Here is a 57,671-nt window from a genome sequence, read left to right on the forward strand (position 1 = left end):
TGTGCGTTGCGAGATAAAAAAAATCCGCTCGTTGGAGCGGACTTTACTATATAGCAAAACTACAATTACGCAGCCTTTTGAAGATTTGGATACAGTTTCCGGAACATCAGATAAGTTGTTGTTACCATTGCGAACGCAACAATAGCATCAATAGTAGCAGCAAATCCGAGTATCGCAATCTTAGAGAAAAATGCGAAAGTGATGTCAAAGAAAACACCGGCAAATACCCATTCTTTCAAGCGTAATAGTTTATTAGGAATGAGTAACACGGCTACGCCGGAAAGTTTGAATACGCCAAGCAGATAAATGAAATGTGCAGGATAACCGAGTTTTACCGTGATGTCCCATACTACAGGATTGCCTGTGAGTTCAAAAAGACCACTTGCGCCAAACCAAAGAGCGGTGAGGATGGTGCCTGTCCAGTAGATGATGTTTGTTGTTTTCTGTGTCATAACTTTTATTTTTTGTGATTGATTGTGATTGATGACACAAAGCTGCATCAGAAACAGATGGTACACCAGCGCTTTTCTCCCGAAGCGGACAAATCAAACTGTGAAACGGACACGCCCATCCCCTGAATGGGCGTCTTTGTGTGCTTCGTATGGGCTTGTCTCACAATTGCACGGCGTCCAGCGCGAGTATAGGGGTTGCTCGCGGCGGCACTACGAACGCGACCTTCTGCTTTGGGCTTTTAGCGTTCGGAGTTTGCGCCGTTGTGCCGTCGTGAGAGAAATACACCTCGCGGAGGAATTCCCCTTCAGGGGCTAGGGGTGTTTGGTTTTTACATTAGCGTAATCTGCAGCCTTGTTTCAAAGAAATTGACATTTCCTTTCATGCCGTAGCGATCGAGGATGCCGTAGCCATAGATGAATTCTGTGCGGAGGAATTTGGTCATATACCAGTTGATCATCGGTGTGAGACGGGTCATTTGACCACCTTGAATATTGCCGTTGTTGAGATTGAACGTAGAGAGATGCAATACACCTTCAATTTCACCAATGCCATGATGAAAGATCGATTTCTTCACCGGTACAAAGCCGTAGATACTTCCGGTTGTGTTGTAAGGACGATTCGTTTTAGTGAAAAAGAAGCTGACCATAATATCGCCGCCGGCAAAGCTGTGATTGCCCGAATCTTTAGAATAGAAATTATGCACCATTGCTTCGGAACCAATGGTGAAGCGATTTTTCGTAAAGAATGCTTCGTAGCCTAAATGACTGGAATGGTCGGCAGCAAAGGTGCCTGTATTAATCAGCTGTGGGGTGGGGTTGGATTCTGGTCTTGATTTAATGGCGAACTGACCATCTTTCGGTTTGCCGTAACGTAGATTGACTGCAAGATGTATGATCGTTTTATCTTCCGGTCTGTTGATCGGCATCCAGCCAATTCGGGCCACATATTGCCATTGAAACGTAGCGAAGCTTTGATTTTTAGCAGTGACATTATTGAAGTAGCCAAGGTTCCAAAAGATGCGGGTTTTGGGCATATAACCCATCCATTTGATACCATCAGCCAGGATCGGGATTGGATCTAATGCCATCTGGCGTTCGTTTGAGATACCGGAGTGGCCATTCATAACCTTGACCATCGAGAAGCCTTCTTTGGTACGACCGATAAAAATATTACCGAACAGTTCGGGTACGCCAATGGTGATACCTGTTTCGCGTACCAGCCATATGTTTTTATCACCGTCGTACATGTAGGCAAATTTCCAGGCGAGGTATCTTTTGCTTTTTAGAAAGCGACCGCTGGCCAGTACGCGGAAATCTCTCGTTTGGTAATGAGGTGTCAGATTTACGTTTGCAGAATCCATCTGACGTTTAAACGTGCTGCTTTCGGAATAGGCTGTATAGTCGCCGATATAACCAATGCCGATGCGGAAAGTAGAGTAGGTGCCAACAAATTCATTAGGCTCCAGTTCTTTCTTTTTATTTTCCAGAATGGTGTCAATTGGCTTTGCGTAGAAGAAAAGTCCTTCGGTACCGTTTGGTAGTTTTTTTACAGAATCAGTCTGTGCGTGCAGTGACGAAGGCATCAATGCCATAGCTGCAGCCATCGTTAAGATCGCAGCAAAACCCTTCAGACTTTTTTTGTCCGGCTTCATACAAAAAGCAGTTAGGATTCATCAGATTAAGTGATCGTTCATCTGGAAGAAGCGCCGGGCAAACGCACATGAACCCAGCGCATTCAACCAGATGTTCATCGGTAATGATGAAGACCTTAGTATTGGAAGAAGTATTTCTGTAGTTGGGCTTTGTCGCTCGTGTTTGCCATCGCCAGCATCAGTAATACACGGGCTTTTTGGGGATTCAGATCATCACTTACAATAGTGCCGAGCGCATGATCATCTACCTCATCTTCGAGCACCACACGGCCACTTACGCAACGTGTAGCACGGCATACAACTACGCCCTTTTTTATTGCAGCAGTAATTGCATCCATGTAGGCTTTATTGAAATTACCGTTGCCCACACCCGCAATCACAATAGCTTTTGCGCCACTGTTTACAGATGCGTTGATCAGATCGGGCGTAGCATCAGCATACATATAAACGATATCCACGCGTGGCATTTGTGTGCTGTTTGTTACTTTAAACGGTGTATTCACATTCACTTCGCGGATAGAAGTGAAATAGTATTGCACTTTACCGTCGTAGATCTGACCGATAGGGCCACCGTTTGGAGCCGTGAATGCATCCAGTTGTGTGGTATTTGTTTTTACGACATCGCGTGCATCAAAAATATTTTCGTTGAATGATACGAGTACGCCGCGACCTTTACTATTTGGATCTGCAGCTACAACTACCGCGTCGTAGAGATTCTTTGGGCCATCGGCACTGATAGCAGTTGCAGGACGCATAGAACCTGTGATCACTACTGCATTTTTATGAGCGGTAGTCAGGTCAAGAAAGTAAGCAGTTTCTTCTTGTGTATCGGTACCGTGTGTAATGACTACGGCATCGGCTTCATTTTTTGCAAATATTTCGTTGATGCGTACAGCCAGTTTTTTCCAGATATCGATCGTCATATCCTGACTGCCGACAGAGGAAATTTGTTCGCCGGTAACATTGGCGATTTTATGTATTTCAGGCACTGCATTAAGAAGTTCATCGATAGGAAGTGCGCCCGCTTTGTATCCTGCGCGGTCTGCAGAATTGCCTACACCCGCAATTGTACCACCTGTAGCAAGAATTTTTACCCTTGGCAGTTTATTATTTTGAGCAAAAGCGCTTACGGTCATTACCGAAAACAGCAGTGCATAAACGATACTTTTCATAAAGATTTTTTTTTGGATGAAATGGAATGTGGTGAATTAGACGCTAAATTATTTTACTGTTGTCAATTCTTTAGGGTCGAGGAGTTTTTTGATCTGGTCTTCGGTTAATAATTTCTTTTCGCGGATCAATTCCAGAATGCCTTTGTTGGTTTGCAGCGCTTCTTTGGCAAGCTCAGTGGTCTTTTCATAACCCAATACAGGATTCAGTGCAGTAACGATACCTACACTCCGGTTGATATAATTGTCTACCACTTTTTGATTGACAGTAATGCCTTCAATGCAGTTTGCGCGGAACAATGGTATTGTTTTAAAGAACAGACCTTGTGATTCCATAATCGCAACAGCAACAACTGGTTCATACGCGTTCAGTTGTAACAGGCCATCCTGAGAAGCCATAGTAACCGTTACATCATTGCCGATTACCTTATAGCATACACAGTTCATCAATTCAGGCATAACAGGATTTACTTTGCCTGGCATGATAGAAGAACCGGGTTGTAAAGCAGGCAGATTGATTTCAAAAATACCAGCGCGCGGACCTGAAGCAAGGAAGATCAGATCACTGCTGATTTTGGATAATGTAACAGCCAGATTTTTCAGTGAAGCGGAGTACATCACAAAAGCTTGCATGCTGCTGGTTGCTGCAATCAGATCATGTGAAAGCACCATCGGTTTGCCGGTGATTTTTGCCAGCTGTACCGCGCATTTTTCGGCGTATCCGGGCGAAGCTGTAATACCAGTACCAATGGCAGTGGCGCCCATGTTTTCTTCGTACAGATAGGCTTCTGATTTTCTCAGCGCTTCAATGGCAGCATCGAGCTGATTGCCAAATCCGTGAAATTCCTGGCCTACAGTCATTGGCACAGCGTCCTGTCCTTCTGTACGACCCATTTTCAGAATGTTTGCAAACTCGTCACCTTTTTTATGGAAAGCAGCAGACAATGCCTGCACTTCTTTGATCACTTTATCATTGTGCAGCAATAAAGCAACGTGTATTGCTGTTGGGTATACATCGTTTGTAGACTGCCCCATATTGAGATCATCGTGTGGCTCTATGTATTGGTATTCTCCTTTTTTATGACCGCTCATTTCAAGCGCTATATTAGCGAGTACTTCATTCGCATTCATATTGGCCGACGTACCCGCACCACCTTGATACATATCCACCAGAAACTGATCGTGATACTTGCCATCTATTACCGCCTGGCAGGCTTTTTCGATAGCTGCCAGTCTCTCTGGTTTGAGTCGCCCCACTTCTGCATTGGCACGTGCAGCAGCCAGTTTTACCATCGCAAAGGCTCTTACATAATCTGGATAGAATTTGGTGGGAACACCACTTACCTGAAAATTTTCTAAGGCACGTGCGGTCTGTACACCATAATATGCGTTGGAAGGAATTTTCTTTTCTCCCAGCAGATCTTTTTCTGTGCGCGTAGATGTGGCTTGCGCAAATAAGGAATTGGTGTGTGTGATAACCGCCAATGTCAAGAGCAAACACGTAATTTTTTTCATTTTATAGAAGTTTAATCTTTGAAAAATTGTTTGCCGACACGGAAACGTCAGTTGTTACAAAAGTAAATATTTATATTTTAAATAATTGTAATAGAAGTTGATTGGTTTAATGATTTTACGGTTAAATGCCGGGGGTAGAGACGTAGCATGCTACGTCTCCAGATAATGCAGGTAGAAAAGCCGTCAGCTGTTCACTTGCATTTGTCACTTCGACGATAGGAGAAGTCCCGCGGAATATGGTCTTTGTTTTCGCGGGACCCTTCCTTCGTCAGGGTGACCAGCGCGAGTGGGCAATGGTTCGGAGACCGCATCCGCTGGAAGGAAGTCAGAAAGGTCGCTCAACAAACAGAAAAGACTGCTCCACGAGCAGTCTTTGAAATATAATAAGCCATAGTATTGTCGATGTCTCGCATTGGGGATTCTTCCTTGAAGGGCCAGGGAGATTTACGGATTTCTCCGTTCCCAATCGCGCACCTTGGTCCGCGCGTTATCAAACAAGCGTTTGTAATTGCCCGTGAGCAATTTTTGTTTTGCCTCTGGCGTCAGTTGTTTGAACAGGTCTTTGTAGATGTAATAGATGTTGTAATACTGATCAGGATTGGCCGGTGCAACTTCATCTGTACCGAATAAAAAGCGATCGGGATATTTATTGATCAGTGCTGCTACATTTTTAATGGTTTCAGGAGATGAAGTCACATACTTCGCTACTTCAGTCCACGAAATATCGATGTACAGATGGCTAAGCGCCGGGTCCGCGAGGGCTGTTTCTATCACCCGCACCTGATCTTTTACTGGCTGTACAATGCGCCCCAGACCACAGTGTGCCCAGATGATCGTGGCGTTTGGATGTCTTTTAAACAGCTCATATATCTGGCGCATCAGGTATGGTTGCTGTCCATTTTTTGGAAACGGCATGTCGATGTCATTGTGCAGAATCACTACTAAACCGGCTTCTGCTGCGAAGTCGAGAATGCGGTCGAGTGCAGGATTGGTGAGTGACGCTGTTTCTCCGGCAATCTTTGAGGATACAAATTCTTTATGAATGGAAAATTCGCCAATGCCAGAAAAAACACCCGGAAAGAGTTTCAGCACTCGTTTGATATGATCAGCGGCATACATATCCGTAGGATTGAAGCCGGTGATCATAGGATCGAAACGGTTCTGCTGCTCCTTTGTAAGGGAACGATACATCATTGCGATGTAAGCATCGGTAAATGAATAATAGTAAAGTGGTGCATCACTGGCGAGATAATAAGTCGGTGCAAAATCACCGGAGTTACCATAGGACCATTGTTGCTGCAGCGGAATGCCAAACAAAGTAGACCGGCCTACACGATTGCCCATAATGGTGAGGAATTGCTGCGGTGTAATGCCTTCCTGAATATAATTCGTCAGATGAAAATGTGAATCATAAAACCAGGACGTATCTTTCTGCGCCAGCGCCAGTGCGGGACTGAACGCCATCAGCAGCAGTGATTTCTTTAAGGTCTTTTTTGTCTGAAGACAAACTTTATTTGCAAATTTTGTGAAGACCATAGCGTTTGATTAAAATAGGAATGATTGAATAGATCGGTTATGACTTAGAGCAAAACATCTGTGCCGACAGTAATGGTAGTGCCTGTTTGTCCTGCGTTATACAATCCAAAAGTGCCCCCTGCAGAAGATTTGTACACATAATGTACCTGCGCATTAAGGCGCCAGCTTCTGCTTTTCATAGGGTAGATATCTGCACCACCACCAATTTCCCAAGGGTGTCTTTTAAACTGGTCAAAGAAATAAGAATGAATCGCATACAGTGCCAGTACTTTTGGAACAACCATTTGTGAGACCTGTAAGCTGTAGCCAATATCATGTATAGAAGAAAGCGGCAATGGTCCGTCAGCATCAATTTTTGTGAGATAACGATTATACATTTCTGCCTGTACATTGAGCCCTTTGTATTTGAAACCTGCATCTACAGTTACCATATCGTAGTTCGCTTCCTGAACAGTAACACCATCTGCCAGTGCACCTGTTTCAAAGAACAGCACGCCGTCGGTTAAGCGTATTTGCGTGTTATCGGGAGAAGGTTGTCCTACGTTGTTGAAACGGTTATCACGACAGTGTGTGTAGTTGGCACCAAAACGTGTGGATACTTTATCGTGAACTTCAAAATCTACCAGACCGCCGCGAGGGCCGTATTCACCAGTTGTCGGCATCCACATCAGACCCACACCACTTGAAAGGAAACGGGTCAGTCTGGAGGCTTGCACGCCAAGGATACTCAGGTTATCACCGACAAACAAGGTGTAGTAAAAGTTTTTCAGTGGTTCGCCTGTTGCCCGGACACCATTGGTGAAGCCTGCGCGAAGGCTTTCTTCACCCATCGTGCGGTCTGTAGAGAGATAGAATGGGAATGGTCCCTGCATAGATCTTACAGACATATTGGGCAGTACACCCGCGCCGATGGTCAGGTATTTATTGAAACGATATTGGAGATTACCGTACACCAATGTTTGCTGTGTAGGAAAGATGGTCCATACCGTAGCAGTGTATCGGAGTTTTGGTGTAAGCAGGAAACCGGAAAACCAAATCATGGATCTGTGCCAGTAGATATCGTTTCTGCCGGTTAAGTCGTGATCGCGGCCAAGGTGATCTTGCCAGGTTTGTTGGCCGGGCAACTGATTCAGATACCGGACCATTGTATAAAGGCTAATGTTGAGACTGCCTGCTTTGGTTCGTACCAGGTCAAAACCTTTGCCAGGAGTGAATTCGCCAGAAGCTTCATTGGGATAAGAGTGGTCAACACCGGCAACTGTACTATCCGTTTTCAGTACCTGAGGTACCAAAGCTTGTGCCTTTGAATTTTGTCGGCCAAGCAGCAGACCCGACAGCAGCGCTAATTTGAGTAATCGTTTAGTTTGGGTCATGACGTTGTGAATTTAAAAAGGCAGACCTATGGCTGTATCGCTTTTCACACAGCCCATAGGTCTGCCTATGGTTTATTTGGGTTGGATCATATACGGGTTGGCGCGCAGTGCGTTCACCACATCAGCGATCGCTTTTTGAGCTTTCACACTATTGCCTGCATCATCCAGCGGAGGTGCAATTGCTGCAATACCAAATTTGCCGGGGCAAACAGCAATCAGGCCACCGCCTACGCCGCTTTTACCTGGGCAACCAACAATATAAAGCCATTGTCCTGAATCATCGTACAGACCTGCAGTGGCCATAACAGCAAGCGTAGAGGCTGTGGTAGATGGCGATACAACTACTTTTTTGGTAACAGGGTTTTTGCCACCGTTTGCCAGCGTTGCAGCCATCACTGCCAGGTCCTTTGCGTTTACATTGAGCGCACATTGTTTGGTGTAAACATCTGTTGACTGTACCGGATCAAAATACATTCTGCCATAAGCCAGCAGTAAGTGTGCAATTGCCTGATTGCGGAGATTGTCGCCCGCTTCGCTGATATACACCGGCATGTTTACTTCCAGTCTTTCACCTGCAAACTCATCATGTATTTCCCGGATGTGGCGCCATTTAGTAGCAGAGTCAGTACCACTGATAAGGCTTACCGCGGCAATAGCGCCTGGATTTACCAGTGGGTTGATCTCTTTTCCTTTATGTTCTTCTACGGCAACGATCGAATTAAAACGGAGCCCTGTTGCGTCTACACCGATTTTGTCCATAATAGCTTTCGGGCCGAGTTCTTCGATGATGCGCGCTAATGTAAATACTTTGGAAATTGACTGGATCGAAACCCGGGAGCTGATATCCCCTTTAGTATAAACTTGTCCGTCTGTAGTGACTAAAGCAATACCGAAGATGTTTGGATCTACGGCCGCCAGCTCTTTGATATAATCGGCATTTTTACCTTCCTTCACATCTTTGTTGTTGGTGTAAGCCTTATCCATTGCGGATTCTATGCTTGCCTTCGACATAGACATGTCTGATGAGGTTGCCGCGCCTTTGTCATTCTTGGCAAATACATTTTTGTTGACTTCGAAGGTCAGTATAATCCCCGCACATAAAACGGTGATGAGAAATGGTATGCGTTTCATTGTGTTGATTTTTGTTGTGAGGTTAAATTTTGATGGCGATTGCGGTTCTTTTAATTATGACGATAGAGCGCTGCCGAGAAGTTGTACTTGAATGAGAATTGCAGTTTTACATCGTCACCTTTATAACCATTGAAGCTGGTACGTTCGCCCCATTGCAGTTCTGCCGCGATCATTGCATTGCTAAACGGAGTAGCTACCAGATTTACGCTGGCATACTGTCCCATTTTGTAGGCGCTTGGCGAAGCAAAATCTGTGTTTTGTACATAAGAGCTGGAATATCCGATTGCGGTAGCAAAATGTTTGTTCCAGGTGTGATCGAGATAGGCGAGTGTACCTGTGATTGGCAATGGTTTACCAGTAATTGGTTTGTTCGGATTACCGGGATTATCTTCTACGCCGAGATCAGTGGGCGCATCATTCATATAGTTTTCGATGCCTTCACCATATACCAGTGAGCCTCTGAATACATCGTGTTTTCCGAGGTTGATTACGGTACTCAGGTGTACGCCCCAGCCAATTTTACTGTCGCTGATATCGTATCCGCCGCCTGTGTGTATGTCTTGCCATTTGATCTGGCGCAACATACCGGCGAGTTGCACATGACCCCATTTGCCGCTGCGTTGATAGTGTGCAGACAAGTCTGGCAATTGAAAGTGTCCTTTAACGCTATCCAGTTCCGTACGTGTATCCAGCGTTCCCTGATCAGCACTTGCACCCGGACGTTCCAATGCAACAAACACCTGGTTGTTTGCATCTTTTACCGGCGCATAACGGATCTGAATATTGCGGAAGAACACCATGCCGGTTGGGCCCCAGTATTCCACTGTATTTGGCCATACATCACCATCCATAAACGGACTGTTCGTCTGACCAACGAGGAATCGCCCATATTCTGCATAGGCATGGCGCAAACGCATCGTAGTTTGTCCTTCATCAACGCCCACACCAAACATATCAAATTCAAAAACGGTTTTTACATCACCTTTAGGCGTCGGTATCCAGCCTTTTACGCCAAAGCGTGTTTGACGTACACTAAAGAATACTTTGCCATCCGGGCCATATTGACCATCGTATGTAGGGAGTTTGGTTACCCGCATCGCATCGTACCAGTTTGGGTTAATAGATTTAAAATCGTAGCCGATGTCTGTCATTACAAAACCATAAACTTCCAGAGCTTTCGCTCTTTCTTCGTCCTGTGCCGTTACGGCAGTGATCCCGGTAGTAAGTGCGGAAAGAAACAGTAGTATTTTTTTCATAAAAGGTTTTTGACAATTACCTAAAAATGTGCGTGAACAGTTAGTTGAATGTGTGTTGTGTTTTTAATGGAGCAGAATAGAATCCGAAAGCTTTTATCGTCGTCTGTATCTGTGGTTCTTCGTAACAGTCGCGTTTACAAATTGATGTAATAAATGTATTTTATTATTTAATATGTTTATGCTTAATCGCCGTGTTTAACCGTTAAATGGGATGTGTACACAAAATGTCTACATAGATTTATATAATCTTTTATATATTAATGTGTAAAATCAATTTTAGGCTGGCAGAAGAAAACAGGGTATGAAAAAGCTGCTTATTTTTTTCCTGGTTATCCTTCTTTTTTCAAAGGTTTCGGCACAGACTTTGATACGGGATACCCTGTTTTTTAAAAACGGGACGATGGTGATCGGGAAAATGAAAACAGTGAAGCTTGGACTGGTAAAGTTTGACATTGATAACATAATACTTGCGAGCATTCAGCTCCGAAATATCAGAACGATGACTGCTGTAACGAAGATTTTCAGGGTAGAAACGATCCGGCACGATGTCTACTATGGCAATATTTATCCTTCTCGCAAGGAGGGCGAAGTTATAGTAGTGTCCGGAGGTGATTCAATAGCAGTTGCAGTGGTTGAAATTTCGGTTTTGTATGCCTACCGCGATGCGTTTATGCAGCGATTCTCCGGCAACCTCAGTCTTGGTTTTAACTATACGAAGTCGAGCAGCGTGGGTAATGTGAACTACGACAATAAACTGTTTTATACGGCACGGAAACAGGAACTTGGATTCGCTTTCGCCGGTAACTATTCGATTACGGACACGCTTTTTAATCGCGACCGTGAAGACTGGTCGCTCAAGTTCAATCACTATTTCAGTCCGGTCTGGTTCGGAACGATACTTGGCGCTTATCAGCGTAACCTGGAGTTAAGTATGCTTCGTCGTATACAAGAAGGTCTGGGCGCCGGTGAAAAATTTCTTACCAAGAAGAGCCTCTATGCCTGGTACCGTGGCGGCATGGTGCTCAATCAGGAAACAAATACGGACAATGAAACATCAGGAACGCTCGCTGAAGTCTTTATGCAGTTTGAGTTCAATTTCTTCCGGTTCATCAAGCCGAAGATAAGTCTTACGATAGCGCAGACAGTTTATTACAACCTGTCGGAATTAGGGCGTTTTCGTAACGATGGTACCGTAACACTAAGTTATGAGGCGATTAAAGATTTGAAGTTCACCCTTAATTTTTATAACAACTACGATAGCAAACCGCCCGTAGAAGGCTCGCAGACTTTCGACTATGGTGCTACTTACGGCATCACTTATAAGTTCTGATAGCTTTCCGGATAAACAAACCGATTACTAACGCTAAATCATAAGAGTATGAAAATCGTTTACAGTACACTCGCTTTCCTGCTAGGAACAATTCCGGTAGCTTTTGGTCAGTACGCAACCAATAAAGACATTGGTAAGGATGCACTGATGAAGGATAGTCTGGAGGCGCTTCAATATAACCATGCATTGCCCATATGGGGTAAGAAAGCGATGGCGAAGGGATTTAGCTTGCCGTATTCTGCGGGTCTCAGCGTGCAGTATGTATGGCAGCAGTCAGATATCATCATTGACAATCTGCAGATTGGTTTCAACAACGGTCCTAAAACGAACTTAGATAATGTAATTCGTTTCGATGGTGCCAAAACCCAAACCAGCGGTGCTAACATCAGGCCGGACATCTGGTTGTTTCCGTTTTTAAATGTCTATGCGGTGTTCGCACAATCTGCTGCTTCTACTTCGGTAAACTGTGGCATGTGGGTACCGGACAGTACAGGTAAGTATAAAAAGATCACCGATTTTTCCACCAAAGCAAGCTTTAGCGCAACTACGATTGGGTTTGGTTTGACACCTACGATCGGGATTGGCGGCTTCTTCCTTGCGATGGATATGAATTTCACCTGGACTGATATCAGTGAATTGGATCAACCGGCTTATGTATTTGTTTTTGGTCCGCGTCTGGGCAAGAACATTAAGTTTAAAAAGAAAGATCGTCAGATCGCATTATGGGCTGGTGGCTTCCGTGTGCAGATGGCTAATAATACTTCCGGTTCGCTTAATGTTTCCGACCTTTTTCCAACTGATCAATGGGGGAGCAAAATCGAGTCAAGTATGCAGAAAGTCAGCGGTGCACAGGAATCTGTAGACACCTGGTGGGATGGTCTTTCGGCAGCAGAACAGAAAAAACCGTCGAATATTGCAAAACATGATGCCGCTAATGTAGCGCTGGGCAAAGCTACTGACGTGCTGAACCAGGCTTCTACAACTATTGGCAATGCCGAAAGTTCTACGGTGCAGTACTCTCTTGATAAAAGACCAAAGGATCAGTGGAACTTTATCGTTGGGGCACAATTTCAAATTAATAAAAGTTGGATGATTCGTGGGGAATATGGTTTCTTAGGCTCTCGTCAGCAATTTATTGGCGGGTTGCAATATAGATTCCCTTTCTAACCCCGAACTCCTGAAGGGGGAGTCTTTGCGCGACTGCTCGTGGCGGACCTCATGTTGGGAAAATAGTATGCTACATGATAAAACAAAAATCCCATCCGCTTCATGTGGATGGGATTTTTTATAAAGGAGTTTGTTATTTGCTAAGATATCGGTGCTATCTCAATCATCAATTACTAAGAAGTTCAGTGACCAATAAACGGTCCTACACCTTCAATGATATGACGACAGATGGTGTCTTGCAATTCAAATATATTAGCGTTGGAAATTTTACACTCGTAGATTTCTGCCCAGGACTGATTATAGTTCCCGCATTCGATCAGTTGTACATTCAGTCGCATCATTTCTCCAACTGTCTGTATACCGCCAGAGATCAGATAGCGGCAGTTCATCACGCTGTTAAATTCTTTTATGTCGAGGTGATTGCCGGAGATATGCCGTGTGGCCTGATATGCGATCACTGATAGTGATGTGAAATGTAAGAGTGATGCAGATAACTCAAGGCAAAGATTATCGCCAAACTGCTGTGCATAGAGATTGTCGGGCATGCAGCTGAAGGGACAAACAGCAATTGTCGGTTTGAAAATATTTTTATCGAGCGTCAAAGGCGCCACTTTTTTGGAAGTAACGTAAGATTGATTGGCAGAAATCGGTGCGTCAAACCTGGGAACATATTTCCCTTTCGGAATGGAGATGATTATGTCTCCCCGGCTGCCTGAATCCATGTAGTATTGCTGCAAGGCATCCCGGAGTCTGCGCGCGTGTATGCGCACCACACAGCTTTGCTGCGGATTAAAACTTGCCGGACGATCCAGCACATTCACAGCGATCGTATATTCTTTAAGGTACACAGACCGGCCTTCAAGTGTTTCATGAACGATGAAGGATAAAAATTTTTTGAGAATGGGGCTTTCCTCCAGAACGGGGTGTCTGTAGATTTTTTGCAATTGACTCTCGATGGCTCCGGCAGAAAATAGAATTTCCCGAGGGACGGATTCATTATTCATATTGGTGCGTTTGATGTGTTAGAAATTGCCTGCATGTACTTCTGTCGCAATACGGTCCACCTAATGGTATAGGTTTGAGTTAGTGGCGTCGTTTATAGTTGCAATCTTATTCCGTTACCTAATTTAATTCTTTTTATATTATTAATATAATTTATTTAAAAAAAATAATCTTCAAATAACGCAGTGTAACGCGAGGTTGAGAAGAAACGAAAGCCCATGTGTGCAAGTGTTTTTACGATGTGAAAAGACATCTGCAGCTTAGAAATACGGATTGCGGCGGCACATTTTTTATCAGTTATATGGAAGGCAATTGCCTGAAACCTGATCACCATGAATATAATTCCGAAAACTATTTTCCTGAAGGACGATGGCATTTTTCCTAATAGTGAATTGCCAGTATTACTGTATAAACAGGCGTTTCAGATACCAGCGTTGTTTGGCGGAATTGCTTTGAAAAAGCTATTTCGCAAACACGGCTGGACCAATAACTGGCGTCATGGAATTTATACGTTCAATCATTATCATAGTACAGCTCATGAAGTGCTTGGTGTGATAAAGGGTAGTGCACATGTGCAGTTGGGAGGTCCGGACGGCGTAGATATATTGCTTGAAAAAGGCGATGTGTTGGTAATTCCCGCAGGTGTGGCGCATAGAAATATGGGCGAAGAAAAAGCTGTTATCTGCATTGGCGGTTATCCCAACGGACGCAATTTCGATATCAATAAAGGGATGCCGGGCGAACGGCCAGGGGTGGATCAAAGGATTGCCGCGGTGCCTGTTCCCGATACGGATCCGGTTACTGGTTTGCAAGATGGATTGCCTTCTATCTGGCGGGCTAATAAACGGATGAACAGGGCGGGCAAACTAAAAGATTGAAAATGTATTAAGGAAGGTATTCACCATAAAAAGAAGAATGATGAAAACGAATGAAAAGCCTGAACAAACGGACGGACAGGTGCAACCTGATCTTGATAAGATACTTACTGAATTGGCTACTGTATTGCAACATTTCGGCGTCGAAGAATATTTTATGTCACAGGTTGGCGATGCACAAAGCCATGTAATCGACCGGACTTATAACACCGATCACAAACTACTGACGCTATTCGCAATTCATATTCATGCGTTGTATCAGGAATTAGTAACTGGTGAAGGTTAATTGGTAAAATGGCTGAGGTTGACGTGCATTTCGACCATTCAACCTTTTGAACCATTTACTTCAACTAATCTTCATTGCGGCGTCCGAAATAGTTTGGGTGCAACGCCTGTTTTGTTTTTGAAAAGCTTCGTAAAATGGGATGCGTGTTCAAATCCAAGTTCATACGCAATTTCGCGGATCGATTTATCGGTGCTCCACAAAAGTGATTTTGCTTTATCTATCAGCTTCAGGTGAATGTGCTCCAGTGTTGGTTTACCTGTATATTTAGTAAGCAAATCCGAAAGATAGTTTGCCGAAACATTTAGTCGTGAAGCAAAATAGCTTACATCCGGCAAGCCTGTTTCGATCAATGAATCCTGCGCAAAATAATCACTGAGTAATCGTTCAAACCGTTCGACAATATCATTGCTTACTTTCACACGTGTCAGGAATTGACGGTCGTAAAACCGTGCGCAATAGGAGAGCATCAATTCCAGATTTGTCAGAATAAGATTGTAGGAATGATTGTCGAGATTGGTCGAGATTTCCTGTTGAATATTTTTCAGGCAGTCTTCCAGCGTTTTGTTTTCTGCATCTGAAATATGCAAGGCCTCGTTGGCATCATAACCGAAGAACGAGTATTCGGTAAGCTTGCGCCCACGTGTAGAGGCGTTCAGAAAATCAGGATGGATATAAATTCCCCAGCCGGTAACTTTATTTTCTGCATCCGGTGTCAAAACCTGATCCGGTGCGGTAAACATTAAAGTTCCTTCGGAAAAATCATACGAGGTGCGCCCATATTTCATCTGACCTTCTATTCTTTTGCACGCAATGGAATACATATCCAGCCGGTAAGACGCCCCATTCGTTCGATGCGAACGATCGACTTTTGCGAGATCCACGATTGTGATTAGCGGATGCACGGGTTTTTCGTAGTGAAAGAACTCATGCAATGCTGAAATGGATTTGATATCTGTGTACTGCACTGGTTAATGAGTTGGGTAGTTAAAAGGTCAATTAGGTTAAAAGGTTAATTGAGTTAAAAGGTTAATTGAGTTAAAAGGCTAATTAAGTCAACAAAGTTTGTTAATCACAACTGATTTAACCCTTTACCAATTTAACCTTTTAACAAGGTTTCGACTAAATCATAATTCCGCCACCGATCTCAATGCGTTGTGCATTTACAAAACGGCTATCATCCGAGAGCATTGATGCTATAAATAATCCAATATCTTCTGCATTGCCGAGGCGGCCTAATGCCGTTTGACTAGCGATCTGCTGCCGATGCGCTTCATCACCTTTTCCACCACCAAATTCTGTATCGATAGCTCCGGGAGCAACAGTGTTTACGCGGATTTTTCGATCAGCATATTCTTTGGCGAAATACCGAGTCAATGCTTCGATGCCCGCTTTTAAAGCACCATAAACGGCTGTGCCCGGAAATGCAAAGCGTGCCAGTCCGGAAGAGATGTTGATGATCTGACCACCATCTGCTATCAGCGGCATCAATTGTTGCGTCAGGAAAAATACGCCTTTGAAATTGACGTTAACCAGATGGTCGAATATTTCTTCTGTGGTGTCTTTGATCAACGACCGTTGTGCAATGCCTGCATTATTTACAAGATAATCGAGCTGGTCACGATGCCATTCTTTATGCAGCACGTCTTTAATGATATTGCCGAATTCCATTACCGAAGCCATGTTCGCCGTGTCTAGTTTCAACGCAACTGCTTTGCGACCTATATTTTTAATTTCTGTTACTACAGCTTCGCCATGTTCCTGATTATTGTTGTAAGTAAGAATCACATCCAGTCCGCGTTTCGCTGCATTTAACGCAATGCTTTTTCCGATGCCACGGCTGCCGCCTGTTACTAATACAATCTTTGGTTGATTGGTTGTTGTGTTCATAAATCAATTTTATTACACAAAGGTCTTGCCATTTGCGTGTATGCAGTTATACATTTAACGGAAAGATTTATACAATTTACTGATCGCGGATATCTGATTTTGTGATTTGCAGGTAACGTTCAAGTTGTGGTATCGAGTACTTAGTGCCTCGTTTCTGATCGCTATAGTACTTGCACTAAAATCAGGAATTCGACGATCAGACATCAAGCTTTTTCTGCATCATTATGTCTGTCTGTTGGTCATCGCCCATAACAAATAAATGTTTGCCAAAAGGAGCAAAGCCATTTTTTTCGTAGAAACGAAGTGCTCGCAGATTGTGTTCCCAGACGCCCAGCCAGATAGTTGACTTATGTAATAGTCGTGCTGATTCAAGCGCTTTTTCATACAGCAGTTGTCCTACTTTCTTACCGTGATAAGCTGCCAGTACATAAATCCGTTCTATTTCCAGGAAAGATTCGTCCTGAGGTTCTGTCTGCGCTTTGCCAATATTTAGTTTGAGGTAACCGACTGGTGATTCGTCATCCCATGCAATAAAAAACAGCGAGTCGGGATTGGTTAGTTCCGATTTTAATTTTTCCTCCGTGAAACTTTCCGTCAGGTAAACATTCATATTCGCCTCCGTATTGCTTTCTGCAAATGTTTCGATAAAAGTTTTACGGCCGAGGCTTTGTATTATTTCCCATTCTTTAATGCCTGCTTTTTGTATGATTATTCCGTTCATGCTGGTTGTTTGCGGTAGTTTTGAATACACACAAAATTACGGAATGCCGGAGGTAAATGCAGTATTCGCTTACCGCCCAATTTAAGACTCTTTAACTTTTAATACAGGTAGATAAATATCAAATCTGGCGCCGTTATTTTTTTCGCCATAAGCCCAGATATAACCATTATGATTCTGAACTATTTTTTTGCAGATAGCAAGACCAATGCCTGAACCTGTTGTCTCAGACGAAACTTCCAGCCGTTGGAAGACACCGAAAATTTTATCCGCATATTCCTGCTCAAAGCCTATGCCATTATCACAAAAAGAGATCAACACGTATTTGTCATTGCCTGCGTGCGGCACATTAGGCACACTCTGTTCACTTACAATTTTGCCGGAGATTTTTATTATTGGTTTTCTGGTAGGATCGCTATACTTAAGTGCGTTATTGATAAGATTATCTACCAGTTGTTTGATCTGAAACGGAATGCCATTGATCATAGGTAGTGATCCAGCTACAAACGCAACTTCTTTTTGCAGAAATTCTTCTTTGTAGGAAGCGGCGGCTTCGGTGATGATTTCATTCAGATCTACCGGTACAAAGTTTTCTTCTACAGAAGTCGTTCTTGAATAAGCCAGCAAATCTTCTATCAGATTATTCATACGAACGGCGGCTTTCATCAGACGATCCAGAAAATCGGACGAGCGCTGGTCGAGCTGGTTATGCGGGGAGCTTTTTAGGTGCGAAGCATACAATTGTATTTTACGTACCGGCTCTTTCATATCGTGAGATGCAACGTAAGTAAACTGTTCCAGTTCGGTATTGCGAAACTCAAGTTCGGCACTGTAGCTTTTTAATTTATCGTCAGCTATTTTCCGTTCGGTGAGGTCGCGGGTTACTTTGGTAAAGCCTATTAATGCACCTTTTGAATCATGAAGCGCTGTGATTACAATACTTCCCCAAAAACGGCTTCCATCTTTACGGATACGCCAACCTTCAGTTGTTGCTTTACCTTCGGTTGCTGCTTTGCGGATCAGTGTCTGCGGGACTTTATTTTTTCGGTCTTCTTCGGAATAAAAGATTTCGAAACTCTTTCCGATGATTTCCTGTTCGGTATAACCTTTGATCTTTTCAGCACCTCTATTCCAATTCTGTATCAGGCCGTCTTTGTCCAGAAGAATAATCGCATAGTCTTCCACTTCCTCTACCATGCGATGAAAACGTTCTTCATTTTTTTCCTGTTCTTCTATCCTTCGAAGCAATTCCCTGGTCCGCTCTTCAATTTTCTTTTCCACCGAATTCATCATTGTGTTATAATGCTGATCGTATTCACGGATTTTTTTTTCAGCCTGCCGGATTGCGGTGACATCTTCGAGTAGGTTAACGATGCCTTTTAGCTTTCCATCGTTGTCGAACAACGGCTGCGGATGAGAAATGACATGTCGCCTGGAGCCGTCGGGGCGAACAATAATAACCTCCTGGCCAGTTACCGGTCGCCGTTCTCTAAAACAAACCGCCACTGGTGATGCTGCAATTTCAAGCATAGTACCGTCGGGATTCAAAAGCTCAAACTCATTATTCCACAGATCATTGCCCAATAAGGGCGATCGACCCCAAAGATCGGCTGCAGCTTCGTTGTAGAAGGTTAGTTTCCCTTCGGCATTTAAAGTATAGAATGGGATATCTATAGCGCCGATAAACTGTTCGTAGAAAGCTTCGCTATTCTGCTCGGAATTCCCGGTTTCATTGTACGTCATGGTATTAATGGTAACTTCTTTCATGTTGGGTGCTCGGGTTTTGCTTCCTGTTATACAGTAATAAAACCGTGCCGTAGATTCTCCGGCGTTGTTTTACAACGAATAAAATAGTCAAATAACTTGATAATCGGTTAAGCTGACTTATCAGAAATGTCTGATTGGACTATTTGTCCGACCGATCGGACCTTTTTGTGGAAGGATCTCGGACGAATTTTGCATCAGAAAATTTGTTGATGCGTACAGTTTCAGTTTTTTTTCAGGGTAATGTCAGGATTTGCACCGTTTCTTGTCTATGTGGAATCTCATCAGTTGTGATTAGTCCTTTCCTTTTGTGGTAAATAAGCTTCATTGAATTTCTTCTTTTTTTCAGTTCAACTTCTTCAATAAATGTAGTCGTAATTGTGCATCATGTGGCGCTAAAGCGTGTGCTTTCGTAAGCGTTTGCGTACGGTCGCAACCGTAAGGTTAGCGTTCTTTTGTATTGATATTTCCTCACGGGAGAGGGGAATGTCAACCGACCATAGAAAATGTATCCTCTTTTTTTGAACAGCAGGTTTGGTATTGACGGTGCTTGTATAAAACAGGTATCATCTGGCTATTCCATATTCAATTTCGAAAAATTAAATTAAGTAAAATGAAAATTGCTTTACGCAACGAGGTATTCGCCGATGACGTGTTTACCCGTAAAAGTGGTGAAGAAAGGCGAGCCAGTCGTCGCAATGGTATGCGTCGGTTCGTTTGTGGTACCACATTATTATTGCTGGGTGCTTTTGGTTCGCTAAAATCTCAGGCACAGACATGTAATATCGCTGATACCCTGAATACGGCAAATCATGCCGGTGTTACCGCGAACAGTGGTTTTAGCGGACTGGGTGCAGGTGTTGCAAATCAGAATAACATCATTGGTGCTACTTCTAGTGCTACTACACTTGCTTCTATTGTTTTAGGCAGCGCTTTTGTAGAGGTAAAGAAAGATGCGCCAACAGTAAAATATCCGGCGGGTACCTATGCAGGGTTTAATGTGACGAATACAACCTTGCTGGGATTATTGAACAACCTCACGCTCACCACCTATTCAAACGGCGTAGTGCAGGAGTCTGTTTCTGGTTCGGCAATAGTGGTGTCACTGGGCCTTACAGGTGGTTCTAATAACTACAATGTAGGTTTTAAGACAACCAAAGATTTTGATGACGTCCGTATCACATTGGGCGGCGTATTGTCGTCTGTGGATGTTTACTATGCCTTTGTAGAAAAGTTTTGCGCGGGCCCTGCGTTGAATTGTAACACACTTACAACGGTTACTACGCCTCAGTTTCCGGTAACAACTGATGCTTCGCAGATCGGTATACTAGGTTCCGGTTCTGTAAATAGTCCGTACAATATCATTGATGGAGACCCGTCGAGTTACGCAACGATCAGTACAACGGTTGGCCTTGCAACGGGTGGTTCCATTGCAATTAAAGATGGCGTGACCACTTATCCCACGGGTACATTCGTAGCATTTGACCTTTCTTGCAGTTCACTGCTGGGTGTCAATTTGCTGAATAACATTACCATCACAACATATGCCGCCGGTGTACAGCAAGATGTGCTGACTGGTGCGGCACTGCTTACCGTAAATCCGGCATTGTTGTCGGCCTCTAACGGTCGTTCTGTAGTGGGTTTTCGCGCAGCACACAGTTTTGATGAGGTGAAAATAACAGTATCAAACACATTAAGTCTGGCATATACCGTAAATATTTACGGCATGATGGTAGAAAATTTCTGCGCGGGTAATGCATTAGCGTGTAACACGCTTACAGCTGCAGTCAATCCAGATCTGCCACTGTATGTTGACGGTGTCAATACCGGCATCAACAACATTGCAACCGTTGGCGGAAGCATCAGCAATGCGCAAAATGCAATCGACAATGATCCTAATAATTATGCAACCGTTTCGCTAACTACCGGTGTAGCTTCCGTAGCAAATTTTGCGGTAGCGGATGCAATGAATACCTATCCGGCCAATTCATTTGCTGGTTTTGACGTAGAGACCAATACACAATTGCTTACTGCCGGCGTATTGAGCAACGCAACCATTTATTTGTATAATAACGGCACACTGGTGCAAACAGGCAGTGGTAATGCTTTGGTTATCGGTGCAACAACTACTTTGTTGACAGGTGGTACCACGCGTCAGATTGTAGGCATCGTTGCAAACGTGCCTTATAATGAAGTGAAGATTTCGTTTAATCAAGTAGTGAACGCTGATCTGGGGAACATCAAAATCTATTCAGCGATTCTGGAGAAAACCTGCGCGCCAACAATCATGTGCAGCACTTCTTACTATCTGAATAACCCTGCTTTTCCTACGGTGATTGATGCAACGCATACAGGTGTTTCCGGTGTGCTGACGGCAGATGCAAGTGTAGCGGACGCATGGAATGTAGTTTCTGCAAGTACCACAGATTATGCACGTATTGCAAACAACGCAACAGTATTGGCTAATGCTTCCATTGCTGTTTTGGATCCAATTACCACTTATCCGAAAGGGACATTCGCCGGCTTTGTCATTAAACCAGGTACCACACCTGCTGTATTGGCCAATTTGCTGAATGCGATTACCGTCAGCACTTATAATAATGGAACATTGCAGGAATCTGCAACAGGTGCAAGTTTAATTAATCTCACGGTTCTGGCGACGCTTATCGGTACGCCGTCAACCGGTTCGTACAACGTCGGTTTTTATACTACAAAGCCTTTTGATGAAATTACAATCAGCGTCGGTTCATTGCTGAATGCCGGTTTGCTCAATAATTCTTACGTCGATGTGTATGGTGCATTCATTGATACCCGTAGTTCTGTTGCAGGTACCGGTACGCTTAATTGTATGCTGGTAAATCCAGACGTAAATACAGGTATCATCAATAGAATAATTGCAGGGAATGTAAGTACCAACGATATTATTCCGGGAGCTACCTACGGCACACCTGCTGCACCAACTACAGCTCCGGCCGGCAGCAATGCGACTTTGACGGTAAACGCAGACGGCAGTTATACATTTACCGCAGATAAAATCGGCGTTTATACTTATGATGTGCCTTACTGTATGTCTGGGATGTCTACCGGTTGTGCTACCGAACCACTTACTATTACGGTTGTTGACCCTACGGTAAATACAAATCCGCCAATTGTCAATACAGATCTGGCTACGACAAATACAGGCGTACCGGTTACAATCAGCGAACTCACGAACGATGGTGTTGGGAATGCTGGTGGCACATTGGGGACGCCAACGATTACAGTTCAGCCATCTAACGGTACAGCAGCGGTAAATGCCAGCGGACAAATCGTATACACGCCTAATGCTTCCTTCGCAGGTAACGATACAATTACTTACCAGGTTTGTGAATCGCCATCCGGTTTATGTGGTACCGCCAAGGTTTACATCACCGTTAATGGCACCAACGCAGCAGTGAGTGCAACCGATGATTATGTGTTTACCAGTGGTGTAAATGCAGCGACAGGCAATGTATTGTCAAATGATATCAGCACTGCCGGCAATCCGCTGACAGCTACAACGCAAAATATCACGCTGGCTTCGGGTACTTTTGTACTGAATGCAAACGGTACTTACAGTTTTACGCCTGTTGCCGGTTTCATTGGTACCGTAGATATTCCTTATCAGGCTAACGATGCAGCTACTGGAACATTTGCGAAAGCAACATTGCATGTAGTAGTTAATAATGTACCAGATTTGTCACCTACTATTTCGTTTTTGCCGGCGATCGCTAATGGCATTACCAATCTCAACGTACTGCTGACCGTTTATGAAGAAAACGGTGTAAATACGAATGGTTTGATTACGGTCCGTATTCTGAAAGATCCAAAATACACGCTGGCATTTAATTCTGCTGCAACAACTGCTGCAGGTCGTGCAGTGAGCAACAGCGCCTGGACATTTGACGCAGTAAGTAATTCATTCTTCTACATATTGACGACTTCAAATACGCTGAATGGTTATGGTTCTCTGAGTGCGGGCTTCACCGCTACATTCAATCCTAATGCCAGTGCAGGTTCTACAATTATCTCCACCGTTATCGCAGACGGTAGCGGCGGCGAAACTGACAGCTCAGATAATGAAGACGACGATACACTTGTTTATCACATTCAATAATTCCAACCAAAAAAGAAAAAACAAATGAAAAAGCTTACATATTCACTCAAGGCATTTACTCTTTGCATGCTGCTGTTTGCTGTTAACGCAAAAGCAGGAGATCCGGCAGTAAATGGCGCAACAGTAAATCCGGCTCCGATTTCAGTGGCTGGTAATAATTCAATTTCTTTTCAGTTTGTAAATATTGGCACCGCGATCACCGCCCCGCAAGCGAGCCAGGTGACGGTCACTATTTCACTGAGTGATCTTACGTTGCATCCGGGTTATAATCTGAGTACAAACATTACAGGTAATGGTGCTTCACTTTTCACCTGGTCTTTTGATGCAGGTACCAATGTGATTACCGGCGTATTGAACCAGGCACTTGCCAATGCGCAGGGTGGAACAATCACTGTAGGAAATCTGGACGTAACCGCGCTCACTACTTCAGCTGCTCCGGGAAATGGCGCTAACATTAACGTTGTAGCTTCTGGTGCGGTAAACTCAAGCACTACCAACGATGCCACAAGTTCGTTTACGTACACATTGTCGCCGCTGCCAATCAAGCTGACTTCATTTACCGCAACAGCTGAGGGCTGCAACACAATGTTGAACTGGCATTCTGCAACCGAAAGAGATTTCAGCCATTTCACACTTCAGTATAGTCACGATGGCGCCGATTACCAGAATATAGCGGTCATCAGCGGCAAGGGTGATAACAGCGATTATACTTACGTGCATCAGGCCGGTAATGGTCGCGCGATGTATCGTTTAGTATTGACAGATAACAACGGCGTCGTAAATTATAGCAATACCGCTGTTGCAAATATCAGTTGTGATGCTGCCGCCAATGTACAGATCGTACCAAATCCGGTGCAGAATATCTTTAGCCTTCGTATTGAAAATGTAACTACAAGTAATTACACAGGTGTTGCTACCGTTTACAATGCAATGGGCATGTCAGTGCGTACACAGGACGTGCGCAGCGGAGATAACAAGATTGATATGACTGGCTTGGCTGCAGGCATGTATACTGTGACACTACAGGATGCAAACGGTATCAGCAATTATAAACTGGTCAAAGAATAACGGCAGTTTAAAGACGTGTTTTGATTTTTCAACGTCGTAAAGAATAAGCGTTCATCCAATAGTATCCATAAAAGATAAGTCGGCACTTCTTAAGTGCCGGCTTTATTTTTTGCAACAGGCGCGGACGCTCCGATTCGGCCTGAGTTGCGTCGCACATTGCAACTCCAGGATATCGATTGCACAATCAATAAGATGTTCGTGAAAAACGGCATCAAATTTGCAATAGCATAACCATAAATCAATATTGCAAACGAAATGCCCCCGGAAAGCTTTGAATCCACGACAACCAGAAAACCCAGGATCGATTGGGATAAGCATGATAATAGCGCAGCCTATACCTGCGCCGATATTTTTGTAGGAAGCTATACCATCAAATCTTTTGAATCTTTTCAGCTCTCGCAAAGCATCGCGGCACATCATACATTTGAACTCGTTATCGGCCATGATGCGTTGCTTTCAAAAGATGGCAGCCCGGTAGCAGATGATCAATGGCTGGCGAATGCCAGCAAGCTGATGGGCGAAAAAATCAGCATCGGTTTTTATTATCACATCTGGCCCGATCAGAAACGATGGTTTGAAGGTATTGTGACCAACGTCAGTTATCGCCGCTGTACCTATGGTTTTGGCGAAATCGTTATCGCTGGCGGCAGTCCAACTTTATTGCTCGATGCAGCACCCCATACACAAAGCTTTACCAACAAGACGGTACAATCTATAGCGACCGAAATTTTAACTCAGGCCGGGTTAGATACAAAAAATGTAAAATCTCGCTTCGGAAGACCGTTGCCTTACTCTTGTCAATACAATGAAACCCATTATAACTATCTGGCAAGGCTGGCTGCGAGTTATGGCGACTGGTTTTGGTATGATGGTGAAGATCTTTACTTCGGAAAACCATTCTTCAAACCGGACGTAAAATTGGTGCTGGGCCGCGATGTATATGACATGGAGGCCAGCATGAACGCCCGTCATATAAAGACGGAGCACTACAGTTATAATAGTTCAGATCATGAAGCATTGCGGCACGATACATTCGAAATCAGAGGTATTGATTACTTCGGAGAAAAAGCCCTTACAGCCAGCGAACAAATGTTTAAAACGCCGACACGGCAAGTAGCGCCGGTCCGCGCCATCGATGCCAAAGAAGTGACCGCTTCGCAAAAAAGTCAGGCAACCGCTAAGGCCACAGGACTGTTTAACATAAAAGGTCGCAGTACCAATCCGTATTTGTTCCCCGGGTGCAATGTGATATTAGAAATCCGTGACGTCAGCACTAACAAAAAGACTCATTATGCCACGTTGATCATTGCTGAGCTGCGGCAAACCTTGAGTTACGACGGTAGTTATGATTGTGAATTCGTTGGCATTCCGCAAAAGACGGAAAATCTTCCTTTTCATCAGTTTACTCTGCCAATTGCGGAGCCTCAACTAGCCACAGTGGTCGCTAATGCCGATGATAAGTATGCGAAGGCAAACGGTCGTGTAAAAGTGCAGTTCCCATGGCAGAATGAACCTACTGATTTTATAAGAGTAATGACGCCCGACGCTGGCAGCAGTGATCAGGTAAGCAAGAACCGCGGTTTAGTGTTCATCCCCGAAATAGGCTCGCAGGTAATGGTGGGTTTTGTTCACAGCAATCCAGATAGGCCATTTGTAATGGGCGGTATGTTTCATGGACAAAATGGAATGGGTGGACTCGACAACAATCATATCAAAAGCATTATTACCCGCAGTGGCTGCACCATACAGTTTGACGATACCGACGGGCAGGGCAGCGTTACCGTCAAGGACCCAAGTGGTAATAGTTTCTATCTGGATGGGAAGGGAAATATCAATTTGACTGCGCCGAAGAAAATAATTATGTCGGCAACGGACATTGAGGTTAATGCCTACAATAATGTGGAATTGAATGTGTCGAATAGTCTGGTCATGAATATAATGTCCAAACTGTTTGTCTTTACCCCTTTTCTAAAACAGGTTGTAAGCGGCGCAATGCAGCTGTTCAGCGGTGACGCGCTCATTAATGCCAGTAACACAATCAATATTCAGGGCAACGATGTAACGACTCAGGGTAAAGAAAAGATGGTAGTGCATTCGGACAAACTGACAACGATTAATAGCAAGGATACAACTGAAGTTCATGGGCAAACTAAAAACAGTTTTACAAATAGCCCGATTGATGTCGCTGCAGCGCCACCTGCTACATTGACCAATGTAATTGTTGAGTTCCGAACATTACAAACAGGCTACAATGGCGAATTTGGATTTGACTGGTTGCGGATTGATGATAACGGAGCCACGTTAGAGAAGCCTTATTATGATTGTCTGGACAGTGGCTATGAAAAACCGAATGGTAAGATCATTGGAAAAGGCGCGGATGGAAAACCCGTTTACACCGACAATAATACAGAGTATGATAGTAAAGATGAGGCCTTTGCAGCACTAGAAAATGAATATTTACAACTGCCTATTAACCGAAAAAGCAATCTTAAGCTAAAGAAATATTATGTGCCCTGGTTGAATCTGTATCCCAAAGCAGCACGGGATGCCGTTGCGACCGGTGTGAAACCGCCTTATGAAGCTACTTTACGAATACTGGTGGATGTAGAGAACGAAGAGCCGGATCAGATACGGGTGATGTTTGACAAAAAATATTTCGAAATAAACGGTAAAGACGGAACCGATGCTAATCCAGTGCTTATCGCGGGTAAGACTATTGGTTCCAAGCGAGAGGTGTCCGACCAGCTAAAGATAAAATGCATCGGCGAATTTGCGACGCGGCAAGAGATATTAGTGTACGCTTATCCAAAAGATTCACTTACTAAGAGTGCGGCAGAGCAATTGACCTTACGGAAACTCGCCGGTAAAATTGCCATAGAACCCAATAAAAACAGTCCGGCAGCAAATGGCAAACCTGCAGTGAGTAATCGGAAAACTCAGAAGTTTGTATTAGTGCCGGTGGAAACGAATATAGATGGAAAGGCAATTAGTGGCACTTTTTTCCCAGGCGAACAAGAGAATCTTCAAAATGCCATGCATCAAGCTCTAATACATGGAGAGATAGAAATCTATGAAAAAAATGGAGGCATTTTGGATCTCAGCAATGTGAATGAATTCAAAATAACGACTAGTGCATCTGGATTGAAAAATTATGGTAAGTTCATTTTTAGTCGACAAAGAGATGGTCACCTGATTTCTCCGGATCGTCTTAAAAATACAACCGAAGGCAACCTTTTTCAGGACTATCCAAATGGTGAAATGTTTGCTTTTTTGAAAGAACTTTTTTACAAGCAGCCGGGTAATAAAGCGAGCTACAGTAATCATTTCATTGTTTTTTGGTTTGGTGTGCCGCCGCACGATATGCAGATTTTCCCTAACGGCAGTTGGTCAGGTACGATAGGTCAAGTGCAAGATATAGGATTGAAGTGCGTGGCATTGTTTAAACCTCGAAATGCAAATACTTTAAGTCATGAAGGGTTGCATGGATTAGGTTTACATCACACACATTCTAGAAATTTTTCTAAAGACGTTCAGTTTACTTATCAAGATTACGAAACCACTAATGTTATGTCGTATGCCAAAACTTCATCGTTGGCTGCCTCCAAAAACACGGTATGGCACTGGCAATGGAAAATTATAAAACAACACGTACAATGAAATATTTACTAGTCGTCCTTGTTTTGGCTGTTGGAGTATGCCAGGGACAAGAAAAAAAAGTCAATAATACAGATAGTATGGAGTACTTAGATTTAAGCAAATATGAAAATTGGCCGCGTGATAAAAACCTGTTATTTACTAAGCGAGACCAGAACTACGTAAAAGATAGTGTCAAAGTAAGAATTGTATTTGGTAATGATTTCACTCAAATAGAGATACAGCGCGTTAACTCTCCGTATAGAATTATTAAATCATTTTATACATCAACAAGGCGATTACATACTCGCTGCGAAGACTTTTATTCTCAGTCGTTCGTTGGCCTGTTTGAAGAATACGATATTCACGGGAAGCTCGTTAAACAGATTGATAAGGATAAACCATATCCGTTTAGTATCGATGATCTCAGGAAAAAGATTAGGGAAGAATATGACGTCGATATCATATCCGACTTTAGAGATGATGATCCCACAAAAATAATAATATCAAGATGGGAAGGTTACACAGAGGATACTTATTTCTATAAAAAGGGAGTCCCAATGTATCAAATGCAATTCCTTACCAAAGATCAGCATATCGTCAATTTGGAAATCGACGCTCGTAATGGCGCTATTGTTAGCAAAAGTGTGGATGATGAATGGATCTTCCCCCCAAATGCGTGGAGAAAGGATACCACTAGTGAAGAAATTATTCTGCCACTGTCTAATGACAAGAATGATCAGGGAACCATTCTTTCTTCGGCGGCTAGTGCAAGTGAGCCATCAAACTTACTATTGGCGATTGTAGTGGTTGTATTTGTAATAGTCGTCACGACGATTATTTATTTATCAGTTAAAAAGGATCTGGCGTTACAATAGATAAAGAAATACGCTGTGACTGACATCTGTTTTATAATGAAACTAGTGGTGCTATTTTTTGGTTGCCTATTTTCTATAGGCTATCTAGGACAGAAAGAATCTAAAAAAATAAACTCAAAAAATATGTTTGGTACGCCGTACGTAGACAGCAATTTCGAGAAATTTGATTTCAACTTGTATAATAGTAGAATAGATAAATCAAGCCCGGTTTTCGAAAGGATATCAGAAGACGGAACATTGGTTCGATTAATGAATATTCAGGCAGGATTATTTTATCGGGCTACTGCACATAATTCCTATTTTTCAGTAAATAAAACATATCACTCAAACGGTAACATTAGAGAAAAGGGACTTTGTTTCCATGTTTCTTGTGGCACCTTTCGAAAAGGTACGTGGTTCGAATTTAATGAGCAGGGCAAACTCATTAAGGAGATAAACTACGATAAGTATTACAAATTCACGTTTGAGCAAGTGTTGGCTTTTTGTGAGCGCGAAGGTATACGTGTCGATAAGGGGCCGATTCTGCAAAGCACGGGTTACCATACCATCATCAGTCGTCGTGTTTCCATTGTATTTGATGATACCAGTTTTTGGAAAATAGAATGGTTGAAGCGGCCAGACTGTATTGAAACGATAGTACTCAATGGTAACACAGGCGCTATAACAAGTAGGGAGGAGCGAAAGTATATTAATAATTAAGTCATCATTTTTCTATGCCACAAAAAATAACCGAACATGCAATGCTTCTTTGCGATAAAGGAACCGCAACAGGTCAGCTGAAAGTAACGAGTCAGAATTTCTGCAAAGCAGCGGATAAATTTATCGCAACAGAGCAGGACAAACAGGCGGAAGTAAATATTCCCGGATTTGGTAATTGCACTGTGACAAAAAACAAATGCGTAGCAGCAATTATTCAATGGAATCAAACATCCGGGAAAGACACGATTAATGGTTATAAAATCCTTACGGAAAATTCGATTTGCCAATGTTCCGTTGGCGGAAAGATAACGATACAAAACAAAGGGCACACCGAAACACATGAAATAGCGTAAAAACCGCTCAAATGAATCAGTTGTATAAATTTCTGCATCCCAAATTGTACATCTCAGATCTCCGAAATGCGGCCTCCAAGGTTCGGTTTAATACCTTGAAAGCCGAGTGTGGGTTCCGTTATTTTTGAGATGCAGTTTTATATCCTGGTGGGGAAAAAGCTGCCCCAAGGCTATAAAAAAATATTGTAGTGCGCATTCGCCAGACTTAGAAATTCGAATGTAGTATTGACGGAAAGTTTTTTGAAAATTCTTGTTTTAAATGTGCGTACAGTTGACACTTCGATGCACAGTATCCGTGCGATTTCTTCATAATTTTTGCCCTGCGCCAACAATTGCGAGACGCTAAATTCACGGTCGGAAAGCAGCTCGAAATTGTTTTCCGTTTTCTTCTTGCCGCGCAGCATGTCCGACATCACATCCTGCAAATCTTGCGGAATGTATATTCTGTTACTTAATATTAGGTTAATTGCCTGCACAATCTCATCATCACTGCAACTTTTGTTAAGAAAACCCCTGATGCCTTTTCTGTAAAGCTGAATTCCGTAATGAGCCGAAGCATGCATCGAAAAGATCAGGATTCGGGCATCCGGGTTATTGGTGTTAATCCAGTCGATAAGGCTGAGCGTGTCTACATCTGCCATGTTCATTTCCAGAATGATGAGGTCAAATGTCTGTTCCTTCAGCTGTTTAATTACTACGCATCCGTTATTTGCTTCTACACAAGTGCAATTCTGAAAATTGTCCCGGAGTAATACCGTCATCCCCTTGCGAATAATTGTGTGGTCGTCTGCGATAAGGAATCTTTTTTCCATACTGTCGTTCAATTCATTTTGTGGTTCAAGAATGGGTGACGGGGGCTTTGTTTTAATAAGGGAACGATATGCATGCCTTCAATGATATACAGAGCGGCGTTCTTCGTATTGGAAGCAGTAAGGTACACTAATAGTCGAAACGTGAAATTGAACTAATGAAAATTCAATATTATGCGAATGGGGCCTCAAGATTATTTGAGTTTGAGCAGGTGTTTTTTACGATGGAAAGCAGATTTGTTCAGTTAAACATTGCAATTTCTCAATAAAACTATGCACGTTCGCTTAAAACAGTATAGGCGCTCATAGCCGGTTTATGTGCAGGGTAGAACGGATCTTTGCAATAGCTTGTTTCAAAAGATAACAGTAGTGAAGTGGTGTTCACTAGTAATTTCAGGCGGATGTGTTTACATCCGCTTTTTTGTTGTGCCCCGGTTGTCGCATTCGTTATTGTGTATGGGAATGTGCGCATTTGCGTAGTTAAAGAAGCGCTATTTGTGGAAAATAGTGGAAATCAGTTTTTAGAAATTAGTACTGCTTTCGTTTCAAATATAAAGATCCGCGACGTGTTTGGTTATCCGTTATGATCTTTAATTGTAGCAGATGTTTTTACGTCTGCTTTTTTGTTGAAACATAAAGTTAATACTCGCTCTTTTGGCAAAATTGTAATCATATGCTGACGGGAAAACAATCTTTACGGGTACATTATGAGCGAGAGGAGCTAACATCTTTGTATTAGTTTTCATGGGAAGATTCAGAAAAGCAAGCTGACTTCTACATAGCGCGGATGTGTTTACATCCGCTTTTATTTTACGTATCCTGTGAATGCCTCTTTACTGCGAAATAATTATTTGATCTCATGAAAATTTGATTCGTGATTGGATTTTTTTCGCATGCTGTTTCCATATTTTCATATCGATGCGACCTGAATAATGCGGCACCTTTGCCGCCCCGATTGAATCGATTATTCCACAGGTGCAATTCCAAATTATCCGTTTGTGCTTAGATCTGTTTTGTCGGGTTTAACCTATTTCTTTATGAACAAAAAGCTAATTGGTGTCTTGCTGTTTATTTTTCAGCTGTGCACTTATCGGACGGAAGCTCAATTGTCGGGAAATATCAGTGTTCCCGGTACATCGTACAACACCCTTAATGATGTGATTTCCGCCTTGAATGCCCAGGGTGTGGGTAGTGGTGGTGTCGCCATCAACATTTTGCCTGGTAATCCGCAGTACGCGCCATCCGGCGGCTATCGTCTAGGAAGTACCATTTTGAACAATTCACTGCAAAGCAGTGCCTCACTTACGATCAACGGTAACAATAATACGGTTACCTCAAATGTAGGTAACGGCGGATCTGACGGTATCTTTTCTATTCTTGGTGCCGATTATGTAACAATTAATGCATTGAATCTTTTAGATACAAATACTGTTTCTAATACTACTGAAATGGAATGGGGTTACGGCATGGTGAAATTGAACAGTGCTGCACCATTTGATGGCTGCCAGTACAACACCATCCGCAATTGTAACATTACATTGAACAGGACATGCGGTGGTGTTCCCGGAACAAGTGCAGGTAGTTCTTTTGGCGGTAGCAAGGGGGTTATGCTGTTAAATATTTCTCTCACGGCGCCCACAAGTCTGCTAACGATTACAAGCCCTTTGGATGCGCACAATAACAACATCGTAAAAGGTTGTAATATCCAGAACTGCAATATTGGTATTTACGACTACGGCTATAATGGAAGCCCGGGGCTTTATGATCAGAACAATGTTTTTGGTGGGGATGGTGTCAATGATGGTAACACGATCACGAATTTTGGCGGCAATGCAGTTTTTGAGTCTGCCGGTATCTACATCAATGGTTATGCTAACAATACTTATATCCGCGGCAATACGATCAATAACATGCAGAATGGCGGCACTCCTGCTTTAGCAGCTATTGATGGTATTTACCATGGCCTTGCGACAGGAAGTAGTATAACAGTGCGTAAAAATAATATTTCACTTACAGAAGGTGCAGCTTCTGGTAGTATACAGGGCGTAGTCCTTAATTGTGGTGGTGTAAATGAAAACGAAATCGATATTGACACCAATACCGTAAACATTCTGTACAATGGTACCGCACTTAATTCTGGCACAACGAATGGTTATAGTCTGAACTCATCCGCTGTCGTTACAAATCTAAGTTGTACCGGAAACCGTGTTTCTATTTCCAGTGCAGCAAACGGTACTGTTTTTGGTTTCAGCTTTGGGTCTGGTTCAATTGGCAACAGCCCGCGCTGGACGATTAATGACAATGTGGTAGACAGTATCATTCGTACTGCCGCAAACACTAGCGGCAACACGGCCGGTATCTCTCAGAGCGGCTTGTTGACCAACAGCGCATTGTTTGAGTGTAGAAGAAATAATGTAAAGAAAATGTCAGTCCCATATTACACGAGTGTAACGGTATTGATGTACGGGATTTCGGTTTCTGGTGGCACAGCGCCGTTGCCGGTAAGAACGATTACCAATAATACGGTGACAAATATTACAGCAGGTGCGGCACAGGTTTACGGTATGGATCTCGGCTACAATGGTGTCGGCAGTACAATCAGTAATAATACGGTTACCAATATGGTTGACTCTGGCGGGTTAGTGGGTATTCGCATGAGTACGGGTACAACTGTAGGGACGGCGTGTTTTAATAATACGGTTTCTAATCTGAAGAATATCGCTGTGGGCGCAGCAAGCGGTTCTAGTTTTACAACTTATGGGATGTATTTCGCCCTGGGTTCTACTGGTTCCATAGATCTGTATAGTAACAACATTAATAATGTTCAGACTAATGTTAGTATAGCTTCAGCTAGTCCGGGCGTATTTGTAGCCGGTATGTATTTTGCTTCCGGTGTAGCTCAGAATTGCTACAACAATATAATTTCCGATCTGCGGGCACCTTTCGCAAACGGTTTTTCGCCGGTTTATGGGATGTATGTCAATAGCGGTGCCAACTATAATTTGTATCATAACACCATTAATATCGGCCCTGGATTTATGCCGATAAGCGGCGGGGCAAATTTTGGTGCAACAGGACTTTATCTGGCGTATGGCATCCCTGTAGATCTGCGTAATAATATTATTCGCATTAACGCGTCACCGCGCGGCAATGGTGTGGTGAGCGCTGTTAGAACTAGTTTCGGTTATGCCAACGTAAGACCGACAGGATTGAAGACTACCAGCAATGGCAATATTTACTGGGCGCCGAGCGATGCCAGTATTTTCATCTATTGTGAAGGCGCAACGCTTGCGGGTCTGATGAATGCGTTTAACTATGCAAACGATCCTACATTCAACACTGGTTGCAGCCGTTACAAAGCGCTGATGTACCCTGCAGAAACAGGAACTTTCTTTGAAGACAATCTTTCCCAGGTAGGAGTAACTCCGGTATATGCACCAACAGGAACCTCATTGGCTAAGAAAAATGCAGTACCTACAGCAGCTCCGACGGTAACTACCGACTATAACGGTATTACACGTCCAACTCCGGCAGATGCAGGCGCGTTACAGTTCTCCGGCACTCCGGCGGGTGATTTTATTCCTCCGGCAATTGCTTATACACCGATTGCAGGTAAAACATATTGCTTGTCTGCACCGACGCTTACTGCTACTATTGCAGATTCGAGTGGTGTCAACACGACAACGAACCCGCCAAGATTGTATTATAAGAAAGCATCAGAAGCCGATACATTTGGCGTTTATCCGGGTAATAATATTGCTTCTTTTAACGGCTGGAAATATGTTGCCGGCGCTAATACTGGTGGTAATAATTTCTCGTTCGCTATTGATTATGCAAAACTGACCAGCACTATTTCCGGCGGCGACTCTATTCTTTATTTTGTCGTTGCTCAGGATAACAATGCGATTCCGAACGTAGGTATTTCTGTAGCAACGTTGGATAGCGGGTATTGCCCGGCGAGTGTAAATCTTACACCGGATGCAGGCCCAACCGCTGGCATTACAAAGAAAAACGGTTATTTTATTATGCCGCAACCTGCATTGCCAGGGGTAATTCCTGCAAACGCTTCTGTTTGTCAGGGGACAAGCACTCGTCTTACCGCGGTACCAACAAGCAATCCTAAATTGGGTACAATTGGTACTTTGGCGATGAATAATAGTACTGGTGGTTATCCAACTCCTTTCGGAAATCTGTATGGTGCCAACCATGAACAATATCTTGTATTGGCATCTGAACTCACCGCGCAGGGACTTACATATGGTAATATCAGCTCGCTTGCGTTTAATATGTATGCAGCCTATCCTGCAGCGAACGCTGCGCTGAATAATTTCAACATACAGATGGCGAATACCGGTGTGAGCAGTTTCCCTGGCGCCACGTATATCACTTCTGGATTTACAGCTGTTTATAGCGGTTCATATACGCCACCGGCAAATACAGGCTGGGCAACCATCAACTTCGCCACTCCATTTTATTGGGACGGTGCGTCTAACGTAGTAGTGGATGTAAGCTTTACGAACTGTACTACCTGTAACAATACATCTTCTTGCGTTACTACAACGAGCCCTGGCAATGGACAAATCTACCAGACGCCAACTTCATTCACTTCGGTAGTAATGGCTCATGGAAGTAATAACTGTACCATTGGTAGTTTCAATCCTAATGGCGGTTCCGGACTAAGTTTCTCTACAAGCTCCAACCGTCCCGATATGCAGTTTATGGGCACTCAGGCTTTCCGTGTAAACTGGGTACCAACTACAGGTTTGTTTAAAGATTCTCTGATGACTAGTCCGTTGTCTGCAACAGATACCAACACGGTTGTGTTCGCTGGACCGGCTACAAATAGTTCTTATTCTGTAACCAATGTTTTGGGCGCCTGCAACTCTATTCCAGGTATCGCAACGCCAGTTACTTTAAATGCTGCGCCTGCAGTGTCTACAACACCGGCAAACACGGCTAGTTTCTGTGGTGGCAGTAATGTTACCATCAGTGGTGCTACAGGTAGCAACTATACTTATCAATGGCTGAATGGTACGACACCAATTAATGGAGCAACCAATAATACTTACACAGCGACAACAACAGGTAATTATACTTTCAAAGCAACGAATGGTAATGGATGTAGCGGAACCGCTACGGTTGCTGTGACTAACACACAGCCGCCGGTTGCCACAGTTCTTGCAAACAACACTACTTTCTGTCAGGGCGATTCAGCCATGCTGACGGCAAATGCGGGTACTGGCTATACTTACCAATGGCTGCAAAATGGTACGCCAATTGCCGGTGCAACTCATATTCAATATGCCGCGAAAACAGCTGGCAACTATACTGTGAATGTTTACAATGCCGCTAATTGTTTTGGCACTTCACAGCCAGTTTCTGTTGCGGTTAATCCGCTGAATGTTGCGGTCACGCCTTCTGGTTCACTCGCGTTTTGTACAGGTAGTAACGTAATCTTGAGCATCACCAGTCCGGCAAATCAGACTTACCAATGGATGAATAACGGTGTGAATATTCCTGGCGAAACCAATGCATCATACACAGCGATCGCGACAGGTAATTATTCGGTAGCTGTTGTCAATACTGTATCTGGTTGTACAGGTACTTCTGCAGTGCAGGTGGTAACAGTGGGTAATGGACCCATTGCAAATATCACTGCCGCTGGTCCTACAAGTGTATGTACTGGGAATACGGTAACGCTGAATACAACGCCTGCAACCGGTGTCACTTACGAATGGCTGCAAAACGGAACGATCATTTCAGGCGCTACTGGTACTTCCTATGCAGCGAATGCCACAGGTAGTTATAGTCTGCGTGTATACTCCAACGCTACTTGTTTTACAACCTCTTCACCTATTGCTGTAACAATTAATCAGCTTCCGAATGTAATTACTACACCGGCGGGCGGTGTGGCAACCTATTGTCAGAATGGCTCTACGATCCTGTCTGTTCCGTCCAATAGCAATCAGACTTACCAGTGGACATTTAACGGCAACCCGATTAACGGTGCTACCAATTATAACTATTCGGCAAGCGCGGTTGGTGCTTATGCGGTTTCCGTAGTGAACAGTCAGACAGGCTGTACGGATACTTCTGCGAATATCACATTGTCTCAGGTTCCAGCTCCGGCGGCGCCAGTTATTACGGGTAATGCTTTGATTTGTGGTGGTGACAGTTCACTTATGACTACTACTGCGGTTTCTGGTGTTACTTACCAATGGCGTTTGGGTAGTGGTAATATCAACGGTGCAACCAATACATCGTATGAAGCGAAAACGGCAGGAGCTTACACCATTGTAGCATCCAATGCTGCCGGTTGTGCTGCGATTTCTAATGCAATTACATTGGCGGTTAATGCAGCTCCAAATGTTACGACAACACCTGCCACAGGAAATGCCACTTATTGTCAGAACAGTTCATTGACATTAAGCGTTCAAACTGGCAATAATCAGACATACCAATGGTATAATGGCAACACGGCTATCTCAGGTGCTACAAATACACAGTATAGCGCAGCTGCTGCCGGCAGTTACCATGTTGTCGTTACTAATTCACAAACGAGTTGTTCTGCTACTTCCGGAAATATTGTATTGAGCATGGTGCCGAAACCAACGGCCAGCATCACGGGCGGACCATCTGCAGTCTGTGCGGGCGACTCAGCTACGCTGATGGCAAATGCCGGTAATGGTTTTAGCTACCAATGGCTGAATGCAACGGGTGCTATTCCAGGTGCGAATGCGCAAACGTTTTACGCAACCTTTACAGGGAACTTCCGCGCGGTGGTAAAAGATGCAAATAGCTGTACCGATACATCCAATGCAATTGCACTGACTATTTATTCAAAACCAGGTGCGATTATCGTTGGTCCACACGCTATTTGTGCTGGCGACACGGCAACGCTTCAGGCAAGTACAGGTGCGGGTTATACTTATATATGGAAAAGCAACGGCAACACTATCCCGGGTGCAACCAGCAGTATTTATAAAACAAATGTTGCGGGTAGTTACAGTGTTAAAATAACCAGCAGCCAAAACTGTAGTACAGATGCTTATCCGCTGGCGATCTCGGTAAATGCATTGCCAACGCCAACGATCACACAGAATCAGGCGACGTTGAGTACCACGACAGCTTACAGTGCTTACCAATGGTATTTTAACAACACGCCGATTAATGGTGCAGTGGGTATGAATTATACAGCGACTCAGTTGGGCAACTACTATGTAGTTGTGACGGATGCCAACGGTTGTTCGAATAAATCAAACACAATTAATGTGACTACACTTGATGTAAAACAAATTGCAGCTGGCAATACAACGATTCATATTTATCCTAATCCGACGAGCGATCTGGTAAATATCGAAGCTCCTGTATCTGTAAATGTAGTGGTGCGTGATCTCTCCGGCAAACAGCTGAAGGATGTGAAAAATGTGAAGCAGGTTAATATGGGTGATTTAGCAGATGGTGTGTATATGATGGCAATCTATGATGAACAGAATACATTGATCTCTGTAGAGAAAGTGTTTAAATCGAAATAGATAAAAAAGGTTTAACAGAAAATATAATGGCAGAGCGGCCTCTTTAGCTGCTCTGCCATTATTGTAATAAAAGATTGCAATGGTATGTTTAGTTTGACAGTAAATGCCATTGAAGTTGATCGTTTAAGTAGCATTCTGTCTTTTCGGAGCTTTATTTCGTCTGATTGGACTATTCTGAAAGTGCCATCTGACGCAATTTTGTATCAGAAACTCGATTAGAGCGTAAGAGTTTCGACAGCCCCTGTAAACGGTGCTTTTTTCATAGTTTTTGGTTTGAAAGGTTCATGAAAAAATGAACTAAGAGGCTTCCTGTAAGGGGCCTCTCTTTCATTTATTAAGGTTGTCGATGTTTGGTATGACCTTGTAGGAATGCGCTTGTCTGTCAGAAACGTGGGAAGGCTGGAATATTAAACATTTAATGCTCCGCGGAATCCTCTGACAGCGTAATAAGACGAAGCGCCATTGTGATAAGTGAAAATATGATCATAACGGAAATCGCAGAAGAGTGCGCCGCCCAGTTTGCGAATACTTGCTGGCGTTTGGATCCAGCTAGAGGTTTTCGTATCGAAATTGCCCAACGTCTGCAAAAAGCGGTATTGTTCCTCTGTCAGGAGCTCGATGCCCATTTCGGTGGCAACGTCGATAGCGCTGTTTTCTGGTTTGTGTTCCTTTCGTGAATCAAGAGCGGCACGGTCGTAACAAAAGTTTCGGCGGCCTTTGGGGCTTTCTGTAGCGCAATCGAAAAATGTGTACGTGTCCGTTTTTTTATTGTAGGTTACTACGTCAGGTTCGCCGCCAGTGCGCTCCATTTCGCTCAGTGACCAAAGTTTGGCTGGCTGCGATTCAAGTTTTGTCCGAACATCTTGCCATTTAATTCCTTTATGCCGGTTTTTATATTGCTCGAAACGGGTTTCTAAAATGTCGAACAATTTTTCCGCTGCGGCTGCAGATAATTTTTTATTGGTTTTCATATTTTTTTTGACCTTGATATCAGCGATTTTAATCCAGCAATCCTTTTCCTTCCATAATTTGCGGAATACATTTTTCAATTCTCGCTTCCCGTGTTTTTGTTTGTTTTGCTTGCGAAAAATGAAGCAGGTAAGCCCTTTGGCGACCAGGTGTCAGTGCGTTGAAAGCTTTTTTCAGCTTTGCATCACCTTTCAGATGCTGCTCAAATTCTTCCACCATTTCAAACTCCTTCGTTTCCTTGAGTTCTGCTTTAACACCTGATTTTTCAACCTCAATGGCATTCTTGATGTAGGCTTTAAGCACTGGCTCAAGTTTCATGATCTGCTGTGCGCTTGTAAACCTCACCTGACGCGGCACCTGCACATTCTCCGTTTGCTGGATCAGAATCTTTTTGGGATCCTTCATTAACGAGCCTTTGAAAAAAAGCAATGCACAGTACTCCTTAAATCCATGTATCAGCACAATGTTCTTGCCATCGAGTGTATAACAAGGATTCCCCCATTTCAATTCCTCCGTCAGGCCGCAGTCGAGCACAATCATGCGTAGCTGTTGAAATTCTTCCTGCCATTGACTGGCTTTATCGAAATAGAAATTAACCTTCGGATTTATCTTGTTCATTTACTAAAATTAACCAAAATGAGTTTTCTTTCAGCAGGTCTGAAATACCAGGAAACAACAGTTAGCACCAAAAGTAACAATGCGGGAAGTGCCTCGGTAATGCTGCCGCCAGCTGCGATATGGGAGAATATAGCACCGCCCATCATAAAGAAAAAACCAGCATAAGCCCATTCTTTCAACAATGGATAACGGGGAATCAATATTGCAATAATACCGAGAATTTTGCAAATGCCGAGTAGCGTGAGCAGGTAAACAGGATAGCCCAGATGATTCATGGTATCTACGCCGCCTTGTCCTTCTTTAACTTTCATTAACTGCACGATACCTGTAGCTGCCATTCCCAGCGACATCCACAAAGTCGCAATCCAATAAATAATCTTATTTCTCTTTGACATTTTCAGTTATTTTAATTTCCCTAAAACCTCTTCAATACGATTGTGTGCCCAGTTGATGCCTTGAGCAAATGGCAGTTTTAAAACCTGGTCGCGTTGCGCAACTGATTCATAGATCACGTGCATTCTCAAACGGCTTGTATCTTCAGTAACTGCTTCAAAATAATAGAGCTCTAATTGTACGCCGAATGGTGTTCCGCCCATTTCGAAAGTGCGTGTGATTTTCTGATCCGGAATTAATTCATGAATCACGCCAGTCGCTACGAATGCTACATTCCCTTTAGGATCCCTTGTTTCATACTCCCAGCTGCCGTACTTTTTGCTTTCCTGTTTCAGCACTTTTGTGTTCATCCATTGCTCAATAAATTCCGGCTCTACATAAGCCTTAAAGAGTAGGTCGACCGGCAGATCAAAGTCACGGGTGATCGTTATTTCCTGTTTGCCGTCTTCTGCGTGTACTTTGGTTTTCTGTTCCATGTTGTTTTATTTTTTTGATTTATAATTTTTCATAACTGCTTCCAGTTTGTTGAAGCGGTCATCCCACATCTGGCGGAATGGTTCGATGAAATCGGCTACTTCTTTCATGTTTTTTGCATTTATATGGTAATAAATTTCCCTTCCGTTTTGTTCCTGCTGCAGCAATTCGCATTCGGTCAATATAGCCAGATGCTTAGAAACTGTAGGGCGGGCTGTGTCAAAATTGGCAGCGATGGCGCCCGCTGTCATGGCTTGTGAAGCGACTAGTAAGAGTATTGCTCTCCTGGTCGGGTCGGCTATTGCTTGAAAAACATCTCTTCTCAGGTTCATTGTGTAGCTATTTGACTACAAATATATATGTAGTTATTTAGCTACGCAAATATTTTTTTCATTTTGGTTTGCAACAATATCGTGAGGTCGCGTTTTTGTGTGCTTATATAATTGGCAAACAATGGTTCTGGTAAAAAGCAGCTGCAGTTTTTTCCTTTTTCAAAAACAGAAATGAAGTGTCAGTTGCGGAACATGAACAACCTGTGCCAAACAAAAATAGAAAGCATCGCTGTTGCAGTGTCTGCGAAATCCTTTATGGTATTGCTTTTTTTGAAGGTTGCGACATGAGTGGAACGTGGGGAGGGTATATAAAGTTGGCGTTGAGATCGCCAGATTCCGATCAAGTATTAATTCCCGTTTTTAAAAGCTTGTTTTTTTCTGCTGTAATTTCTTTGCATCGTGAAAACAGCTGCTTAGGCAAACCTGCAATTTTTTAGTTAAAGGCTGTACTGTTCGTTGTTTTAAAAACAATATCCCAGTTATATTATTTCTAACCTAAACGATAAAATGCAAAACAAGACAAACCGCAAGAACGTCGCCAGCATGCATGCGCAGGGAAATGCGCCCTGATGATGACTGGCTAATAAAAGAATCCCGGTGTTCCGTCGCCAAACTTTCCACCGGGTAACGACTAACGATCTCAATCAATCATTTAATCATTAATTAAAAGTATGTCATCTCAACATATTAATACCTCCTTTTTCTCTCCATTTCTCCCCAAAATTTCAGCCGTAGCCTTCTTGTTGTTCGCAGGAACCAGCGCGCACGCGCAATCCGGCATATTGAAAGGTTCCGTTATGACCGCTGATCACAAACCTGCTATATCAATCAGGGTAGTGGTGAAGGAAACGGGAAAAACAGCTGCCACAGACGAAAATGGCAGTTATAAATTCGGCAGACTCGCAGTGGGAATGTATCATGTGGAAGCGAAAGGTGTAGGATTTGAATCAAAGACTCAGGAAGTGCAAATCGAAGCGGGACAAGTTGCTCCGCTGGATTTTGAACTCAAAGAAGATAATAAAACATTACAGGAAGTAACCGTTTCGGCAGGTTATAACAAATTTGCACGCAAGCAGACAGATGGTATCGCCAAAATGCCGCTCCATAATATGGAGAATCCACAAGTCTACAATGTGGTGCCTAAAGAATTATTGCAGGATCAGGTGATCGTAAGTTATAACGATGTACTGAAAAACGTGACAGGCGTGAGTCAGTCGCTGGTGAATGGTTCCAACTCGTTTAATCTGCGTGGATTTTTTACGACTAGCTATTTGCGTAACGGTTTGCAGGATGCAAAGCAGAATAGCATTGAAGTAGCGAATATCGAGCGTATAGAAGTATTGAAAGGTCCGTCTGCAACGCTTTTTGGAAGTTCATTGACTTCCTTCGGCGGTTTACTCAATCGTGTTACCAAACAACCTTATGAAACTTTTGGCGGTGAAGTTTTGTACACTGCCGGTGGTTATGGACTGAGCCGCGTGACACTGGATGTGAATACGCCTTTAAGCAAAGAAAAGGGGCTGTATATGCGCACCAATGCGGCTTACGATAATGAAGGCAGTTTTCAGGATGCCGGTTTTACTAAACGCTTTTTCATTTCGCCGTCTTTGTTATATAAACCGAATGATCGCGTAACCGTTTTGCTCGATGCAGAAATTTACTCACAGAAGTCCAATGATTTTAACCGCTTGTTTCCACAGCTTTCTTTTACCAAAACCAATCCGCGTGATTTAGGCATCGACTGGACCAAATCTTATAGCAGCAACGATTTGTATGAAACTAAACCTTCTGTTTCTGTCTATGGTAAAGTAGATTACAAGCTGTCGGATAACTGGCATTCGCAGACCTCTTTTTCGCAGACTAATTCGAGTGCGGAAGGCTATTACAGCTGGAACTCAATTCTTGGAGATACAGTTGTTTCACGCAATCCTGGCTATGAACACTCCATTTACCGTTACACGGAATTGCAGCAAAATTTCAACGGTGATTTTAAAGTGGCGGGTATGCGTAACAGGGTAGTGCTTGGTCTCGATTATCTTGCCAATACCACTACTTCCACCAGCGCTACTATTTACGGTTTTGACGAAGTGTCGATACAAGGGCATGATCCGCGTTATAATGAACTGACGCCAACTTCCCTGGCTGCCGCTTTATCAGATGTTCCGTATAGCAATAGTGCGGCTACGCAAAATACTTATAGTGCTTATGTTTCCGATGTACTCAACATAACGGATAATATTACCGCAATGGCTAGCGTCCGTGTCGATCATTTTGTAAACAGAGGTACGCATAACATCAACAACGATACCACTACCGGACAATACAAACAGACTGCGCTATCGCCGAAATTTGGATTGGTGTATCAGATTTTGCCGCGTAAAATTTCTCTTTTCGGTAACTACATGAATGGCTTTAGTAACAATGCGCCTTCGGCTCAGCCTGATGGTACACTGACAACTTTCAAACCAAGTCAGGCCAATCAATGGGAAGCCGGAGTAAAATTTGATCTGTTTAACGGACGTTTGAGCAGTACGCTGAGTTATTACCATATTAAAGTAAGCGATGTAATCCATGCCGATCTGACGCCGGGCCATTCAGGCTATCAGGTGCAGGATGGCGGACAATTGAGCAAAGGTTTCGAAGCGGAAGTAATCGCTAATCCATTTAAAGGATTTAATCTGATTGCGGGTTATGCGTACAATGACATCTACGCCATCAATACAAATCCCGACAGAGACGGCTTACATCAGTGGACAGGACCTGCGCAGATGGCGAATCTCTGGCTAAGTTACCATTTCTTCAACAATGCGCTGAAAGGTGTAGGTATCGGTATCGGGGGAAATTATAATGGCAAAGCTTATATCGGTCAGTCTGTTTCGCAAGGCGAATTTTACATTCCTGAGTACACGGTGCTGAATGCTGTATTGAGCTATCAGCATTCCTTTTATCGTGTGGCATTGAAACTCGATAACCTCACCAATGAAGTGTATTGGGGCAGCTATGTGAGTCAGATGATGCCAAGACGTTTCAGTGCAACAGTAGCTGTTAAATTTTAAAGGATGACTGTAAAAAGTATCAAAAAATGGTTTTGGGTACACCGCTGGACGAGTCTGGTGTGTACCCTTTTTCTGCTGCTGCTTTGCACCACGGGGTTGCCACTTATTTTCGGCGAGGAATTGGAACATGTATTCAGTAATGAAGCGCCTTATGATCCGGTATTGAAAGGTGCACCGGCTGCGAATATGGACGATATGGTGAAAGTTGCGCACAGCAAATATCCCAAAGATGTAATCGCCTTTATTTTTGTTGATGATGACGAACCGCAAGTTGTAGTTCATATGCGTCCTGGTCACAAAGCACGCAATGAGGAAGATCATGCATTGACGTTTGATGCACACTCCGGGCGACTGCGAAAAGATGAGCCGCCGCGCAACAAACAGACGCCTACGTTTTTGACTACGATGTTTTCGCTGCATCGCGATCTCTTCATGGATTTGCCAGGTGAATTATTTCTTGGGTTTATGGGGTTGCTGTTTGTTTTCGCGATCATTTCCGGCATTGTATTGTATGGCCCTTTTATGAAGAAGCTCGATTTCGGAACCATTCGTGCTGGGCGTTCTAAAAGGCTCAAATGGTTGGATCTGCATAATCTACTGGGAATTGCCACAGGGGTTTGGTTATTAGTTGTTGGTCTGACAGGTGTTTTCAATGAGCTATCCACACCGCTTTTCGGCATTTGGCAAATGACCGATGTAAAACAAATGTTGCATCGTTATGAAGGAAAACCAACCGTAAAAGATACTGAGTTGAGTTCGGTTCAACATGCATTCACCGCCGTGCAGCAGACCTTACCGGGCATGGAGGCTACGAGTATTGTGTATCCGGGAAATGCATTTGGCAGTCCGTATCATTATCTGATCTGGACCAAAGGAAAGACTGCCGTTACCAGTCGTTTGTTCAGCCCTGTATTGGTAGATGCGCGCACCGGACAAACAGATGTTATTGTAAAAATGCCCTGGTATCTGCGCTCCCTCGAATTATCGAGGCCATTGCATTTTGGAGACTATGGCGGCATGCCACTTAAAATACTCTGGGCCATTTTTGATCTGATTGCAATTATTGTACTACTTAGCGGCGTATACTTATGGCTGACACGTCAAAAGAAATACAAAGCCTATTTCACCACCTTAAAAGAAGATACCGTTCATGAAACAGTGGCCTAAGAACGTCTGGAAGATGCCTGCAATGATGGCGCTTTGCTTCCTGATTGGATTACCAGCAGCATTGATGGGAAACCTTTTCGGGCACTTCGTCGCGTGGACAGCTTTGCTCATTCCGTTATTGGTTGTGTTTTTTAAAATTCGCAACAGCAAGAGAAAATTTTATTAGAACGCAGATACGCCTGAGTCAGGTGTCTTGAATTATTGCGTAGTCGGTGGCAACTGTACATAGTTGTTGCGGCTACGCAATTTGCGTTGCAGGAGTTATAGTGCTATGAGCGGCAGACCGCATGATGAAGGTTTTCGTTAGCACGACGAAGGAATGGCTGTTCGTAAAACAACTGCTTTCAGGTTGCCTGCAGTAAAGTATGTATATCTGTTTTGCTGATGTGGTGTTGTTTTATCTTCTTAAAAATCAATGAATTCGCAATTTTAATTCAAGAAATTACGAATGAACAAACGCCGTGACGATAATATCTTGAGCGCTTTTAAATCAAACCATCTGCTCATGTCAGGTATCTCTATCCACAAAGTTCTTATCCCTTATTGCCAAAGGGTAAAATGGCATCTGTTGAGTCTTTTGTCGCTGATGATTTTTCAGTTGGGACAAAGCGCAAAAGCTCAGACAATTCAAATTGGCACCGGTACCACAGTCACGGGTTATACTTCCGCCTCTCCGGTCAATAATTATTTCAATTACGAACACGTTCAGTATTTATTCACAGCAGCAGAGATCAATGCGCTTGGTATTGTAGGTCCGCAATTGATCGATAGCATCGGGTTTAATGTTGTTGTTGCGCCGGCTACAGCATTGGCAGGTTATACCATTAATATGGTTGGTACAAGTATGGCTGATCTGTCTACTCCGTACAGTGGTGCGCTTAATACGGTCTACAGCAATAGTACCGGTTATCTGCCTGTTGCGAATTCATGGAATATGATTGCCTTTCAGACTGGTTTTGGATGGAATGGCGTCGATAATATAGTGTTGGACATTTGTTTTGGTCCCGTTGCTTCAGGCAGTTCGGCTAGTGGTACTGTTCAGTTTACCACTACAGCCAATATGGGGAAATATGCGATTAGTAACGTGTCCTCTATCTGCGGACAGGCACTCACGAGCACGACCACTTATCGTCCGAATACTAAACTGCATTTTCATGGATATCCGGCTTGTACCGGAGCTCCGTCAATCACCACGCAAACAGCGAGCCCGCTGAATGTCTGTACAGGAGCTACACCAACACTTTTCGCAAACGTGAGCAACGCAAGCGGATTGACTTTTCAATGGGAAAAATCGGTGACCGGAGCTGCACCGTGGACGCCCATCGCGGGTGCAACCAATCTGTATTATACATTTCCGGCAGCCAGCTCAGCGTATTATCATATGGTGGTAACCTGTGCTGCGGGTACAGCAACAACGGGGAATCCGATATACGTGAATTGCAGTCCGGTGGCCTATGCTAGTATACCTTATGTTCAGGATTTCGAAAACTGGCAGAATTACTGCGACTCTTCAGATATTCCTGCCCTAAGCTGGACAAATCAGCCTGCACGCGGTAATAATTCCTGGCGGAGAAATGACAAAGGTCTCGCGGCAGCCTGGTACAGCACCACCAGTGGTTTATATAATACTGCATCTTTACAGGTGGCAAAAAGCGGCAGTTACAGCGCGCGTTTTCACACTTACGGAACGTTGTACGGTGCGCCGGTAACTACAGCTCCAGGCAATCTGGACCTGTATTTGGATTGCAGTGCTTCAGCCACGCCTAAAGCACTTTCATTCTGGTACAACAATTCTACCTATTCTTCGTATAATGGCGATACGCTCAGCATTCTTTTGTCTTCCGATGGTGGGGCAACCTTTACTACTGTTGGTAACCTCGATACATCCACGGCCTGGGTTCGCAAAGTATTTTCGATAGCATCGTCCGCTGCGCAAACGGTCATTCGTTTTCAGGGTCGCAGAGCAGGAACTGATATTTCAGACATCCTGATCGACAGTGTTTATGTTGGTCCGTCCTGCGCCAGTCAGCCTGTTGCTGGCAGCATTTTACCTTCAGGAACACTTACTGGATGTCCTGGCAATTTTTATATATTCAATGCTGCAGGTGCTACTATGGCAGGTAACATCAGCTATATATGGCAGCAAAAACTAAACGGCGCAAGCAGCTGGACCGCGGTTACAGGCGTTGTAAACAATAATGGATACACATTTACGACGCCAAATCTTTACGATACTATTCAATATCGTCTTATCGTAAAATGTCTCGGCAGCAATATGAGTGATACCTCGCAACCGGTTAAGGTTAATATAGTCCGCCCGGTATATGCCGCACTGCCATTTACAGAAGATTTTGAAAATTGGAATTCTCGTTGCTATACAACAGATATCCCGGCAAACTATTGGACAAACTATCCTACAACTGGCAATAATTCATGGCGTCGTGATGATCAGGGGTTAAGTGCCGGTTGGGGATCTCCGGCGGCCGGGCTCACGAGTCCGCTTTCCGTTTCTGGTGCACATTCGGCACGTTATCATGGTTACCTGGCTGCTATCGGCGCTGCCAATGCAGGTTTGCTGGATCTTTATGTTGATTGCAGTACAGCAACTGGTAATAAAGAATTGCAGTTCTACGTGAAGACACAAACGAGTGTATACGCAAACGATTCTGTAGTTGTACTGCTCTCCACAAATGGTGGTAACAGTTTTACGACGTTAGCAGCATTTGGGCCCGGTAGTGGCGGTTGGGACTATCATAGTGTAATGGTGCCGTCCAATAGTGCTTCAACAGTCCTTCGTTTTAAAGCCAGAACAGATCAGACGGGTTATGGAGATATTGCAATCGACTATGTGCGCTTGTTGCCAGCATGTACTGGCAAACCTTCGGCTGGGAATGTAGCACCGGGTATGCCTTGTGCCAATCAGGATTTTCAGATTACGTTACAGAGCAGCACGCAGGCAGGTGGTATTACTTATCAATGGCAGGATAGTATAGCCGGTAGCCCGGCATGGACTGCAAGCGGCATCGTCAATGCAACACAAGTCAATGCTATTGCAAATATTGCAACGCCGACTTATTTCCGTTGTATTGTCGCTTGCTCCACTTCTGGTCTGGCAGATACAACGCCAGCGTACCTCGCAAATATTGCGCCGTTTTATTATTGCTATTGTTATAGCGCAGGTGCCAATAGTACGCCTAGTTCAACAATGAATCTCGGTCGCGTGACATTACGCCGGAATTCAACCGGTGATACCATTTTGAATAATGGACCGGGTTTGCCAATTTATAGTTTCACGCCACTCACCGGTTATTCGGATTTCAGACATACAGTTGCTGTCGCTCCTGTTTACAGAGATTCTGTTTTTAAAATAAGTGCGCAGCAAGTTATGGGTGGCACTAGCGCCGGTACAGCAAGAATGTATGCATTCGTAGACTACAACAGAGATGGTGTTTTCCAGGCTTCGGAAATGGTTTTCTATGCGGCTCCGGTTGCATCTACTACACCGCCGTTAATGTCGACAGGTACGTTTATCATTCCGGATACTGCTGTGATCGGTGTCACGGGAATGCGCGTAATCATAGCTTCAACAACTGCAACAACGTTCAATCCTTGTAATAGCTATACTTACGGCGAAACAGAAGATTACCTGCTGGATATACGGTATCCGCCTTGTGATGGGCCGACTAATCCGGGGATTGCCATTTCATCGGATACCGCATTGTGTAGTGGTTATACGTTCCAGCTCTCCGATACAACTCATGAAAAACATCGTTCCGCTATCGTCTGGAACTGGCAGCAGTCTATCAGTCAGGGTAGTGCATGGAATGATGTGCCGGGTTCCGCAGGACGAGACACTTTAGTCTCTTTATTTAACAGCAGCGCGTGGTATCGTTTACGTATGATTTGCACCGCCACAAATGATACTACCTATTCGAATATTGCTAAGATCAGAGAAAAATTGCCTTACCAGTGTTATTGCTATAGCGAGGCAAATGGTGGTACTAACGATGTTTCTGATATCGGTGCGTTCAGTATTGGGAATTTTGTAATTAATACAGGAGGTCCGCATATAAAAAATCCGCAGGCTACCAGAAGCCACTCTGATTACACCAGCTATGGTCCGATTGAATTGTATGCAGACAGCACCTATGCGGTAATGATTGGCCATATTATGAGTGCCCAGCAGCATACAGATGCGCGTGCTACAATGTTTATGGATTTTAATAACAGTCTGGCATACGATATTCCTTCAGAAAGAATCAGCTTGATAAATGATGTGACCTCCGCTTCCAGATGGTTCCTGATCGACAGTGTGAAAATTCCGTCGGCTGTGGTAACCGATGTGCCAACCGGTATGCGTGTAATACTGAACAACAATATAGCGCCAAACGTCCCTTCAGACGAAGCTTGTGGTCCGTATACTTCAGGTGAAACAGAAGACTACGTTGTGATCTTTCGCAGGGCAAATCCGCTTTCTGTAAAAAGCAACATGCTCGTAAGAAACCTCGCTTTATATCCGAATCCAACGCAGGGACAGTTTACCCTTAGCTTTAAAGCCGGGCAGGAGATTCGTGATTTGCAAGTTGCAGTGATGAATATGTCTGGTCAACAATTGCTGCAGCAAAACTTCAGTAACGTAGGCAACAACTTTGTTCAGACCTTCGATCTCAGCCAGCAGGCGCGTGGTGTTTACTTTGTAGAAATCAAGGCCGACGGCGAACGTACCGTGCAGAAGGTGGTGATACGATAAAATTGAGTTCAAACTGATAAAGTCCCGCAACATCGCGGGGCTTTATTTTTTGTAGTCAGCGCCGGCGCTCCGGTTCAGCCGCAGTTGCGTCGCACTTTTCATCGGCAGGATATCCATTGTACAAACTGTACGAGTGCTCTGTATTGATCTGTTGCCAAGGATGAATCTTAAGATTGCAAAGCAATTGTCTTTTTCTAATCCCTGACCTCGACCGAGCCTGAAAAAAAAGACCAGATAAAATCTGGTCTTTTAAAAGTAGCGAGAACTGGGATCGAACCAGTGACCTTCGGGTTATGAGCCCGACGAGCTACCGCTGCTCTATCTCGCGATCTGGACACAAATATACGTTGAGTTTTTTGGTTTAACAAAGGCTTATTAAATATTTAATTTTCAATAGTATTTAATTGCGTATAGGGACCTATTTGTGTCTGAATAATGTCGCTCATTTTCGGGGAAGAAATGCAATTATATAGTGAGCTCGTATGTGTCAAAAAAAATAAATTGTAACTTTTTTTTAGCGGTTGAAGCGGAACGCACAGAAATGCAGGCAAATACTTCCGAAAACTTTTTAAATCTTTGCAAACTATTACATTTGTCGTATGCGTTTTTTCGTAACTGCCGTCACCCTTTGCTTGATAACTGCGCTTGGTTCAAATACAGCTTTCGCCCAGAAAGATGATAACTGGACTTTACAACGTTGTGTACAGTATGCGGTCGAAAATAATATCTCCATTCAGCAGAACGTTTTAAATGAACGTTTAGCTCGTCTTTCCTTACAACAGAGTCAGTTGTCACAGATACCTTCAGCAAGTGCTTCCGGTTCGTATGGTCGCAGCTGGGGTCGTTCTATTGATCCTACCACCAACCAGTTCGTGAATGGTGATTATGATTTCATAGGCGTAGGCGGTAATGCCAATCTGTTGATGTTCGGCTGGTTTCAAACAAGAAATACCATTGCTAAAAACAAATTCTCGGCCTTAGCTGCCAAAGCGGATCTTGATCAGTTAAAAGACGATGTGTCGCTCAATGTTGCAACCGGTTTTTTACGCGCGTTGCAGGCGCAGGAGCAGATCAACGTTAACCAGAAACAGGTAGAACTTTCAGAAGCGCAATTGGATCAGACACGCAAATTTGCAGATGCTGGCCGCGTGCCGGAACTGAACGTTGCGCAGCTGGAATCGCAATTGGCAACAGACAGTTCTAATCTTATTTCAGCGATTGCGGATTATAATGCCTCTATTCTTGATCTTAAGGCGCTGCTGAATCTCGATTTCGCAGTTCCGTTCAGCATAACACCGCCAGATATCAGCGTGGCTGATCAGATTCACCTTACAGAAATGGATCCGGAACAGATCTATGCGGTAGCGAGCGATCATTTCGGCTCCATCAAAAGCAGCCAGTATAAAGTGAATGCTGCGGAAAAAGGGCTGGCTGCATCAAAAGGCGCTTTGTACCCAAGTATCAGCAGTTCGCTGCAACTGCAAAGTAACTGGGCGAGTACTTATAAAGAACTTGGTGGTATTACAATCACTGGTGAGCAACCGACCGGTTCTTATGTTTACGATGGCACCACGCGTAATCCTGTACTGCAGCCAACTTACATTGCCAACTACAATAATGTTGGGTTAGGCCAGCAGCTTAGTAATAACTTCCGTCAGATTCTTTCTTTCAATCTGAATGTGCCGATTTTCAATGCGTGGCAATCGCGTTATGCAGTTCGTCAGGCGCAGGTAAATGTGGTTTCAAAACAGCTCGATCAATATCAGGCAAAACTTACTTTAAAGCAGAATGTTTACAAGGCTTACAATGATGCCCGCAACAGTGTTTCTAAATACTATGCGGCTAAACATGCAGCAGATGCGGCTGAGCGAGCTTATGATTTTGCACAGAAACGTTATGATCTCGGTCTTACTAATACCATCGAGTATCTGACGACTCAAAATAACCAGTATCGCGCGGATGCAAGTTTGCTCAGTGCGAAATATGATCTTATCTTCAGGTTAAAGGTGATCGATTATTATTTAGGTAAAGAATTAAAATTATGATTTATGGCAGAGGTTAGAGACGTACTAAATGAAGCGGCACATGCGGCAGGCAGCATTATACTGGAATATTTTCAAGGTAGTTTCAGGATAGAAAAAAAGGACAGCGTCAACAATCTGGTTACAGAGGTTGATAAATTGTCGGAGAAAGTAATCATTGATATCATCAAAAAATATTTCCCCGATCATAGCATTATCAGCGAAGAAGTAGGGGAGCTTATGCAGGATTCCGACTATCAGTGGATCATTGATCCGATAGATGGTACGGTTAATTTTGCGCATGGTATTCCAATCTGTTGTGTGAGCATTGGTGTTCGTTACAAAAATGAAATGCTCTACGGCGTCGTGTATAATCCGATGATGGATGAATTTTTCTTTGCGGAGAAAGACAACGGCGCTTATTTAAATGATGAACCAATTTCTGTTTCTGAAAAATCAGACTTTGAAACAGCTTGCCTGGTAACAGGATTTCCTTACAAATGGCCGGTTTCTAAAGAACATCCGATCCGCGTTTTCGAGCGATTTATCATGCAAGGACTTCCGGTGCGTCGTCTCGGATCGGCAGCTATTGATCTCTGCTGGGTTGCCTGTGGCCGTTTCGATGGTTTTTGGGAATACAATCTCAATTCATGGGATGTAGCTGCGGGTTATCTGATTGTTCAGGAAGCAGGCGGAAAAATCACCAATTTCCAGGGCGAACAGTATAGCGTTTTCGACAAAGAGACGTTGGCCACAAACGGGCTGATCCACGACGAAATGCTGCGCCTGATTACCGTCCACGAGTAGGTCGATAGGTTAAAACGCTAAAAGGTTAAAGGGTTGATGCGTTGATACGTAAAAAGGGTAATGGGTTAACGCCGTCGCGCCTTAGCGTGCGCCGTGAGAGGACCTATTTGTGCCTTTGCGAGAAACCCACTTGTGCCGGGAACCCACAAAGCAGGCCATCGCATAATGCTTCAACTACGCTCAACATGACAAATGCGGCGCGGTTTGTGGTTTGATATCTTGACGTTTGACTTTTCATGATTTTGACTTGCGAACTGTGGGAAACTGTCAACAGTCCATTGTCAACTGTCAATTGATTAATACCTTTGCGCCATTACATTTACCAAAGACATTTATATATGAGTGAAGAAAGAACAGAAGTATCGTCATTAGGGGAGTTTGGACTGATAGATCATCTGACGCAAAACAATGAAACAAGAAACGCCGGCACCATTTTGAGTGTAGGTGATGATGCCGCTGTGATTGATCAGTTTGGTCGTCAGACGGTTATTACTACTGATTTATTGCTCGAAGGCGTTCATTTTGATCTGATGTATACGCCATTGCGTCATCTTGGCTATAAATCGGTTGTAGTTAATCTTTCTGACGTATGTGCGATGAATGCGATCCCAACTCATATTACAGTCAGCATCGGTATTTCTAACCGTTTTTCCGTAGAAGCACTCGATGAATTTTACGAAGGCGTATATGCTGCCTGCGAAAAATACAATGTGGATCTCATCGGCGGTGATACTTCCAGTTCCTTAAAAGGTTTTGTAATCAGTATAACTGCGATTGGTGAAGTCGCGCCAGATAAATTCGTAACCCGTAGCGGTGCTAAAAAAGGTGATCTGATCTGTGTTTCCGGCGATCTCGGTGGTTCTTATTTAGGGCTGCAGATGCTGGAACGCGAAAAGAAAATCTTCCTCGAAAGTCCGGCTGTACAGCCTGATTTGGAAAACAGAGCTTACATTGTTGGCCGTTTGCTGAAGCCGGAAGCCCGTTTGGATATTATTCAATGGCTGGCAGAAAAAGAAATTGTACCGACTTCCATGATAGATATCAGTGACGGACTAAGCTCAGAGCTGAAACATATTTGCCAGAAAAGTGAGGTTGGCGCTGTGGTTTATGACGAGAAACTTCCAATCCATACCGAGACCAAAGAAGTCGCGATGGAATTTGAAATCGATGCGACAACTTGTGCATTGAGCGGCGGCGAAGATTATGAACTGCTGTTTACCGTTCCGCAAAGCGAATATGAAAAAATCACATTGAGTGAAAAGATAAGTGTAATCGGCTACGTTACCGAAGCTTCAGAAGGATTGCATCTGATTACACGTCAGGGCCGCAAGCATGAATTGCATGCACAAGGTTGGAATGCGCTCAAAGGATAAAAAAACTTTGAGCATTATGCATCTTTAATATTTTTTTCTATTTTAGGCTTAAATTATTCGCCCGGATGAAATTTTGGAAACATACATTGATAACTGCTTGCTCCTTTGTCGGTATCGCCAGCACCGTATTATACACTGCCTGCGAAAAAGATAGCTGTACAGATCTTACCTGTAAAAACGGTGGTTCCTGCGCGGACGGTTTTTGTCGTTGTCCGACTGGATTTGAAGGCGCACAGTGCGAAACAAGAACCGTAGATCGTTTTACAGGTACCTATTATGGCAACTCAAGATGTAATGCGTTGCCAAGTCTGGTAGATACAGTGGTTGTTTTCCTGAAAACAATGCCAAATACAGTAGGTTTAGTGAAAATGAGCAATATTACAGATACGCTGTATGGTACCGTAGCCGATAATGATATTACGTTCCCGGCTCAGACAGGAAATAATACTGCCCGTTATGTGAATGCTGTAATAGATGGTAATGCTAAAAAAATCACCGTTTACGACCAACAGATTTATGACGTAGCAGCCAATAAGCAGAACGTTTGTAATTTTATCGGTTTTACACAAACACAGCCATAAATATCAACTAAATATATTTTGCAGCCGGACAGTCAAGTCCGGCTTTTTTTATGCCTGAACCGCTAGAATAAGCGCCCAAATTCAGTAGATTTGCGCCATGTCCATTAAGGTATCTTCACTTACCAAAATTTACGGAACGCAAACTGCGGTAGATCATATTTCCTTCGAACTGAAAAAAGGCGAAATTGTTGGTTTTCTGGGCCCGAACGGTGCCGGTAAATCCACAACCATGAAAATGATTACTGGCTATCTGCCGCCGACTGATGGTACTGCTTCCGTATGTGGTTTTGATATTCAGCAATCACCAATGGAAGTGCGTAAGCGCCTCGGTTATTTGCCGGAGGCAAATCCGCTGTATTTTGACATGTATGTGCGTGAATACCTCGAATTCAGTGCCAATATTCACAAGCTGGGTAATAAAGCAAAAGACCGCATCGAAGAAATGATTTCTATGACTGGTCTGAGCAAGGAAGCACACAAAAAGATCGGTGCATTATCTAAAGGTTATAAACAGCGTGTTGGCCTGGCACAAGCCATGCTCCACGATCCGGAAGTGCTGATTCTGGATGAGCCGACTTCAGGCCTCGATCCGAATCAGATCGTTGAGATCCGCGATCTGATCATTAATATCGGTAAGGAAAAGACGGTTTTACTCTCTACGCATATTATGCAGGAAGTTCAGGCCATGTGTAGCCGTGTCATCATCATCAGCAGCGGTAAAGTAGTGGCAGATGATTCTATCGCCAATCTCCAGCAGGGACATTCTGTTCAAGATGCGTTAATTGTAACGTTCGAAAAGAATATCGATGTGGCGATGTTCAAACAATTGAAAAATATTGGCCGTGCCGAATCAATGGGGCAAAATAGTTGGAAATTCTTTACTTCAAAACCAGATGTACTGCGTAAAGAAGTAATGCAATGGGCGCTGCAGAACGATATCAATATCCGTTCGCTGCATGAAGAAACACAAAGTCTGGAAGAAGTATTCCGCTCATTGACGATAAAGTAGTAAATAAAAGGTGGCGGATATAAAGCTGCTTTGATATAATAGAAACGGTCAGATGGCTCAATGTCGTCTGACCGTTTTTTATTTGAGTCTTTTCTGGTTTAAAATTTATAACGTTTACTCATAACTAATAACGTACAACTCAAAAACTTTGCACTACATTCGAAGTAGAGAGCGCACTATAAATTTCCCTTCCATTTATTGAACCGTAAAGCAGCTAAAAAATCAAACTGTTTTCACAATGACATTGCAACATTTCAAACCGATGTGCAAGGCAGCTTTATGCCTCGCCACTTGCTTTTTGACGGGGACCAACAGCAAGGCACAAAAGAAGTTTACACTCTTCAACGCGATCCATTATCGCAATACGCCGGATCTGACGAGTCAATCGGTACACAAACTGAATCTTTTCTATGAGGTGCATCTGCTAGACGGGAGCAAGCAGCCGAACGATGATAGTATTCGCAAGGCGGCACTAAAATCGGAGCGCGGAGTACCGGTTACGTTAGATATTGAATCCTGGTCTTTCGCGTCTGGCGATATGGACGAAACGATCAGGAAGTATGAACAGGCGATTCATACATTTAAACAGGCCAATCCAAATGCGCCGCTTGGGTTTTATGGGGTGGTGCCAGAAAATATCATTCATAAATGGCGGAAGATGCGCTATACCGAAAATTCGGATTACAGCAATTGGCTCAATACAAACCTGAAACTGAAACCGATTGCCGATAAAGTTGATGTTTTTTTCCCGGCATGTTATACGTATACAGATGATACGATTTCCTGGAAAGAAGCGGTGACGGCAACGATTAAAGAAATAAAAAAATACAGTGCAGACAAACCTGTCTATGCATACATCTGGCCGCAATATCATGGTGGATTTCCGAAGGGCATTCAATTTATAGATCCTAAGGTCTGGAAATTTGAACTGGAAACTTTGTACAATTTAACTGATGGTGCCGTCATTTGGAGTGGGAATAGGGATGCCAACAATAACGTCATCAATTGGAGTGAATCAATGCCCTGGTGGCAAGTGACGAAGGATTTTATCCGGGAGCATAATATAAAATAGGGCCGGAGTCAAAGGTCAAAGGTCAAAGGTCAAAGGTCAAAGGTCAAAGGTCAAAGGTCAAAGGTCAAAGGTCAAAGGTCAAAGGTCAAAACAGATAAACTTTCTAAGTTACAACTTAAGACGTACAACTTAGAACTTATAACAAAAAAGCCTCGCATTGCGAGGCTTTTCAATTATTCTGAGAAAACTTATTTCTTCATGTACATTACTTCTTTCACCAGGCTTACAGTGCGTGGTACATCCGGCAGATAAGCTGCTACGAGTGTTGGCGCGTAGTGCATGTTTGTATCTGCAGAAGTGATACGACGAATTGGAGCATCGAGATAGTCGAATGCTTCTTTCTGTACACGGTAGCTGATTTCAGAAGAAATGCTTGCCATTGGCCATTGTTCTTCAACAATTACCAGGCGGTTTGTTTTCTTCACAGATTCAACGATTGTCTGCCAATCCAGCGGACGGATGGTACGGAGATCAATTACCTCGGCACTAATGCCATCTTTCGCCAGTTCTTCAGCAGCGCCCAATGCAACTTTCATCATCTTGTTGTAAGACACGATTGTTACATCAGTACCAGCGCGTTTGATATCTGCTTTACCGATCGGGATCAGATATTCCTCTTCAGGAACTTCGCCCATATCGCCATACATTACTTCACTTTCCATGAAAACTACCGGATCAGCATCGCGGATGGCAGATTTCAGCAAACCTTTTGCATCGTATGGATTAGAAACAGAAACTACTTTGATGCCCGGAATGTTTGCATACCAGTTTTCGAAAGCCTGAGAGTGTTGTGCACCCAGCTGACCTGCAGACCCGTTCGGACCGC

41 protein-coding genes and 1 tRNA gene (1 of these 42 running past the window's edge) are annotated in these 57,671 nt (G+C 43.6%); 20 read left to right on the plus strand and 22 right to left on the minus strand.

The genetic code is table 11. The features are described from left to right. Positions 1-65: 65 nt before the first annotated feature. The 8 genes from DN068_RS19875 to DN068_RS19910 all read right to left on the minus strand — a co-directional run bounded on the left by DN068_RS19875 (position 66) and on the right by DN068_RS19910 (position 10,084). Positions 66-452 (minus strand): DoxX family protein, encoded by a 387-nt coding sequence (locus tag DN068_RS19875; protein WP_111000862.1) that lies wholly within the window; start codon positions 450-452, stop codon positions 66-68. Between the two features lie 329 nt (positions 453-781). Next, positions 782-2,104 carry an OprO/OprP family phosphate-selective porin gene (locus DN068_RS19880; protein ID WP_243630339.1) on the minus strand — a complete coding sequence of 441 codons (1,323 nt, stop codon included), beginning with the start codon at positions 2,102-2,104 and terminating at the stop codon, positions 782-784. Positions 2,105-2,220: 116 nt separating this feature from the next. Further along, complete coding sequence (locus tag DN068_RS19885) at positions 2,221-3,276, minus strand: type II asparaginase (RefSeq protein WP_111000704.1); 1,056 nt, start codon at positions 3,274-3,276, stop codon at positions 2,221-2,223. Between the two features lie 48 nt (positions 3,277-3,324). Beyond that, positions 3,325-4,788, minus strand: coding sequence for an aspartate ammonia-lyase (locus DN068_RS19890; RefSeq protein ID WP_111000705.1), 1,464 nt, complete (start codon positions 4,786-4,788; stop codon positions 3,325-3,327). Between the two features lie 444 nt (positions 4,789-5,232). Next, positions 5,233-6,324 (minus strand): amidohydrolase family protein, encoded by a 1,092-nt coding sequence (locus tag DN068_RS19895; RefSeq protein ID WP_243630341.1) that lies wholly within the window; start codon positions 6,322-6,324, stop codon positions 5,233-5,235. Positions 6,325-6,368: 44 nt separating this feature from the next. Further along, positions 6,369-7,697 carry a hypothetical protein gene (locus DN068_RS19900; protein ID WP_111000706.1) on the minus strand — a complete coding sequence of 443 codons (1,329 nt, stop codon included), beginning with the start codon at positions 7,695-7,697 and terminating at the stop codon, positions 6,369-6,371. 72 nt (positions 7,698-7,769) lie between these two features. Beyond that, positions 7,770-8,828: a glutaminase A gene (glsA, locus tag DN068_RS19905; protein ID WP_243630343.1), complete on the minus strand. Its 1,059-nt coding sequence runs from the start codon at positions 8,826-8,828 to the stop codon at positions 7,770-7,772. A gap of 50 nt (positions 8,829-8,878) precedes the next feature. Continuing rightward, the gene (locus DN068_RS19910) at positions 8,879-10,084 is read right to left on the minus strand and encodes a DcaP family trimeric outer membrane transporter (protein WP_207799063.1); all 1,206 of its coding nucleotides are present in this window, start codon (positions 10,082-10,084) and stop codon (positions 8,879-8,881) included. Between the two features lie 301 nt (positions 10,085-10,385). On the opposite strand from DN068_RS19910, the gene DN068_RS19915 reads away from it, so the two are divergent. Beyond that, complete coding sequence (locus tag DN068_RS19915) at positions 10,386-11,414, plus strand: DUF481 domain-containing protein (RefSeq protein WP_111000707.1); 1,029 nt, start codon at positions 10,386-10,388, stop codon at positions 11,412-11,414. A 48-nt stretch (positions 11,415-11,462) separates the two neighbouring features. Beyond that, a complete protein-coding gene (locus DN068_RS19920; protein ID WP_111000708.1) occupies positions 11,463-12,581 on the plus strand; it encodes a hypothetical protein in 1,119 nt (372 codons plus the stop codon). A 182-nt stretch (positions 12,582-12,763) separates the two neighbouring features. Here DN068_RS19920 and DN068_RS19925 read toward each other — a convergent pair whose 3' ends face one another. Further along, on the minus strand, positions 12,764-13,585 hold the full coding sequence (locus DN068_RS19925; RefSeq protein ID WP_111000709.1) for a hypothetical protein: 822 nt from the start codon (positions 13,583-13,585) through the stop codon (positions 12,764-12,766). Positions 13,586-13,915: 330 nt separating this feature from the next. Here DN068_RS19925 and DN068_RS19930 point away from each other — a divergent pair, with 330 nt between their 5' ends. Then, positions 13,916-14,461: a cupin domain-containing protein gene (locus DN068_RS19930; RefSeq protein WP_111000710.1), complete on the plus strand. Its 546-nt coding sequence runs from the start codon at positions 13,916-13,918 to the stop codon at positions 14,459-14,461. Between the two features lie 37 nt (positions 14,462-14,498). After that, positions 14,499-14,744, plus strand: coding sequence for a hypothetical protein (locus DN068_RS19935; RefSeq protein WP_111000711.1), 246 nt, complete (start codon positions 14,499-14,501; stop codon positions 14,742-14,744). Between the two features lie 71 nt (positions 14,745-14,815). Here DN068_RS19935 and DN068_RS19940 read toward each other — a convergent pair whose 3' ends face one another. From DN068_RS19940 to DN068_RS19955, 4 genes are all read right to left on the minus strand, one after another. Next, positions 14,816-15,709 (minus strand): helix-turn-helix domain-containing protein, encoded by an 894-nt coding sequence (locus tag DN068_RS19940; protein WP_111000712.1) that lies wholly within the window; start codon positions 15,707-15,709, stop codon positions 14,816-14,818. A 154-nt stretch (positions 15,710-15,863) separates the two neighbouring features. Continuing rightward, positions 15,864-16,631 (minus strand): SDR family NAD(P)-dependent oxidoreductase, encoded by a 768-nt coding sequence (locus tag DN068_RS19945; protein WP_111000713.1) that lies wholly within the window; start codon positions 16,629-16,631, stop codon positions 15,864-15,866. 196 nt (positions 16,632-16,827) lie between these two features. Next, positions 16,828-17,352 carry a GNAT family N-acetyltransferase gene (locus DN068_RS19950; protein WP_111000714.1) on the minus strand — a complete coding sequence of 175 codons (525 nt, stop codon included), beginning with the start codon at positions 17,350-17,352 and terminating at the stop codon, positions 16,828-16,830. 81 nt (positions 17,353-17,433) lie between these two features. After that, positions 17,434-19,116, minus strand: coding sequence for a PAS domain-containing sensor histidine kinase (locus tag DN068_RS19955; RefSeq protein WP_111000715.1), 1,683 nt, complete (start codon positions 19,114-19,116; stop codon positions 17,434-17,436). A gap of 610 nt (positions 19,117-19,726) precedes the next feature. On the opposite strand from DN068_RS19955, the gene DN068_RS19960 reads away from it, so the two are divergent. The 6 genes from DN068_RS19960 to DN068_RS19985 all read left to right on the plus strand — a co-directional run bounded on the left by DN068_RS19960 (position 19,727) and on the right by DN068_RS19985 (position 29,879). Beyond that, positions 19,727-23,248, plus strand: a complete 3,522-nt coding sequence (locus DN068_RS19960) for a beta strand repeat-containing protein (protein ID WP_111000716.1) — start codon at positions 19,727-19,729, stop codon at positions 23,246-23,248. Between the two features lie 24 nt (positions 23,249-23,272). Further along, entirely contained in the window at positions 23,273-24,316 is a 1,044-nt protein-coding gene (locus DN068_RS19965) for a T9SS type A sorting domain-containing protein (RefSeq protein WP_111000717.1), read from the plus strand. A 255-nt stretch (positions 24,317-24,571) separates the two neighbouring features. Beyond that, positions 24,572-27,973: a phage baseplate assembly protein V gene (locus DN068_RS19970; RefSeq protein ID WP_111000718.1), complete on the plus strand. Its 3,402-nt coding sequence runs from the start codon at positions 24,572-24,574 to the stop codon at positions 27,971-27,973. After that, complete coding sequence (locus tag DN068_RS19975; protein ID WP_123985424.1) at positions 27,931-28,827, plus strand: PepSY domain-containing protein; 897 nt, start codon at positions 27,931-27,933, stop codon at positions 28,825-28,827. Before DN068_RS19970 ends, DN068_RS19975 begins: the two co-directional genes overlap by 43 nt. Positions 28,828-28,863: 36 nt before the next feature. Next, on the plus strand, positions 28,864-29,526 hold the full coding sequence (locus DN068_RS19980; protein WP_111000720.1) for a hypothetical protein: 663 nt from the start codon (positions 28,864-28,866) through the stop codon (positions 29,524-29,526). A gap of 14 nt (positions 29,527-29,540) precedes the next feature. Then, positions 29,541-29,879: a DUF4280 domain-containing protein gene (locus DN068_RS19985; protein WP_111000721.1), complete on the plus strand. Its 339-nt coding sequence runs from the start codon at positions 29,541-29,543 to the stop codon at positions 29,877-29,879. Between the two features lie 170 nt (positions 29,880-30,049). Here the strand turns inward: DN068_RS19985 and DN068_RS19990 are convergent, their stop codons facing one another. Together DN068_RS19990 and DN068_RS19995 are read right to left on the minus strand one after the other, a co-directional pair. After that, positions 30,050-30,691 (minus strand): response regulator transcription factor, encoded by a 642-nt coding sequence (locus DN068_RS19990; protein WP_111000722.1) that lies wholly within the window; start codon positions 30,689-30,691, stop codon positions 30,050-30,052. A gap of 268 nt (positions 30,692-30,959) precedes the next feature. Continuing rightward, complete coding sequence (locus DN068_RS19995) at positions 30,960-31,160, minus strand: hypothetical protein (protein ID WP_111000723.1); 201 nt, start codon at positions 31,158-31,160, stop codon at positions 30,960-30,962. Between the two features lie 565 nt (positions 31,161-31,725). On the opposite strand from DN068_RS19995, the gene DN068_RS20000 reads away from it, so the two are divergent. Beyond that, positions 31,726-38,223: an Ig-like domain-containing protein gene (locus DN068_RS20000; RefSeq protein ID WP_111000724.1), complete on the plus strand. Its 6,498-nt coding sequence runs from the start codon at positions 31,726-31,728 to the stop codon at positions 38,221-38,223. Between the two features lie 407 nt (positions 38,224-38,630). Here DN068_RS20000 and DN068_RS20005 read toward each other — a convergent pair whose 3' ends face one another. Genes DN068_RS20005 through DN068_RS20025 form a run of 5 tightly spaced genes read right to left on the minus strand, consistent with a single transcriptional unit; the run spans position 38,631 to position 41,009 of the window. Continuing rightward, positions 38,631-39,194 (minus strand): DUF4256 domain-containing protein, encoded by a 564-nt coding sequence (locus DN068_RS20005; protein WP_111000867.1) that lies wholly within the window; start codon positions 39,192-39,194, stop codon positions 38,631-38,633. A gap of 28 nt (positions 39,195-39,222) precedes the next feature. Next, a complete protein-coding gene (locus DN068_RS20010) occupies positions 39,223-39,810 on the minus strand; it encodes a YdeI/OmpD-associated family protein (RefSeq protein ID WP_207799065.1) in 588 nt (195 codons plus the stop codon). Beyond that, a complete protein-coding gene (locus tag DN068_RS20015; RefSeq protein ID WP_111000725.1) occupies positions 39,807-40,205 on the minus strand; it encodes a DoxX family protein in 399 nt (132 codons plus the stop codon). The genes DN068_RS20010 and DN068_RS20015 overlap by 4 nt, the downstream gene beginning before the upstream one ends. Before the next feature lie 6 nt (positions 40,206-40,211). Continuing rightward, positions 40,212-40,679, minus strand: coding sequence for an SRPBCC domain-containing protein (locus DN068_RS20020; protein ID WP_111000726.1), 468 nt, complete (start codon positions 40,677-40,679; stop codon positions 40,212-40,214). 6 nt (positions 40,680-40,685) lie between these two features. Next, positions 40,686-41,009 (minus strand): ArsR/SmtB family transcription factor, encoded by a 324-nt coding sequence (locus DN068_RS20025; protein WP_111000727.1) that lies wholly within the window; start codon positions 41,007-41,009, stop codon positions 40,686-40,688. Positions 41,010-41,680: 671 nt separating this feature from the next. Between DN068_RS20025 and DN068_RS20030 the strand changes: the two genes are divergently transcribed. The 3 genes from DN068_RS20030 to DN068_RS20050 all read left to right on the plus strand — a co-directional run bounded on the left by DN068_RS20030 (position 41,681) and on the right by DN068_RS20050 (position 49,982). Next, complete coding sequence (locus DN068_RS20030; RefSeq protein WP_111000728.1) at positions 41,681-44,065, plus strand: TonB-dependent receptor; 2,385 nt, start codon at positions 41,681-41,683, stop codon at positions 44,063-44,065. Between the two features lie 3 nt (positions 44,066-44,068). Further along, positions 44,069-45,232, plus strand: coding sequence for a PepSY-associated TM helix domain-containing protein (locus DN068_RS20035; protein ID WP_111000729.1), 1,164 nt, complete (start codon positions 44,069-44,071; stop codon positions 45,230-45,232). Positions 45,233-45,680: 448 nt separating this feature from the next. Beyond that, on the plus strand, positions 45,681-49,982 hold the full coding sequence (locus tag DN068_RS20050; protein WP_111000731.1) for a T9SS type A sorting domain-containing protein: 4,302 nt from the start codon (positions 45,681-45,683) through the stop codon (positions 49,980-49,982). 256 nt (positions 49,983-50,238) lie between these two features. Here DN068_RS20050 and DN068_RS20055 read toward each other — a convergent pair. Further along, positions 50,239-50,310, minus strand: a tRNA-Met gene (locus tag DN068_RS20055). Between the two features lie 271 nt (positions 50,311-50,581). On the opposite strand from DN068_RS20055, the gene DN068_RS20060 reads away from it, so the two are divergent. From DN068_RS20060 to DN068_RS20085, 6 genes are all read left to right on the plus strand, one after another. After that, on the plus strand, positions 50,582-52,027 hold the full coding sequence (locus DN068_RS20060) for a TolC family protein (RefSeq protein ID WP_111000732.1): 1,446 nt from the start codon (positions 50,582-50,584) through the stop codon (positions 52,025-52,027). Between the two features lie 3 nt (positions 52,028-52,030). Next, positions 52,031-52,810, plus strand: a complete 780-nt coding sequence (locus DN068_RS20065) for an inositol monophosphatase family protein (RefSeq protein WP_111000733.1) — start codon at positions 52,031-52,033, stop codon at positions 52,808-52,810. A 338-nt stretch (positions 52,811-53,148) separates the two neighbouring features. After that, positions 53,149-54,183, plus strand: coding sequence for a thiamine-phosphate kinase (thiL, locus tag DN068_RS20070; protein ID WP_111000734.1), 1,035 nt, complete (start codon positions 53,149-53,151; stop codon positions 54,181-54,183). A 65-nt stretch (positions 54,184-54,248) separates the two neighbouring features. Then, positions 54,249-54,764 (plus strand): hypothetical protein, encoded by a 516-nt coding sequence (locus DN068_RS20075; RefSeq protein WP_111000735.1) that lies wholly within the window; start codon positions 54,249-54,251, stop codon positions 54,762-54,764. A 97-nt stretch (positions 54,765-54,861) separates the two neighbouring features. Next, a complete protein-coding gene (gene gldA, locus DN068_RS20080) occupies positions 54,862-55,773 on the plus strand; it encodes a gliding motility-associated ABC transporter ATP-binding subunit GldA (protein ID WP_111000736.1) in 912 nt (303 codons plus the stop codon). Positions 55,774-56,011: 238 nt separating this feature from the next. Continuing rightward, the gene (locus DN068_RS20085; protein ID WP_111000737.1) at positions 56,012-56,845 is read left to right on the plus strand and encodes a hypothetical protein; all 834 of its coding nucleotides are present in this window, start codon (positions 56,012-56,014) and stop codon (positions 56,843-56,845) included. 188 nt (positions 56,846-57,033) lie between these two features. Here the strand turns inward: DN068_RS20085 and DN068_RS20090 are convergent, their stop codons facing one another. Beyond that, positions 57,034-57,671, minus strand: partial view of a pyruvate dehydrogenase complex E1 component subunit beta gene (locus DN068_RS20090; protein ID WP_111000738.1) — the 3' portion only. It continues 346 nt past the right edge of the window; 638 of the gene's 984 nt are visible here — the last part of the coding sequence; its start codon lies off the right edge, out of view — the gene reads right to left on this strand; the stop codon is at positions 57,034-57,036.

This window comes from Taibaiella soli (genome assembly GCF_003236175.1).
In the GTDB taxonomy this organism is placed as follows: domain Bacteria; phylum Bacteroidota; class Bacteroidia; order Chitinophagales; family Chitinophagaceae; genus QKTW01.

Bases quoted from the DNA above. Each gene is read 5' to 3' on its own strand.
- DN068_RS19875 (WP_111000862.1), bottom strand. From the start codon at position 452: ATGACACAGAAAACAACAAACATCATCTACTGGACAGGCACCATCCTC.
- DN068_RS19880 (WP_243630339.1), bottom strand. From the start codon at position 2,104: ATGAAGCCGGACAAAAAAAGTCTGAAGGGTTTTGCTGCGATCTTAACG.
- DN068_RS19885 (WP_111000704.1), bottom strand. From the start codon at position 3,276: ATGAAAAGTATCGTTTATGCACTGCTGTTTTCGGTAATGACCGTAAGC.
- DN068_RS19890 (WP_111000705.1), bottom strand. From the start codon at position 4,788: ATGAAAAAAATTACGTGTTTGCTCTTGACATTGGCGGTTATCACACAC.
- DN068_RS19895 (WP_243630341.1), bottom strand. From the start codon at position 6,324: ATGGTCTTCACAAAATTTGCAAATAAAGTTTGTCTTCAGACAAAAAAG.
- DN068_RS19900 (WP_111000706.1), bottom strand. From the start codon at position 7,697: ATGACCCAAACTAAACGATTACTCAAATTAGCGCTGCTGTCGGGTCTG.
- glsA (WP_243630343.1), bottom strand. From the start codon at position 8,828: ATGAAACGCATACCATTTCTCATCACCGTTTTATGTGCGGGGATTATA.
- DN068_RS19910 (WP_207799063.1), bottom strand. From the start codon at position 10,084: ATGAAAAAAATACTACTGTTTCTTTCCGCACTTACTACCGGGATCACT.
- DN068_RS19915 (WP_111000707.1), top strand. From the start codon at position 10,386: ATGAAAAAGCTGCTTATTTTTTTCCTGGTTATCCTTCTTTTTTCAAAG.
- DN068_RS19920 (WP_111000708.1), top strand. From the start codon at position 11,463: ATGAAAATCGTTTACAGTACACTCGCTTTCCTGCTAGGAACAATTCCG.
- DN068_RS19925 (WP_111000709.1), bottom strand. From the start codon at position 13,585: ATGAATAATGAATCCGTCCCTCGGGAAATTCTATTTTCTGCCGGAGCC.
- DN068_RS19930 (WP_111000710.1), top strand. From the start codon at position 13,916: ATGAATATAATTCCGAAAACTATTTTCCTGAAGGACGATGGCATTTTT.
- DN068_RS19935 (WP_111000711.1), top strand. From the start codon at position 14,499: ATGATGAAAACGAATGAAAAGCCTGAACAAACGGACGGACAGGTGCAA.
- DN068_RS19945 (WP_111000713.1), bottom strand. From the start codon at position 16,631: ATGAACACAACAACCAATCAACCAAAGATTGTATTAGTAACAGGCGGC.
- DN068_RS19950 (WP_111000714.1), bottom strand. From the start codon at position 17,352: ATGAACGGAATAATCATACAAAAAGCAGGCATTAAAGAATGGGAAATA.
- DN068_RS19955 (WP_111000715.1), bottom strand. From the start codon at position 19,116: ATGAAAGAAGTTACCATTAATACCATGACGTACAATGAAACCGGGAAT.
- DN068_RS19960 (WP_111000716.1), top strand. From the start codon at position 19,727: ATGAAAATTGCTTTACGCAACGAGGTATTCGCCGATGACGTGTTTACC.
- DN068_RS19965 (WP_111000717.1), top strand. From the start codon at position 23,273: ATGAAAAAGCTTACATATTCACTCAAGGCATTTACTCTTTGCATGCTG.
- DN068_RS19970 (WP_111000718.1), top strand. From the start codon at position 24,572: ATGCCCCCGGAAAGCTTTGAATCCACGACAACCAGAAAACCCAGGATC.
- DN068_RS19975 (WP_123985424.1), top strand. From the start codon at position 27,931: ATGGCACTGGCAATGGAAAATTATAAAACAACACGTACAATGAAATAT.
- DN068_RS19980 (WP_111000720.1), top strand. From the start codon at position 28,864: ATGAAACTAGTGGTGCTATTTTTTGGTTGCCTATTTTCTATAGGCTAT.
- DN068_RS19985 (WP_111000721.1), top strand. From the start codon at position 29,541: ATGCCACAAAAAATAACCGAACATGCAATGCTTCTTTGCGATAAAGGA.
- DN068_RS19990 (WP_111000722.1), bottom strand. From the start codon at position 30,691: ATGGAAAAAAGATTCCTTATCGCAGACGACCACACAATTATTCGCAAG.
- DN068_RS19995 (WP_111000723.1), bottom strand. From the start codon at position 31,160: ATGCGCACATTCCCATACACAATAACGAATGCGACAACCGGGGCACAA.
- DN068_RS20000 (WP_111000724.1), top strand. From the start codon at position 31,726: ATGAACAAAAAGCTAATTGGTGTCTTGCTGTTTATTTTTCAGCTGTGC.
- DN068_RS20005 (WP_111000867.1), bottom strand. From the start codon at position 39,194: ATGAAAACCAATAAAAAATTATCTGCAGCCGCAGCGGAAAAATTGTTC.
- DN068_RS20010 (WP_207799065.1), bottom strand. From the start codon at position 39,810: ATGAACAAGATAAATCCGAAGGTTAATTTCTATTTCGATAAAGCCAGT.
- DN068_RS20015 (WP_111000725.1), bottom strand. From the start codon at position 40,205: ATGTCAAAGAGAAATAAGATTATTTATTGGATTGCGACTTTGTGGATG.
- DN068_RS20020 (WP_111000726.1), bottom strand. From the start codon at position 40,679: ATGGAACAGAAAACCAAAGTACACGCAGAAGACGGCAAACAGGAAATA.
- DN068_RS20025 (WP_111000727.1), bottom strand. From the start codon at position 41,009: ATGAACCTGAGAAGAGATGTTTTTCAAGCAATAGCCGACCCGACCAGG.
- DN068_RS20030 (WP_111000728.1), top strand. From the start codon at position 41,681: ATGTCATCTCAACATATTAATACCTCCTTTTTCTCTCCATTTCTCCCC.
- DN068_RS20035 (WP_111000729.1), top strand. From the start codon at position 44,069: ATGACTGTAAAAAGTATCAAAAAATGGTTTTGGGTACACCGCTGGACG.
- DN068_RS20050 (WP_111000731.1), top strand. From the start codon at position 45,681: ATGAACAAACGCCGTGACGATAATATCTTGAGCGCTTTTAAATCAAAC.
- DN068_RS20060 (WP_111000732.1), top strand. From the start codon at position 50,582: ATGCGTTTTTTCGTAACTGCCGTCACCCTTTGCTTGATAACTGCGCTT.
- DN068_RS20065 (WP_111000733.1), top strand. From the start codon at position 52,031: ATGGCAGAGGTTAGAGACGTACTAAATGAAGCGGCACATGCGGCAGGC.
- thiL (WP_111000734.1), top strand. From the start codon at position 53,149: ATGAGTGAAGAAAGAACAGAAGTATCGTCATTAGGGGAGTTTGGACTG.
- DN068_RS20075 (WP_111000735.1), top strand. From the start codon at position 54,249: ATGAAATTTTGGAAACATACATTGATAACTGCTTGCTCCTTTGTCGGT.
- gldA (WP_111000736.1), top strand. From the start codon at position 54,862: ATGTCCATTAAGGTATCTTCACTTACCAAAATTTACGGAACGCAAACT.
- DN068_RS20085 (WP_111000737.1), top strand. From the start codon at position 56,012: ATGACATTGCAACATTTCAAACCGATGTGCAAGGCAGCTTTATGCCTC.